Source organism: Kitasatospora sp. NPDC006697 (assembly GCF_042869935.1).
Lineage (GTDB): Bacteria > Actinomycetota > Actinomycetes > Streptomycetales > Streptomycetaceae > Kitasatospora.
Genome location: NZ_JBIAGU010000009.1, coordinates 227,478 through 280,699 on the forward strand (window position 1 = coordinate 227,478; position 53,222 = coordinate 280,699).

General features: G+C 71.6%; 66 protein-coding genes (1 of these 66 only partly in view). 6 read left to right on the forward strand and 60 right to left on the reverse strand.

The window, feature by feature from the left end:
• Nucleotides 1–57 precede the first annotated feature (57 nt).
• From ACFYNO_RS15290 to ACFYNO_RS15345, 12 genes are all read right to left on the reverse strand, one after another.
• Complete coding sequence (locus ACFYNO_RS15290; protein WP_388011322.1) at nucleotides 58–693, reverse strand: hypothetical protein; 636 nt, start codon at nucleotides 691–693, stop codon at nucleotides 58–60.
• A gap of 37 nt (nucleotides 694–730) precedes the next feature.
• The gene (locus ACFYNO_RS15295) at nucleotides 731–1,348 is read right to left on the reverse strand and encodes a hypothetical protein (RefSeq protein ID WP_388011324.1); all 618 of its coding nucleotides are present in this window, start codon (nucleotides 1,346–1,348) and stop codon (nucleotides 731–733) included.
• Between the two features lie 44 nt (nucleotides 1,349–1,392).
• The gene (locus ACFYNO_RS15300) at nucleotides 1,393–1,782 is read right to left on the reverse strand and encodes a hypothetical protein (RefSeq protein ID WP_388011326.1); all 390 of its coding nucleotides are present in this window, start codon (nucleotides 1,780–1,782) and stop codon (nucleotides 1,393–1,395) included.
• The gene (dndC, locus tag ACFYNO_RS15305) at nucleotides 1,779–3,320 is read right to left on the reverse strand and encodes a DNA phosphorothioation system sulfurtransferase DndC (protein ID WP_388011328.1); all 1,542 of its coding nucleotides are present in this window, start codon (nucleotides 3,318–3,320) and stop codon (nucleotides 1,779–1,781) included. Before dndC ends, ACFYNO_RS15300 begins: the two co-directional genes overlap by 4 nt.
• Nucleotides 3,321–3,418: 98 nt before the next feature.
• On the reverse strand, nucleotides 3,419–4,459 hold the full coding sequence (locus ACFYNO_RS15310; RefSeq protein WP_388011330.1) for an AAA family ATPase: 1,041 nt from the start codon (nucleotides 4,457–4,459) through the stop codon (nucleotides 3,419–3,421).
• Between the two features lie 219 nt (nucleotides 4,460–4,678).
• Nucleotides 4,679–5,923, reverse strand: a complete 1,245-nt coding sequence (locus ACFYNO_RS15315) for a hypothetical protein (RefSeq protein WP_388011332.1) — start codon at nucleotides 5,921–5,923, stop codon at nucleotides 4,679–4,681.
• Between the two features lie 101 nt (nucleotides 5,924–6,024).
• A complete protein-coding gene (locus tag ACFYNO_RS15320; protein ID WP_388011334.1) occupies nucleotides 6,025–6,684 on the reverse strand; it encodes a hypothetical protein in 660 nt (219 codons plus the stop codon).
• A gap of 103 nt (nucleotides 6,685–6,787) precedes the next feature.
• On the reverse strand, nucleotides 6,788–7,372 hold the full coding sequence (locus tag ACFYNO_RS15325) for a hypothetical protein (RefSeq protein ID WP_388011336.1): 585 nt from the start codon (nucleotides 7,370–7,372) through the stop codon (nucleotides 6,788–6,790).
• 99 nt (nucleotides 7,373–7,471) lie between these two features.
• Nucleotides 7,472–8,110, reverse strand: a complete 639-nt coding sequence (locus ACFYNO_RS15330; RefSeq protein ID WP_388011338.1) for a hypothetical protein — start codon at nucleotides 8,108–8,110, stop codon at nucleotides 7,472–7,474.
• A gap of 181 nt (nucleotides 8,111–8,291) precedes the next feature.
• Nucleotides 8,292–8,918, reverse strand: coding sequence for a hypothetical protein (locus ACFYNO_RS15335; RefSeq protein WP_388011340.1), 627 nt, complete (start codon nucleotides 8,916–8,918; stop codon nucleotides 8,292–8,294).
• A gap of 32 nt (nucleotides 8,919–8,950) precedes the next feature.
• On the reverse strand, nucleotides 8,951–9,409 hold the full coding sequence (locus ACFYNO_RS15340) for a hypothetical protein (protein ID WP_388011342.1): 459 nt from the start codon (nucleotides 9,407–9,409) through the stop codon (nucleotides 8,951–8,953).
• A gap of 17 nt (nucleotides 9,410–9,426) precedes the next feature.
• Nucleotides 9,427–10,005 carry a hypothetical protein gene (locus ACFYNO_RS15345; protein WP_388011344.1) on the reverse strand — a complete coding sequence of 193 codons (579 nt, stop codon included), beginning with the start codon at nucleotides 10,003–10,005 and terminating at the stop codon, nucleotides 9,427–9,429.
• A 304-nt stretch (nucleotides 10,006–10,309) separates the two neighbouring features.
• Between ACFYNO_RS15345 and ACFYNO_RS15350 the strand changes: the two genes are divergently transcribed.
• Genes ACFYNO_RS15350 through ACFYNO_RS15365 form a run of 4 tightly spaced genes read left to right on the forward strand, consistent with a single transcriptional unit; the run spans nucleotide 10,310 to nucleotide 12,401 of the window.
• Entirely contained in the window at nucleotides 10,310–11,041 is a 732-nt protein-coding gene (locus ACFYNO_RS15350) for a hypothetical protein (RefSeq protein WP_388011346.1), read from the forward strand.
• A gap of 49 nt (nucleotides 11,042–11,090) precedes the next feature.
• Nucleotides 11,091–11,477 (forward strand): hypothetical protein, encoded by a 387-nt coding sequence (locus ACFYNO_RS15355; RefSeq protein WP_388011348.1) that lies wholly within the window; start codon nucleotides 11,091–11,093, stop codon nucleotides 11,475–11,477.
• Nucleotides 11,462–12,031: a hypothetical protein gene (locus ACFYNO_RS15360; protein WP_388011350.1), complete on the forward strand. Its 570-nt coding sequence runs from the start codon at nucleotides 11,462–11,464 to the stop codon at nucleotides 12,029–12,031. Before ACFYNO_RS15355 ends, ACFYNO_RS15360 begins: the two co-directional genes overlap by 16 nt.
• A 37-nt stretch (nucleotides 12,032–12,068) precedes the next feature.
• A complete protein-coding gene (locus tag ACFYNO_RS15365) occupies nucleotides 12,069–12,401 on the forward strand; it encodes a hypothetical protein (RefSeq protein ID WP_388011352.1) in 333 nt (110 codons plus the stop codon).
• A 25-nt stretch (nucleotides 12,402–12,426) separates the two neighbouring features.
• Here the strand turns inward: ACFYNO_RS15365 and ACFYNO_RS15370 are convergent, their stop codons facing one another.
• A complete protein-coding gene (locus ACFYNO_RS15370) occupies nucleotides 12,427–12,990 on the reverse strand; it encodes a hypothetical protein (protein ID WP_388011354.1) in 564 nt (187 codons plus the stop codon).
• 375 nt (nucleotides 12,991–13,365) lie between these two features.
• On the opposite strand from ACFYNO_RS15370, the gene ACFYNO_RS15375 reads away from it, so the two are divergent.
• Entirely contained in the window at nucleotides 13,366–14,019 is a 654-nt protein-coding gene (locus ACFYNO_RS15375) for a hypothetical protein (protein WP_388011356.1), read from the forward strand.
• 82 nt (nucleotides 14,020–14,101) lie between these two features.
• Here ACFYNO_RS15375 and ACFYNO_RS15380 read toward each other — a convergent pair whose 3' ends face one another.
• The 42 genes from ACFYNO_RS15380 to ACFYNO_RS15585 form a co-directional block, all read right to left on the reverse strand.
• Entirely contained in the window at nucleotides 14,102–17,770 is a 3,669-nt protein-coding gene (locus ACFYNO_RS15380) for a LysM peptidoglycan-binding domain-containing protein (protein WP_388011358.1), read from the reverse strand.
• A gap of 8 nt (nucleotides 17,771–17,778) precedes the next feature.
• A complete protein-coding gene (locus ACFYNO_RS15385) occupies nucleotides 17,779–18,231 on the reverse strand; it encodes a pilus assembly protein TadG-related protein (protein ID WP_388011360.1) in 453 nt (150 codons plus the stop codon).
• Nucleotides 18,228–18,677, reverse strand: a complete 450-nt coding sequence (locus tag ACFYNO_RS15390; protein WP_388011362.1) for a TadE/TadG family type IV pilus assembly protein — start codon at nucleotides 18,675–18,677, stop codon at nucleotides 18,228–18,230. Before ACFYNO_RS15390 ends, ACFYNO_RS15385 begins: the two co-directional genes overlap by 4 nt.
• A complete protein-coding gene (locus ACFYNO_RS15395) occupies nucleotides 18,674–19,081 on the reverse strand; it encodes a TadE/TadG family type IV pilus assembly protein (RefSeq protein ID WP_388011364.1) in 408 nt (135 codons plus the stop codon). The genes ACFYNO_RS15390 and ACFYNO_RS15395 overlap by 4 nt, the downstream gene beginning before the upstream one ends.
• Nucleotides 19,082–19,312: a hypothetical protein gene (locus tag ACFYNO_RS15400; protein WP_153469907.1), complete on the reverse strand. Its 231-nt coding sequence runs from the start codon at nucleotides 19,310–19,312 to the stop codon at nucleotides 19,082–19,084.
• A gap of 26 nt (nucleotides 19,313–19,338) precedes the next feature.
• Nucleotides 19,339–20,235 carry a type II secretion system F family protein gene (locus tag ACFYNO_RS15405; RefSeq protein ID WP_388011366.1) on the reverse strand — a complete coding sequence of 299 codons (897 nt, stop codon included), beginning with the start codon at nucleotides 20,233–20,235 and terminating at the stop codon, nucleotides 19,339–19,341.
• A complete protein-coding gene (locus ACFYNO_RS15410; RefSeq protein ID WP_388011368.1) occupies nucleotides 20,232–21,125 on the reverse strand; it encodes a type II secretion system F family protein in 894 nt (297 codons plus the stop codon). Before ACFYNO_RS15410 ends, ACFYNO_RS15405 begins: the two co-directional genes overlap by 4 nt.
• The gene (locus ACFYNO_RS15415) at nucleotides 21,125–22,669 is read right to left on the reverse strand and encodes a CpaF family protein (RefSeq protein ID WP_388011370.1); all 1,545 of its coding nucleotides are present in this window, start codon (nucleotides 22,667–22,669) and stop codon (nucleotides 21,125–21,127) included. The genes ACFYNO_RS15410 and ACFYNO_RS15415 overlap by 1 nt, the downstream gene beginning before the upstream one ends.
• Nucleotides 22,656–23,510, reverse strand: coding sequence for a hypothetical protein (locus ACFYNO_RS15420; RefSeq protein ID WP_388011372.1), 855 nt, complete (start codon nucleotides 23,508–23,510; stop codon nucleotides 22,656–22,658). The genes ACFYNO_RS15415 and ACFYNO_RS15420 overlap by 14 nt, the downstream gene beginning before the upstream one ends.
• A gap of 1 nt (nucleotide 23,511) precedes the next feature.
• Nucleotides 23,512–24,204 (reverse strand): SAF domain-containing protein, encoded by a 693-nt coding sequence (locus tag ACFYNO_RS15425; protein ID WP_388011374.1) that lies wholly within the window; start codon nucleotides 24,202–24,204, stop codon nucleotides 23,512–23,514.
• 29 nt (nucleotides 24,205–24,233) lie between these two features.
• Complete coding sequence (locus ACFYNO_RS15430; protein WP_388011376.1) at nucleotides 24,234–24,944, reverse strand: ATP/GTP-binding protein; 711 nt, start codon at nucleotides 24,942–24,944, stop codon at nucleotides 24,234–24,236.
• 269 nt (nucleotides 24,945–25,213) lie between these two features.
• Complete coding sequence (locus ACFYNO_RS15435; protein WP_388011378.1) at nucleotides 25,214–25,795, reverse strand: hypothetical protein; 582 nt, start codon at nucleotides 25,793–25,795, stop codon at nucleotides 25,214–25,216.
• Nucleotides 25,796–25,939: 144 nt separating this feature from the next.
• A complete protein-coding gene (locus tag ACFYNO_RS15440; RefSeq protein ID WP_388011380.1) occupies nucleotides 25,940–26,401 on the reverse strand; it encodes a helix-turn-helix domain-containing protein in 462 nt (153 codons plus the stop codon).
• A 513-nt stretch (nucleotides 26,402–26,914) separates the two neighbouring features.
• On the reverse strand, nucleotides 26,915–27,262 hold the full coding sequence (locus ACFYNO_RS15445; protein WP_388011382.1) for a hypothetical protein: 348 nt from the start codon (nucleotides 27,260–27,262) through the stop codon (nucleotides 26,915–26,917).
• Entirely contained in the window at nucleotides 27,249–28,238 is a 990-nt protein-coding gene (locus ACFYNO_RS15450) for a hypothetical protein (protein ID WP_388011384.1), read from the reverse strand. The genes ACFYNO_RS15445 and ACFYNO_RS15450 overlap by 14 nt, the downstream gene beginning before the upstream one ends.
• Before the next feature lie 47 nt (nucleotides 28,239–28,285).
• The gene (locus ACFYNO_RS15455; RefSeq protein ID WP_388011386.1) at nucleotides 28,286–29,008 is read right to left on the reverse strand and encodes an HNH endonuclease family protein; all 723 of its coding nucleotides are present in this window, start codon (nucleotides 29,006–29,008) and stop codon (nucleotides 28,286–28,288) included.
• A gap of 132 nt (nucleotides 29,009–29,140) precedes the next feature.
• Nucleotides 29,141–29,917, reverse strand: coding sequence for a hypothetical protein (locus tag ACFYNO_RS15460; RefSeq protein ID WP_388011388.1), 777 nt, complete (start codon nucleotides 29,915–29,917; stop codon nucleotides 29,141–29,143).
• Between the two features lie 369 nt (nucleotides 29,918–30,286).
• Nucleotides 30,287–30,604: a hypothetical protein gene (locus tag ACFYNO_RS15465; protein WP_388011390.1), complete on the reverse strand. Its 318-nt coding sequence runs from the start codon at nucleotides 30,602–30,604 to the stop codon at nucleotides 30,287–30,289.
• The gene (locus ACFYNO_RS15470; RefSeq protein WP_388011392.1) at nucleotides 30,601–30,849 is read right to left on the reverse strand and encodes a hypothetical protein; all 249 of its coding nucleotides are present in this window, start codon (nucleotides 30,847–30,849) and stop codon (nucleotides 30,601–30,603) included. The genes ACFYNO_RS15465 and ACFYNO_RS15470 overlap by 4 nt, the downstream gene beginning before the upstream one ends.
• A 59-nt stretch (nucleotides 30,850–30,908) precedes the next feature.
• Nucleotides 30,909–31,418, reverse strand: a complete 510-nt coding sequence (locus ACFYNO_RS15475) for a hypothetical protein (protein ID WP_388011394.1) — start codon at nucleotides 31,416–31,418, stop codon at nucleotides 30,909–30,911.
• A complete protein-coding gene (locus tag ACFYNO_RS15480; RefSeq protein ID WP_388011396.1) occupies nucleotides 31,415–31,642 on the reverse strand; it encodes a hypothetical protein in 228 nt (75 codons plus the stop codon). Before ACFYNO_RS15480 ends, ACFYNO_RS15475 begins: the two co-directional genes overlap by 4 nt.
• Entirely contained in the window at nucleotides 31,642–32,124 is a 483-nt protein-coding gene (locus tag ACFYNO_RS15485) for a hypothetical protein (RefSeq protein ID WP_388011398.1), read from the reverse strand. The genes ACFYNO_RS15480 and ACFYNO_RS15485 overlap by 1 nt, the downstream gene beginning before the upstream one ends.
• Nucleotides 32,125–32,182: 58 nt before the next feature.
• On the reverse strand, nucleotides 32,183–33,319 hold the full coding sequence (locus ACFYNO_RS15490; RefSeq protein WP_388011400.1) for a hypothetical protein: 1,137 nt from the start codon (nucleotides 33,317–33,319) through the stop codon (nucleotides 32,183–32,185).
• A 175-nt stretch (nucleotides 33,320–33,494) separates the two neighbouring features.
• On the reverse strand, nucleotides 33,495–33,869 hold the full coding sequence (locus ACFYNO_RS15495) for a hypothetical protein (protein WP_388011402.1): 375 nt from the start codon (nucleotides 33,867–33,869) through the stop codon (nucleotides 33,495–33,497).
• 88 nt (nucleotides 33,870–33,957) lie between these two features.
• Nucleotides 33,958–36,027 carry an NAD-dependent DNA ligase LigA gene (gene ligA / locus ACFYNO_RS15500; protein WP_388011404.1) on the reverse strand — a complete coding sequence of 690 codons (2,070 nt, stop codon included), beginning with the start codon at nucleotides 36,025–36,027 and terminating at the stop codon, nucleotides 33,958–33,960.
• Nucleotides 36,028–36,705: 678 nt separating this feature from the next.
• Nucleotides 36,706–36,993: a hypothetical protein gene (locus tag ACFYNO_RS15505; RefSeq protein WP_388011406.1), complete on the reverse strand. Its 288-nt coding sequence runs from the start codon at nucleotides 36,991–36,993 to the stop codon at nucleotides 36,706–36,708.
• Nucleotides 36,994–37,164: 171 nt separating this feature from the next.
• Complete coding sequence (locus ACFYNO_RS15510) at nucleotides 37,165–37,587, reverse strand: hypothetical protein (RefSeq protein WP_388011408.1); 423 nt, start codon at nucleotides 37,585–37,587, stop codon at nucleotides 37,165–37,167.
• Between the two features lie 78 nt (nucleotides 37,588–37,665).
• On the reverse strand, nucleotides 37,666–38,079 hold the full coding sequence (locus ACFYNO_RS15515; RefSeq protein WP_388011410.1) for a hypothetical protein: 414 nt from the start codon (nucleotides 38,077–38,079) through the stop codon (nucleotides 37,666–37,668).
• 155 nt (nucleotides 38,080–38,234) lie between these two features.
• On the reverse strand, nucleotides 38,235–39,152 hold the full coding sequence (locus tag ACFYNO_RS15520; RefSeq protein ID WP_388011412.1) for a hypothetical protein: 918 nt from the start codon (nucleotides 39,150–39,152) through the stop codon (nucleotides 38,235–38,237).
• Nucleotides 39,140–39,943 (reverse strand): hypothetical protein, encoded by an 804-nt coding sequence (locus tag ACFYNO_RS15525; protein WP_388011414.1) that lies wholly within the window; start codon nucleotides 39,941–39,943, stop codon nucleotides 39,140–39,142. The genes ACFYNO_RS15520 and ACFYNO_RS15525 overlap by 13 nt, the downstream gene beginning before the upstream one ends.
• Complete coding sequence (locus ACFYNO_RS15530) at nucleotides 39,940–40,326, reverse strand: hypothetical protein (RefSeq protein ID WP_388011416.1); 387 nt, start codon at nucleotides 40,324–40,326, stop codon at nucleotides 39,940–39,942. The genes ACFYNO_RS15525 and ACFYNO_RS15530 overlap by 4 nt, the downstream gene beginning before the upstream one ends.
• A complete protein-coding gene (locus ACFYNO_RS15535; RefSeq protein ID WP_388011418.1) occupies nucleotides 40,316–41,299 on the reverse strand; it encodes a DUF4007 family protein in 984 nt (327 codons plus the stop codon). Before ACFYNO_RS15535 ends, ACFYNO_RS15530 begins: the two co-directional genes overlap by 11 nt.
• 69 nt (nucleotides 41,300–41,368) lie before the next feature.
• Nucleotides 41,369–42,280: a hypothetical protein gene (locus ACFYNO_RS15540; protein WP_388011420.1), complete on the reverse strand. Its 912-nt coding sequence runs from the start codon at nucleotides 42,278–42,280 to the stop codon at nucleotides 41,369–41,371.
• A 104-nt stretch (nucleotides 42,281–42,384) separates the two neighbouring features.
• Nucleotides 42,385–43,104, reverse strand: a complete 720-nt coding sequence (locus tag ACFYNO_RS15545) for a hypothetical protein (protein ID WP_388011422.1) — start codon at nucleotides 43,102–43,104, stop codon at nucleotides 42,385–42,387.
• A gap of 696 nt (nucleotides 43,105–43,800) precedes the next feature.
• Nucleotides 43,801–44,244: a hypothetical protein gene (locus ACFYNO_RS15550; RefSeq protein WP_388011424.1), complete on the reverse strand. Its 444-nt coding sequence runs from the start codon at nucleotides 44,242–44,244 to the stop codon at nucleotides 43,801–43,803.
• A gap of 61 nt (nucleotides 44,245–44,305) precedes the next feature.
• Complete coding sequence (locus tag ACFYNO_RS15555; RefSeq protein ID WP_388011426.1) at nucleotides 44,306–44,704, reverse strand: hypothetical protein; 399 nt, start codon at nucleotides 44,702–44,704, stop codon at nucleotides 44,306–44,308.
• Between the two features lie 139 nt (nucleotides 44,705–44,843).
• On the reverse strand, nucleotides 44,844–45,218 hold the full coding sequence (locus ACFYNO_RS15560) for a hypothetical protein (RefSeq protein WP_388011428.1): 375 nt from the start codon (nucleotides 45,216–45,218) through the stop codon (nucleotides 44,844–44,846).
• Nucleotides 45,219–45,372: 154 nt separating this feature from the next.
• Nucleotides 45,373–45,642, reverse strand: a complete 270-nt coding sequence (locus ACFYNO_RS15565; protein WP_388011430.1) for a hypothetical protein — start codon at nucleotides 45,640–45,642, stop codon at nucleotides 45,373–45,375.
• Nucleotides 45,643–45,772: 130 nt separating this feature from the next.
• Nucleotides 45,773–46,120, reverse strand: a complete 348-nt coding sequence (locus tag ACFYNO_RS15570; RefSeq protein ID WP_388011432.1) for a DUF3263 domain-containing protein — start codon at nucleotides 46,118–46,120, stop codon at nucleotides 45,773–45,775.
• Nucleotides 46,117–46,269 (reverse strand): hypothetical protein, encoded by a 153-nt coding sequence (locus tag ACFYNO_RS15575; RefSeq protein WP_388011434.1) that lies wholly within the window; start codon nucleotides 46,267–46,269, stop codon nucleotides 46,117–46,119. Before ACFYNO_RS15575 ends, ACFYNO_RS15570 begins: the two co-directional genes overlap by 4 nt.
• Nucleotides 46,270–46,814: 545 nt before the next feature.
• On the reverse strand, nucleotides 46,815–47,762 hold the full coding sequence (locus ACFYNO_RS15580; RefSeq protein WP_388011436.1) for a hypothetical protein: 948 nt from the start codon (nucleotides 47,760–47,762) through the stop codon (nucleotides 46,815–46,817).
• 117 nt (nucleotides 47,763–47,879) lie between these two features.
• Nucleotides 47,880–48,497, reverse strand: coding sequence for a hypothetical protein (locus tag ACFYNO_RS15585; protein WP_388011438.1), 618 nt, complete (start codon nucleotides 48,495–48,497; stop codon nucleotides 47,880–47,882).
• Nucleotides 48,498–48,699: 202 nt separating this feature from the next.
• Between ACFYNO_RS15585 and ACFYNO_RS15590 the strand changes: the two genes are divergently transcribed.
• Entirely contained in the window at nucleotides 48,700–49,278 is a 579-nt protein-coding gene (locus tag ACFYNO_RS15590) for a hypothetical protein (protein ID WP_388011440.1), read from the forward strand.
• 129 nt (nucleotides 49,279–49,407) lie between these two features.
• On the opposite strand, the gene ACFYNO_RS15595 is transcribed toward ACFYNO_RS15590, so the two are convergent.
• The 5 genes from ACFYNO_RS15595 to ACFYNO_RS15615 form a co-directional block, all read right to left on the reverse strand.
• Entirely contained in the window at nucleotides 49,408–50,451 is a 1,044-nt protein-coding gene (locus ACFYNO_RS15595) for a serine hydrolase domain-containing protein (RefSeq protein WP_388011442.1), read from the reverse strand.
• 91 nt (nucleotides 50,452–50,542) lie between these two features.
• Nucleotides 50,543–51,643 (reverse strand): glycosyltransferase family 4 protein, encoded by a 1,101-nt coding sequence (locus ACFYNO_RS15600; RefSeq protein WP_388011444.1) that lies wholly within the window; start codon nucleotides 51,641–51,643, stop codon nucleotides 50,543–50,545.
• A complete protein-coding gene (locus ACFYNO_RS15605) occupies nucleotides 51,640–52,176 on the reverse strand; it encodes a deoxycytidine triphosphate deaminase (RefSeq protein ID WP_388011446.1) in 537 nt (178 codons plus the stop codon). The genes ACFYNO_RS15600 and ACFYNO_RS15605 overlap by 4 nt, the downstream gene beginning before the upstream one ends.
• On the reverse strand, nucleotides 52,176–52,709 hold the full coding sequence (gene dcd / locus ACFYNO_RS15610; RefSeq protein ID WP_388011448.1) for a dCTP deaminase: 534 nt from the start codon (nucleotides 52,707–52,709) through the stop codon (nucleotides 52,176–52,178). Before dcd ends, ACFYNO_RS15605 begins: the two co-directional genes overlap by 1 nt.
• Nucleotides 52,706–53,222: the 3' portion of a metallophosphoesterase gene (locus tag ACFYNO_RS15615; protein ID WP_388011450.1), read on the reverse strand. It continues 713 nt past the right edge of the window; only the last 517 of its 1,230 coding nucleotides appear in the window; its start codon lies off the right edge, out of view; the stop codon is at nucleotides 52,706–52,708. Before ACFYNO_RS15615 ends, dcd begins: the two co-directional genes overlap by 4 nt.

Below are 53,222 nucleotides of genomic sequence, written 5' to 3' on the forward strand. Positions count from 1 at the left end.
CGTTGTCGGCGCCGGGGATTCGGCTCCTGGCGAATGGCGGAGGGCGGGTTCGGGGGATCAGCTGGAGGGCGTGCGGCTCAGCGGCCCCGCGGATTCGGGACGGCGACGGGCCCGGTGCGGGAGCGGCCGGCCTATGTCGGCGACCGCGGCGGCGGGTAGCCCCTCACGCAGGATCGGGAGGAGGGTGGCGTACTGATTGAGGATCCCGTCGCCGTACAGGGGGTGCGGCCACATCTCGGGGTCCGCGAAGGGGATGCCGAGGTAGGCGCAGCCCGAACCGGCTGGCCAGGTCGGGTCGATGGCGCGGGTGCCGTCGGTGGCCCAGGCGTGGGGGGCGTGGTGGACGGCGCTGTCGACGGTGCAGCTGCCGTACCCCTCGACGTACACCAGAGCCGGGTCCTCCTGGTCCGCGATCGTCTGAGCGGCGTTGGTGTAGCAGAAGGTCACCATGAGCGGGCCGGCTCCGGGCGGAAGCGGGGCCGGGGTGAAGAGCCGGCCGGCATCGAGGAGCAGCTGGAAGGGGGAGGGGTACCTCCACCCGTCCAGTACCGGCTCGGAGGTCGGGTCGACTTCTGCGGCGCGCTGCCGGAGGTAGCGGATCAGGGCGGTCTCGGCAGGGGCCAGGAGGCCGCCAGCGGCCGGGGCGGGGCCGGGCCGGGGCCGGTCGGCCGCATCGGGCGACCGTTCGTTCATCGTGCTCTCCTGCGTGGTCGGATTGCCCGGGGCGGGCTCAGGCCGGTGCCGCGGCGGCCGTCGGGGCGGCCGGGCCGGAAGGGGCGTCGTAGGCGGGCCAGGCCGGGGGAGCGGCCAGTGTCCATTGCTGGGGGAAGTACGGGTCGGAGGGCGGGGCGTGGAGCAGCGGCCGGCCGTCGGAGGTCAGCTGGGCGCGGGTGACGAGGTGGGCGCTGCTGCGGGTGGCCGGCCCGGACAGGTGCGGACAGGCCGCTCGCGCCAGATCCCTGCACTCCTGGTGCAGCGCGGCCTGCAGCACCACGCCGGCGGGCGTGGCCAGCACCCACGCCTGCTCGGGGAGGAGGTCTCCGCACACCTGGCAGCGCCACTCGTTGTGGGCGCGGGCCAGGAGCCGGGAGTCCATGGCGCGCCACCACACCCGCGCCGTGCTCCACGGGGTCACCCAGGGAACCGGGAGGCCCTGGCGGATCGGCCGGGGCAGCCCGGTGACCGGAGCGAGCAGCATCCCGGCCTCCTCCAGCGCTCTCCACACCGGCTTGTCCATCCCGAGGAACGCGCACTGCCCGTTGCCGCAGGCGAAGACGGCAGCGTCGGGGTCGTACTCCAGTCGCTCGGCGCAGTCCGGGCAGGCCGGGTCGGGCTCGGCGGTCGTCATGCCGTCGCTCTCCTGCTCGTTGAAGGTCTTCCGCTGCCCGGTCGCTACAGTCGCTGCGCCGTGGGCGCGGCCGGGTGGCACGGGGCGGTCCAACAGGTGTAGGTGACCTGGGTCCAGCCGGTGAGCTTGGCCGGATCGGCCCAGGCGGCGGGGTCGACGGTGTAGCCCACTGCGGGCAGGCGGTTGGTCGCCTCCTTGAGGGGCGGGACGGGCTGGGGCTCCGGACTCGCGGCGATCAGGTGGCGCCCGGGGCTGTCCGGGTCGGCGACGGCGAGGGTGTCGGCCGGGCCGAGGTCGAGTGCGTCGACGACGACCTCGGTGCCCGGGGCGACGACGATCAGCTGCCAGCGTTCCTGGTGCACGGCCAGCTCGGCCATGTACAGCGCGGGCAGGCCCTGGCGGTCGGGGTGCGATGCGGCCGGCTGCTGGGTCACGAACTCTCCTTCGATGCGTACGGGTTGTCGTCCTCGCCCGCGTCCGGGGGCTCGGGGCCGCTCTGATCGTAGAGGCCGGAGCGGATCTGATCGCGGGTGAGCGCGTACTGGAGGGCGTCGTCCTCGTCGTCGAACATGTACCGCGCCACGGTCTTCTCCAGGGCCTCGAAGTACCCGGCGCGGCGCCCGGCGGTGCGGAAGCGGCGCTCCAGCCCGAGCAGTGCGCGAACCCCCTGGTACTGGCTCTCGTCGCCGTCGCAGACCTCCCGCAGTACGGCCATCGCGTCGGCGTCGAAGCCGACGCCGCCGTCCAGGACGGCCGGGCCGGGGAAGGGCTCGCCTGTCTCCTCCTGGTAGATGGCGGGCAGCGTGTCCTCGACCTCGTGCTTGACGACCACCCACTCGTGACGGATCGCGTGCAGCTCCTCCATGCTGATCAGGGCCAGGTCGCGCACGTACTCGGGGCCGCGGGTGCGGATCTCGTGCTGGGCGCGCAGCAGCCGGCGCAGCCAGTCCTCCCGGGCGCTCTGGGTGTAGGGGCCATGCACCAGCCGGCCGTGGAAGAGCATGAGCGTCCCGTTCGTCCTGCGGTAGTCGCGAAGATGCCGGTCGTCGTCGATGTCGAGCGCGTTGCGCAGCTCCAGCAACGGGCGCATCCAGACGTTGTCGTCGTCGTTGGCGATCATCGCCTTCAAGGACTTGTCCTGGCTGACCATCGTGCACGTCCAGCACCCGAACCGGCTGTCGCCGCACGACGGGGTGGTGGTGTCGACCACCAGCGGGCACTCGGAGTCCGGGCTCGCCCCCTGGTACAGGCCCAGCAGGTCCTTGTGACTGTGCCCCCACGGGTTGTCGTACTGCATCAACAAGATCCACACCTCGTCGTTGGTCAGAGCCTCGATCGGGCTGTAGACCAGCGAGTTCGGCAGGTCGCCGTTGGGCGAGAGCCGATCGCGCACGCGGCCCTTCTCGTGGCGGGCCATGGACTTGGCCCGTGCCGCGCTCTCCGCCTTGCGGATGCCCAGCACGAGGATCGCTTCGCCGTGGGCGGCGACGACGGAGCGGATGAACCGGGTCGACGGCTTGATCTTGAGCCGCTCGGTGCACCACCGGAACTTCGGCCGCGGCGCCGCGTAGCCACGGCCGATCAGGCACATCCAGAAGCTGTCCTCGACGGCCGGGGTGAGCCGGTGCACCTCGATCGGCAGCTGCTGGGCGGCGGCCCCGCGCATCGCGTCCAGGGACCGGCCCACCCACGCGGCCACCAGGGGGTTCTCCACCAGGGTGTCGGTGGAGATCACGTGGACGGTCTTGGTCCGCTCCTCCGGGGGCAGCGAGGCCAGGGCCCACCAGACGAGGGCGGCGACCAAGGTGCTGTCCTTGCCCCCGCTGTAGCCGATCACCCAGGGCACCTGGTCGGCCCGGTACAACTCCCGGATCTCCTCCAGGATCTCCTCCAGGAACTGGTGAGGGGTGAGGTCGCCGAACGGGCTGCGGCGCGTCGGGCCGAGGCCGGGCAGCAGGACGGGCGGGGGCATGGCTGACCTTTCGGTACGCGGGGGCGGTGGCGGCCGGCTCTGCGCCGGCGGAGAGAGGGGTACTCCGGGGCGCCGGGCCGGGTGAGGGCCCGGCGGGTCTACTCGGACGTGAGCATCCGGGCGAGCCGGGAGGGCCGGAGGTAGTGACCCGGTTCATCCTCGGGCCGGGGTTCCCGCACGGGCCGGTGGAAGCTCACCGGGGTGATGGTCTGCTGCGCGGGGTCCACCCGGTGGGCGATCTCGATCACGGCCACGGAGGAGAGGTCGCCGCCGGTGAGCGTGTTGACCAGGTCCAGGGCGTTCGTGCTGGCGATCAGCTGGGAGGGGACGGGGGCGGTTGCCCCGAGCCGCCGGGAGATCCGCCGGGCGAGCTCAGCGGCGTCCTTCGGATGGATGCCCTCTCCGAGCCCGTCCACGACCAGCACGCCGGGCCGCACGTGCCAGGCCGCCAGGATCTCCAGGGTCCGCAGCGTACTGACCGGCATCATGCCCACCGGCACCCAACCTCGATGCGCCATCCGGACCTCGATCCACCCGTGGGCGTCGTCGGTGGCCCGGACATCGAGAGAGCCCGGCACCAGCGCCGCGAGGTCGGCGGCAAGCCAGGTCGCCGCCTCCGGGGCGAGCCGCCGCAGCACCCGAGCGATGTCGCTCGCAGACCAGGACACCGCCTGCCAGTCCTTGGCCTGCTCCCGGAGCGCGTCCATCACCTGGCCGCTGCCGTCCAACGGAAGCAAACGCTGCCCCCCGATCGGCGAGAGCATCCGCACGCCGCTTCCGGCGGCGTCGAAGACGGCCGTGCGACCGTCGGAGCCCCGATACGCGGCGAGTTCCACCGAAACCGGTCCGGCCAGTCCGCTGAGAAGGACCTCCACCTTGATCCGCATCGTCTGCGCGGTCCAGGGCCGCCCCTGCTGCTCACTTTGGAGGAGGAGGGTGGCGGGAGACAGCCGGGGGCTGGACGCGGCTGCTGCCTCGAAACCGTCCGTCAGCGTCCGGGAGACCAGAGTGAGAGCGTCCAGCAAGTTGGTCTTGCCGGTACCGCCGGGCCCGGTCAGCACAGCGAGCGGGCCCGGCGGGAATTCGAACTCGAAGTGGTGGAAGGACTTGAAGCCCTCGATCGTGATTTTGGTGATCACTGCAACTCCCTGGTGCGGGGCGGCCGGACTACGACCGGCCCGGTAAACAAAACCATACATGAACTCATAGTCTTAAGCAATCCTGCCCGAGGTCAAAGGCCCGTCGCGCCGACTGAAATCATTGGCACGATCCGGCGCTCCCCTGCCGGCGAGACCAAGGTCGTCGATCATCCGGATCGGCTGCGGTCGAGTCGGCTCGCCTTCGCGCTCGACCGGGCCCTACGCCCTCCCGCCCAGCCCGTACACCGTCTCCCGGTCCATCAGCGGCAGGTCCGGCCTGATCCGGCTCCGCGCCACCCACCGGTGCCGGTACTCGTAGGTCACCCCGAGCACCGCGTTCTTCTTGTAGACCGGCCCGACCTTGCGCCCGGTGCCGTCGCGGATCCCGTAGCGCACGCGTGGGCGGACGTGGGCACGGCGCCAGGTGCCGGCCGCGAGCTCGCCCGACCCTGCGGCGGAGCGCATCCGCGCGGCCGGCTCATCCGGCGGAGGCAGGTAGTCGAGCAGGTGGACGCCGTGGAAGCCGCCGTCGCGGGCCTGCCGGGTCCGCGCGAGCTTCTTGATCTCCCTGTCCCGGCGTCCGGCCCCGTCCCGCCGGGGCAGCTCCGGCGGCGGCCGCCAGTTCTCGAACGCGAGCAGCGCCGCGTAGCCGTACAGAGCGCGCCCGGCCGGATGACTGCCGTAGGGCACCGGCACCAGGGAGTAGAGGGGGACGCCGGTGCGCCGGTCGGTGGCCGCGGTCAGGAGCCAGCCCAGCCCCTCGTCCAGGCGCCCGTCTTCGCGGGCGGTGAGCACGCCGCCCATGACCACTGGCGCATCGCCCAGCGGCAGGCGCCCTTCGTCGGCGGCCTCGACCAGGTTGCTGTCGCTGGCCACCGCGGCGAACGGCACACCGTCGTGGAACAGCAGCACCGAGGGGGCAGGCAGCGTCAGTTCCGCGCGCGTCCGCGCGTCCATCATCGCGGTGGTCGCGGCGTCCTCGGCGAGCGGGCCGGGAACGAAGTGCGGCACCGAGCTGTACGCGGCCAGGCCGGCCGAGACGCGCAGCAGGCGTTCGTCCTGGAAGTGGGGAGGGGTCGCCAGGCCGTGGTGGGCCAGGAGTGCGCCGGGAGGGGCGAGCCTGCTGCGCACCGCGCCGATGTCGGCGGGCACGAGATCGCGCAGGGCGCCGCGGCCGCCGACCCACCGCTCGTCGTAGCGGGCGAAGGTCTCGTCGCGGCGCCGCGCGCCGGCGATGGCGGTGCCAGCCGCGGCGACCACGTCGACGACGGTGTCGGCGCGGGGGCCCGTGCGGGGCACCAGCGCGGTGATCGTCTGCTCCGACTCCGGGGCGTCGACGGCCGGGGCCCACCCGCCGCACGCAGCCCGGACGGCGTCCACCGCGCCGGTGCGGTGCAGCAGGCGCCGCCAGGCGGTGTTCAGCGGCAGCCTGGGACCGTGCGCGAGCAGATCGGCGTACGGCATGCCGTACAGGAACCGGTCCAGCGCGGCGCGGTCGGCCTCCTGCCGCCGCCTGCGGCTACCCGACGTGGTGGCCGGCCGCGCAGGGGAGCGGGCCGGCCCGGTCACCGCCGGAGCCATTCCGTGCCGTCGAACACCCGGTAGAGGAAGCGCCGGTTGATGTCCAGGCCGGCGGCGATCTGCTTGACGAGCCGCTCCTCCTGCATCCATCCCCTGCCCCGGCGGACCGCGTCGCCCAACTCGGCGGTCAGCACCACGTCCCGGACCTGGTTCGCGCAGCGCCTCAGGTGGGCGCTGGCGATCTGCGCGGTGAGCGTGTCCCCGGTCAGGACGAGGCCGTCGGCCATCTCGTCCAGCCGCTCGGCCACGGCGCGGTGGGCTCCGTCCCAGGTGTCGTGCTCGGCGAAGCCCGGCACGCCGTTGCTGACCCAGGCCGCCGCCCACCGGTCCCCGCCGGGCTCCGCGCCGGCCGCCGCCCGGTTGTCCGCGTCCCAGCCCTTGCTGATCGCCGCGTCGGCGAACACGGTGCCGGTCAGGGCGCGGTGAAAGGCGTACTCGGCCTCCTGCGACAGCGGGAAGTTGGTCGCCGTCGGCTCGGCGGTGCGGCACACCACGATGCAGCCGTCGAGGTGGTTGCGGACCTCGTAGGTCGCGCCGCCCCACTGCCTGTGCAGGGGCCGGCCCCGCGTATCGCGCCACAGCGGGGCGTCCTCGAGATCGGGGATGTCCCCGGCGGGCAGGACCTGGTCGAAGGGTACGGGCACAGCCACCTCGCCTGTTCACGGTAAGTGAGCACGAAGGTACACACGGCTGCGCCGAGTGTCCACTCAGGTACACACTTCCGTGTGGCGGGTGGCCGGCGCTCCTCTACATGACGCTGATGAGCACCGGGTGCCCGGACGGCAGGCGTCCGCGGCCGTCGATCCCGAAGGGGACGGCGGGGACGGTCCGCAGCGCGGTGACCCCCGTCGAGGCCGCGACCATCGCCGCCTTGGGGTCGTCGGCGCCGTCGACGAGCAGCTGCACCGCTAACCGGTGCGCGGTGTCGGTGACCTCCAGCCCGCTGACCGAGACCGGCAGGCTGGAGAGGGTCTGCGCCCACGGCAGAAGGGTCCGCAGGAGCGCCGCGGTGGCGGCGGTGGAGGTCGAGCGTTCGGGCCGGGACCGGTTCAAGGTCGGGTGCGTCCCCGCGACCAGCACCATCCCGCCGGGCAGGTCCGCGGTCAGGGTGTAGGTGTAGGCGTTCGCGCCGAGCTCGGACAGCACCGGGTCGGCCCCGGTCGCCGCGGCCAGCCGGTCGATGCTGCTGCGCTGGTCCGCCATCGTGGTGAACTCCGCGAAGGTGACCTGCACATCCCGGCCGGCGAGCGCGAGCCGCAGGGGCTCCAGCGGGCCGGCTGCGTCCAGCACCTCGGCGGTCGCGTGCAGCAGATCGGTCAGGTCGAAACGCATGCCGTCATTGTCGCCGCTCGGACAAGCCCGGCACTAGACGATCACCGGACTTCGCTGTGCGGCCCGGCGCGCTGGAGCGCCCCGGGCCGCACAGTCCCTCTACACGCGCTCCACCGGCGGGGGCATCTCCAGCGGGAAGACGCCCGTGCCTTGCCCCATCAGCCACAGCGCCGGGGACAGGGTGCGGCCCCGGGCGCACCGGGAGATGTGGTTCTGCGAGCGGTGCGTCATCGGCTCGCCCGCCGTGCGGGTGACGGCCAGGACTGTGCCGTCGGCCAGCACCGCGGTCAGGCTGCGTTGATGCCGGGCGCCGGGAGTGTCCACGATGTCCACGCCTTCGATGACTTCGCCCTGGTCGAGCGCCCATCGTTCGGCGAGGGCGAGCAGTCCCACGACCGGGCCCATCGGGTCGGTCCGGGAGTCGGGGCCCAGACCTGCGGAGTCGTCGAGCAGTGCCTGCCCGTACTCCTCCATCGCGCCCGTGAACTTCGGTCCTCCGTCGTGGGCCCAGGCCGGGACGTCCATGTCCTCGACCGCGACCGCTTGAGCGGCGGGCTGTGGACCGATCATCTCCGGATGCGGCAGGCGGATCTGCATCCAGGTGACCGGCAGGCTGCCCCAGGCGACGGACTCGTGGAAGTTGTGTTCCAGCGCGACCAGGGCGGCCCCGATGGCGACGCGAGCGTCCTGGCTGAGCAGTCGGCGGGCATGATCCCCGGTGTTGACCGGACGGTTCATAGCAGTTGGTCCTCTCGCAAGGTGGTGGAACAGGAACACGAAGCGCCACCCATGGAGGGGAAGCGGTGGAAGAAGGAGGCGTGGAGCAGCGCGCGGCCCGGCTCGGGGTCACGATGCTGTGGCTGACGGAGCAGGGCTGGTGGGTGGTGCGCCGACGGCGGAGGCGGGAGGGGCGATCTCGTCATGCGACGGTTCCCAGGTCGATGGCAGGCAGGTGCTCGTACCGGTCATCGACGTCCAGGTCGCGGGCCGTCTCGGGCAGATTGCCGAAGGTGGCTCCGGCGGCCTGGAGCTCGCCGACGATGTGGTCGAGGTCCAGCTCGAAGCGCGGGTCCTTGCCCCAGGCGCGGGCCAGGTCCTCGGGCAGGGCGGGGAGCGGGTCGTCGAAGTCGTGGACGGTCGTCCCGTCGGCGGTGACCGCGCGGTCCATCCTGAAGGTGTCGTCGCCGCGGACCTGCAGCACCACGTACGCGGCGTGGGGAAGCAGGACGCGCAGGAGTGCGGTGAACTCCTCGGCGGCGGCCTCCGCCTCGGCGCGCAGCCGTTCCTGGAGGGCAGACATCCGGGTGTAGGCGGCGGCCGGTGACTCCTCGGTGGTGTCGGAGGTCCCCTCGGCCTCTTCGGCCATCAGGGCGTGGGCGCGGGCGGCCAGCTCGCGCTGGAGGGTGCTGAGATCGTCCGGGTCGCCGTGGACGGCTTCGGCTGCGGTGCGCACCAGGCCCTCCACTTCGAGGGGGGTGAACGAGGCGCTGATGCCGATCAGGTCGGTGGCGAGTGCCGCGATCTCGGGGGTGGGGTGCTGGGTCATGTTCGCTTCTCCGGTGGGGAGTTGGGGGAGGGTCAGGTGTCCTGGACGGTCAGGAACACCGGGGGACGGCCGTAGGACTGGGTGAGGGCGTCCACGACGGCGCGGCCTGCGGCGGTGAGGTCCTGCTCGCCGGCGGTCCAGAAGTCCGCGAAGGCCTCGGTGATCGGCGTAGCCGGGTCGGTGTCCGGTTCGCGCAGTGCCCAGCTGGCGCCCGTGGTGCCCAGCAGGAGGGCGGCCAGGAGGCCGGTCGAGCGCTCGGCGGCCTCGGGGTCGTTGTCGTCGAGGTCGGGGAAGGCGGCGGCCCACGGGCCGGGGTCGCCGACGGGCTCTTCCTGCAGCAGGGCGTGCAGCAGCAGGCCGCGGGAGCAGACCAGCATCGGTTCGTCGGCCGCCTCGGGCCACACGGCGTAGACGCTGGTGCCGCAGCCTCCGTAGCTGTCGAGGCGGGTCGGCCAGTTCACCAGGGAGCCGGTCATGGCGGTGCGGTCCATCCGCCGCCAGTAGGCCGTCACAGCCGCGCTCCGGCCGTCCGGTCGGGCCGGGAGCACCGGCGGGTGTAGGAGGCCAGGACGATGCCGAGGATGCCGTCCTCGTTGGCTTCGAGGTCGGTCACCTCGTTGTCGTGGAAGAAGTCGGCGGCGGCCTGGAACGCCGCTTCGAGGAGGGGGCCTTGCGCCTCGTACCGGTAGCCCTGGCGTTCGGTGTCCAGGGCGTAGTCGAAGGTGAACGTCCAGGGTCCGCGCTCGTGTACGGGGGCGGTGGCCAGGTCGATGCCCTCGCCGATGACGAGGGCCGTCTCCCACACTGTCCAGTTCGAGGTGAAGGCGGGGCGCGTCAGCTTGGCGATCAGCAGCCGGGCCCGCATGAGCGAGTGGAACTGCGCGAGGCGGGCGGCCGGGACAGGCGGGGCGCCGCCGGTCGTCTCGTAGATGTCGTACATGGGGTGGTCGGGGAACGCGTTGGAGCCGTGGACGGCGAAGGTGCGGCCGGTGTCGGCGACCTGCCAGCGGTGCCGGTTGCCTGCGCCGCCCGGCGCTGCGAGCGAGGTAACGGCCTGGGCGTGATCCCAAGGGTGCGCGGAGAGCATGAAGAAGGAGTCCTCAGAGGGTGTGTACCGGGTCGGCGGTGCCTGCGCGGAGGTCCGGCGGCGTGCCGCGAGTGCGGGGCGAAGGCGCCCGGCTTGATTGCCTAACTCTATGAATTAGATCAATGAAGGTCAAGAGTTCTGGCGTGATTGCTTAAGTCTATGAATTCAGGTTACTGTGTGGGCGTCGCCGAACGAGGCGGCAACTGATCAGCCGCCGATGACCTTTCTCGGCCTGGCCTGCCTTCACCGGCGCGCGTCCGCTCGTCCCTTGCCGCGCCCCGTTCCAGCCGAGGAGTACCCGCACATGAAGCGAAGCCTGCGCCGCCACATAGAGGCCGCCATCAACCAGACCTGGAACCCCCGCCGATTCGACCGCCGCGGCCGCGTCACGGTCGTGCTCTCCTTCCCCGAAGCGGCGTTCCCCGATGCCCCGCAGTGGAGCCCCGGGCCCGGGTTCACCGCCACCGCCGGCGAATACGCCTGGCTGCGCGACAACGGCGACGGAACGAGTACGGCGGTCGTCGCCGGGGTGGGCCCCAAGGAACTCCCCGGTGCGGACGGCGGGGAGTGGACCGAGCCGGAGGTCTGGACGGCCACGGCCCCCAACGACAGCCTCTTCATCGACAGCGGCGCCATGTGGGACAAGCCGCACCGCATCACCTGGCTGCTCGACGAGCCGGGCGCGACGATCACCCGCGAGCCCTACGAGGGCCACCCCTCCGCAGCCGTTCAGGACCACTGGGACAACTTCCACGAGCAGTGGGGCTTCGTCCCGCGCCGCAGGCACCGGGGCGAGTTCCCGTACGCGGACCGCCGCCGGTTCGCCGTTCTGCACACCGAACCGGACTTCGGCAGCCTGCCCGACGAGGTGCAACTCCTGGAGACGGCGCACACCTTGATGCGCTTCTTCGGCGCGAAGGCCCGGGTCTACGCCTACGACCCCCAGCGCCGCACCACCCGCGATCCGATGCACACCGTCTCCGACGGCACGCTCACCGACGTTCTGCGCGCCCTGGACCGCCGCGCCTCCCGCTGACCGCGACGACCGTCCTTCTCACTTCCCACTTCCCCAGGAGACCTCTGCCATGGCACCGCTTCCCGGCCCCCGACCCTCCACCGGCAGCGCCGCATTCACGGTGCGCGACGCCCGCCCCGGTGACACCGACACCTTCATGCCGGTGATCGCCCTCGCCGACCCCTTCGACCCCGACCCCTTCGGCATGGCCCGGGACGTCCTGGCCTCACTGCCCATGCCGCCCCTCTCCCACGACCGGAGCCTGGCCCTGGTCGCTGAGGACAACGAGACCGGCACCCTCATCGGCGCGGCGCTCGGCGGCCCGCCGAAATGGCTGTACACCCACCCCGGCATCGACAGCCTTCCCCTGCTGGGCCACATGGTCCGCAGCCTGGGCATCATCCACGGCGTGGCCGTCCACCCGACCACCGCCGCCGGGGAGTGGCCGCCGCCCTGATCGGCGCCGCCGAGCAGCGGTTCACGCGAGCCGGGTACGGCCTGGTGACGGTCGACCACGAGCCCGCCCTGGACGACTTCTACCGCCACCACGGCTACACCATCGGCGACGCCCTCCTGATCCACCTCCCGCAGCAGCGCCTCATCGGCATGACCACCGACGACACCCGCATGTCGGCCAAGCCGCTGCACCGGCGGTCCGGCTCGCCGCCGTCCCCGGCGCTCCCCACCGGGTCATCACCGGCCTGCTGCCCGGCGCCTCCCTCCCGGCCGACGCCGTGTTCGACGGCACCCGCCTCCGGTACTGACGACCGCCCGCCCGCCGGGCCCGGCTTCTTCGACCGCCGGGCCCGGCCCCACCAGCAGGAGCCCCCGTTGCCGCCCCACCTGCACATCGCCGAACGCTGCATCCACGGCGAGACGAAACGCATCCTGTGCGACCACCACGTCGTCTGGAGCCGCTACCGGGTACGGGAAGTACCGTGCTTGCCCTCCTTCTGCAAACCGCCCGCCGAATCCGGGCCACGGGAAGCCAGGACCGCTGACCGCGACTGAGCACCCGCCGCCCCACCCGACCGCCGAGGATAGCCCCATGCCCCGATTCCGCTTCCGCCACCACGGCGCCCCCGAGACCTACGAGTCCGAACTCCTACGCACCTGGCACGACTTCTGCGCCCGGCACCGGATCCCAGCCTGCCCCCGCTGCCCGAGCGGCGACGCCGAACTGGACGCCTGGAACGCCTCCCACGAGTACCGCGAGCGCCCGCTGGCGCAGATGACCCGGCTGCGCCTGCCCGCGCCAGTGGGGCGGCTCCGCCCCGGCCGCTACCGCTGGCTGGCCCGCAAGTACTGGAAAAACCCGACCCGGCTGTGGTGGCTCGGGCACGTCTGGGACGAAGTCCGCTCCGACTGGCGCGCTCGGTGACCGTGCCGGCCGGGATCGCGCAGGGTCAACCACGAGAACCCGAAGGAGGAAGGCCGGCGAACCAGGTCGCGAAGGGAACCCAGGTGCCCGCGGGGACGGCCAGCAGGTTCTCCAGCGCGCCGAACCGCGGCGCCGCGCTGCTCCCGATGGGGAACACCTCCCTGAGCATGTCCGCCTCCGGATCCAAGCCGCCGGGCCGGACCCGCTCCTCGAACAGCTGGTAGGACGGCGCCTCAACGACGCGCAGCGCCCCTGCACGACTCCCGACCACCAGGTAGGGGCAGACGCGAGCGGCGTAGGCGGCGCACGCCGCATGCAGCGGTGGCTCCCGCACGAGCTGGGCGGCGGTCCCCTCCGACTCGCCGGCGATGAAGACGACCTTCGCGTCCCGGTCGATCGAAGTACCGCACAGCTGGCAGCGCCTCCGGGCCATCGCCGTGCGCTGGCGTCGGGGACACACCTGTCCCAGCAGCGGGGTCCCAGTGCCGGTCGCGCAGTAGCACCACAGCACCGGGCCCTCCTCGGGGCTGCGGATCACCGACGATCGGCCCGGAGCGTCGCGCGGTTCCCAGAGCGTCGTCCAACCCACCGGATATCCCCGGACGTCGCGGGGGAGGCCGGCGACGGCCGGCGGCATCGGGACCTGCTTCCACCCGGGACGGGCTCGCATCTCTTCCACGCCGCCGATCCTCGCAGAGCACCGCCGCGCGTCCACGGGCGGGCGGAGCCGACGGCGCCTCCACGGCCCGGCTCTTCGAGACGATGCAGCACCAAACGAGAGTTGCTTAACTCCATGAGTCATGGTTAATGTCTAGTTGTCGCCCCGCCTTGGGCCCCACCCGCCGAACAGAGGCGGGCCGGCGTGGCCTTCTTGGCGAACAGTCCCGTCCCGGGCCGAACCCGGAATCCGGACGAACAGCGACCGGGGCCCGGCACCCGATCCGAAGAGAAGAGGCAATAGCAGATGGCTGGTTCAACGGACCCGACCGAAGACCCGGTGCGCCTTGGCGAGCAACTCGCCACCGCGCGCGTCGAGCTCGAGGCCGCGCGCGGGCGGGTGACAGCCCTGGAGCGCGAGGTCACGGACCTGGAGGAGCGGATCGTGGTGGCCCAGAGTGCTGCGGCTCTGGCCCACGGGGGAACGGAGGGCGTTCTCCACTGGTGGTCGGTGCGAGGTCGTGGCCGGGACGAGGCCCACAAGCGGACCGCGATGTGCGCGTGGATGCGGAGCGTGCACCCCTCGCTGAGTTGGCCAGACTTCAGGCCCGGCAAGGACCCCGTCAACATCGAGTGGCGGGTGGAGCGCTCGTCCACCCCGGAAGAGACAGCGGCAGTGGCCCGGGAGCTTGACTGCATCGGTGCGGCGGTGCGCGCCGTGCGATCGCAGGACGTGCCGCTGGCCGGTCTGCACGTGCTCGTCATCGCGCCCCGCACCGGGCCGATGCGCTTCGGCGACCAGTTTCCCAAGCCCTCTCTCGTGGTTCGTCTCCAGCCCCACGGCTGGGACCTGGTCACCCCGTCCGAGCGGCCTCTCACGCTCGGGACCTGCCAAGAGGACTTCCTGCCCCTCCTCGAACAGGCCCGGGTGGCCGCGCTGAGCCTCGCGGCCGACGCCTGAACGAAGCGGGCAAGGACTCGAAACGTCGGGGGCCTGTCCGTACCGGAAGTCCGGTGCGGGCAGGCCCCCTTCGCGTGCCCGGTCAGGCGGACGCGATGCGGTTCGCGTCCATCAGCGCGTTGATCAGGGCCACCGTCTCGGGCGCGGAATCGGACCCGCTCTCGATCTCGATGCGCGTCAGCTGATGAGCCGTCCGCTCCATCCCCTGGCGGTCACCGGTCTCGCTGTAGACGGTGAACAGGTCCCGGTAGAGCAACTCGCTCATCGTGTCGCACACCAGCCCGCGGGAGGCCGCCGCGAGCGCGGCGCGGTAGTCGTGCACCGCCATGCGCCGGGTGGCGAGCTCGTGCGCGACGTCGACGACGGCCGAGATCATCTCCTGGATGTCGTACTCGGCCCAGGCGTACTTGGACTGGTTGATGTCGCTGAACGGCCGGCCGCGCACGAGCGCCAACGCGTTGGCCAGCGCGGTGTCGGCCTCCGTGCCGGAGTAGTGCATCCCTTCCCGGTAGTACGCCTGGAACTCCTGCCAGTCGCTGGTGACCTGGGAGTTGAAGCTGTAGACGCCGCCCCTGATAGTCGGCAGGTAGGCGCCGGAGGGGTCGTCGGCCGCAAGGAGCGGGTCGCGGCCGAGCCAGGCCCGCAGCTTGGAGATCGCTGTGTTGCGGGTGTCGGCGAGTATCCGCTGGCCGGGCCAGATCGCCTCGTCCAGCTCGTGGCGGGACTTGCCCGGGTGCAGGGCGAGCCAGGCAGCGATCTCGGTGAGCCCGTTGCGGCGGTAGGACTCGACCTTGCCGAGGGTGCTGATCACGTCGACGGGTCCAAGGACGCGGATCTGCGGGGCGGACGGTGGGTCCGGCGGTGTGTTCAGGGCGGCCAGCACGCCGGAGGTGACGGCGGTGACCCGGGTGGCCGGCCGTGCGGGGGCCGCGGCTGGGGGATCGGCCGGGCGGGCCTCGGGACGTCCGAGAGCGGCCGGGGCGAGGGCGGAATCCTCCTGCGGCTGTTCGCCGGCGAGCTCGTCCAGGTCCTCGGGCTCCTGTGGCTCGGCCGTAACTTCCTCCTCGGGGTCCTCCGTGTCGCGTTCGTCGAGGACCTCCTGGAGCGTCTCGTCGAAGAGCTCCTTGGGCAACGCGTTCCCCTCCTGTGCGGTTTCGGCTTCGGGTTCCTTCACGAGGTCGCCGCCGCTCGCGCTCGCGCTCGCGCCGGTGACCGAGGGGGCCAGGGCGCTGAGGCCGAGGTCGGGCACCGCGGTGGCGGAGGCGAAGCTGAGCGAGCTGACCGCCACCTGCACGATCGGAGCGGCGGGCGGCGCGGCAGGCTGCTGCCCGCCGGCGTCCTCCAGCTCGGTGTCCTCGTCGTCGGCGCCATCCTCCGTGGTGTCCTGCGCGAGGGCGGAGTCGCCCGGCTGCGGGACCGGGCTCGGGCCGTTCAGCACGGCGGTGCCGTCGGGCGCGTGAGTCCAGGCGGGGGCCGGGACGTCGTCGGTGCGAGCGGCCGTGGCGAGCAGCTGAACCAGCGGCAGGTACGCCTCCTCCTCCAGCCTCTGCAGGGTGACGGTCAGGTCCAGGCCGGGCAGCTGTACGGGGCTGCCGGGCGCGGCCGGCAGCGTCCACGCGCCGGGGACATCGAGTTCGTCCCCGGCCTCGGTGACGATCGCGGTCGCGGTGCGGGGGCGGGAGGACAGAAGATCGGCCAGGGCCTCTGCATCGTCGCCGCGGGGCGTGGTGGGGGCGATCAGCACCTTGGGGATCCAGGTGTCGCCGCCGTCCTCGGACAGGCGGCCCTGGGCGAGATCGTCGAAGTCGCCGGCCTCCAGCGCGGCGCGCTGCAGGGCGTCGTGGGCGCGCAGCTCCGGCAGGGACTGCGCCAGGTCCTCCTGGTACTCGACCCGGATGGGGAAGACGCCGGCGATCTCCTCGCCGAGGCCGGCCAGGAGCAGCGTGGTGTCGTCGGACAGGCCGGAGGAGGCCAGCTCGACGGCCATACCCAGCATGACGGCGCGGATGTCGGTGCTGGCGCCGGTCAGGCGCAGCGCGCCGACGGACTCGAGGTTGACGAGCACCGGTTCGCCTTCGTCGGTCTCCCCGAGGCTGACGAGCGCCGGGTAGGGGGGCATGGTGTCGCGGGCTTGGTCCTCGTCCAGGAGCTGGGCGCCGCGGGCCGGGCATGACCAGCGGTCCGGGCCGTCCTCCATCTCGGTGAACGGCGCGGTCTGCGGGGTCGGCGCCGACAGGTACAGCTCCAGGCCCCGGGCGGTGACGCGGACGGCCTCCAGCGGCGGGAGCGGCTGGCCGGCCTTGGCGCAGTTGGCCGCCAGGGTGCGCAGGGCGACATCGACCAGGTCGAGACCCTCGGGGTCGGAGGCGGCCCGCAGCTGCTTCTCCAGGTCGGCTGTGGCGGTGGCCTGCTGCGGCATTGGGATCCGCCGCCGCGGGCGCCGGCGGCGCTGCTGGAGCGCGCGTCGGCCGCCAAGGACACCCAGGACGGCGGCGGCGAACAGGCTGGTGGCGGCCAGGGCCACCGAGGCGACGGAGGAGTCCTCTGCGTCGTCGGCCGTTGCCGCGGCGGGGGTCTGGGGCTGCTCGGCCTGCGGGTTGGTGGGCGCGATGCTCGGGGTGGCCGCCGGCTGGCCGTGGTCGGCGCCGGCGTCCGGAGTCGCCGGGGGCTTCGGTGCTTCCTTGGTGGGCTCCGCCGTCGGGGTGCTGCTCTGGCCCGCCCCGTCGCCGGTGTGGGGCGCGGGGGTGTCGGCGGTCGATCCGGCGCCCTTGCTGTCCTGGGTGCCGTGGGCGGACTGGCCGCCCCCTCCCGTGTCCGGGGTCTGCGCCGGTGCGGAGGCGTCGCCGGAGGGCTTGGCGGCGGTGTGCGGCAGCTGGAGTTCCCAGCCCGGGTAGATCTTGTCGGGATCGGTCAGGGTCCGGCCGTCCGGCTGCTGCACTCCCTCGTTGAGCTCGGCGAGCTTGGGGTACGCGTCGGCGCTGCCGAGTTCCTTCGCCGCGATCGAGGAGAGCGTCTCGCCGGGCTGGACCCGGTGCTCGCGGTCGGTGGGGTTCCAGTCCGTGGGCATCGCCAGCTTCCAGCCCGGCTGGAGGGCGCTGCGGGTGGAGAACGTCGTCCCGTCGACCATGGTCTTGCCGTCGTTGGCCGTGGCGATCTCCCGCCACCTGGAGGCGTCCCCGAGCTGCTTGAGGGCGATCTTCGACAGGCTGTCGCGGGCCTCGACGGTGTAGGTCCCCGGGTGCTGGTCGGCAGTGCGTGCCGCGGGGGTGTCGGCGGTCGTGGCCGCCTGCACGGTTGCCGGGGCGGTGACGGCGGTGGGGGAGTGCGTGACGACGGGGGCGGCCGAGGCTGGCGCCGCCATGGCGGTTCCGACGGGCAGGAGCACCAGGACGCTGCTGACCAGGGCGCCGGCCATGCGTTGCTGGAAGCCAAGGGCTGGCAGGCGCAGGGTGGGGCGCCCGCGCAACTGGGCGGGGATCTCCAGCAGCGTGGACAGGGCGAACGTGGCCCAGCCGATCCAGCCGATCGCCATGATGACGGCGAAGAACGGTGCGCCGAGCTGGTGGCTGGTCAGCAGCGAGGTGATCTCGTTGAGTGACACCCCTTCGGGCAGTAGCACGCCGGTCAGAGCCCACAGCAGCACGGGCAGTCCCGTGAGGAGGGCGAGCAGGACCACCAGGCTGACCAGGCCGCGGACGACATCGACCGCCCGGAGGCGGCGCCGGGCGGTGTGGGGGCGAGTCGGTGTCATGGCGCGGATCATCCCTCCGGAGCGCCGATGCCGTGCAGGAGCTCAGCGCTGGCGTGACCCTCGACGGGGAGCGAGGACTGGCCGATGACCTGCAAGAAAATCGTCTTGTGCTGAATGGTGACGTGGACGTTGATGGTCTTGCCGTCGCCGCTGACTGTGACCGAGCCGCGGACGCCGGCGGAGTTGAGGTACTGGTAGGCCGCCTGCTGCGCCGCGCCGGGGTCCAGGACGACCCCGGTGCCGGCGATCGCCTTTGCCGGGTCGATCGCCTGGCCGCCGGCGCGTGCGGCCTCGGCGGCGATCGCGTCTGCCCGCTCGACGTCGCGCAGCTTGCCGCCGAGGTCGAAGCACAGGCCGAGCATGACGAACATCGGGATGACCATCAGGAGCCACCACATCGACAGCGAACCGCGGTCGTCGCGGAGCCAGTCGAGGCGGGAGGCGGAGGTGGTGGTGCTCATCGCTGCCTGTACCTGTCGATCACGGAGGTGAAGCTGGACTGGACGGTCTTGGAGCCGATGGAGAAGCCGAGGTCGTTCAGCTGCACGGTGCAGCTGACCCGGACGGTGACGGCGCCGTAGGTCCCCAGCGGGGCGCTGAAGCCGGAGGTGTCCACGCTGACGCTGGTGCTGGCGCACTTGAGCTTCTGGTCCGAGAGCGCGACCTCGGCGGCGGTGCGCGCGTTGGTCTGCGCCTCACCGGGACTGCGGGCGATCGAGGCCTCGCGAGCGGCGGCCGCGGCCGAGGAGTCGACGGCGTTGCCGGCCATGACGATGCGCCCCGCCACGAACGCGATCGCGAGGAACAGGATCGCGGCGGGGACCCACATCACGAACTCGATGGCAACGCTGCCGCGGTCGTCGTCACCGCGAAGGAGGCGGCGCAGGAACCGTGAACTGCTGGTCACGGGGTGGTCCACCTCTCTACCGGGCCGGTGGCCCGCTCGGTGATCGTGATGTTGAGACCGAGCAGGGACGGTGCCTTGGCGGTGACGGTGAAAATGACGCGGTTCGCGTTGGAGCCGGACGTGCTCACCCGGGGGTTGACCAGGGTGCCGTGGACACGCTGGAAGACGGCGTTGGCCCGCTCGACGCCGTCTCCGGTGCTGTTGCCGTAGGCGCGAGCACTGGAGACGGCCTCGCGGGCCGCGGTGGTGGCGGCCTGCTTGGCGAAGTAGACGTTGCACGTCTCGATCACCATGAAGGTCAGCAGCAGGGCGGCGGGAAAACAGATGAGCATCTGCAGGCTCGCGTCGCCGTCGTCCTCCCGCCACCGCTGCCGGATACGACGGGCGAGTGCCCGAAGAGCCACTTACAGGCCCTTCATGTCGTCGAGCTTGGACTGGCCGAGGACCTTGAACGCGGCGATGGCTATCGCGGCGAACGCCACGATGCCGACGATCCACATGATCGTGGAGATGTTGTTGTCGCCGCGGTCGCCCTCCTCGCGGGCGTCGGTGAACTTCTGCTCGGCGGTCGACAGGAGGTGCGCGAGCGCGGTGTACGCGGTGACCGCCATGCGCAGAGCGGGAGAGGTGTTCATGGTGATGTGCTCCTTGTGAGTGTGGTTCAGACGAGGAAAATGCGGACTACGGAGGGGAAGCCGAAGAAGACCAGCAGGACCATGGACAGCAAGGTCACCGGCACGATCAGGCTTTCGGAGGCGGCGTTCGCCCGTGCCTGCTCGGCGGCGGCCTGCTCGTCGGCCAGGCTCTCGGCCCGGCTGCGCAGGGTGCTGTAGATCGCGGCGCCGTCGGTCCCGGCGCTGGCCACGATGTCGGCGATGTCGCCAGCCGCGGGCACGTCGAGCTCGTCGGCGATGGAGCGCAGCGCGTCCCAGGCGGGTGCCCGGTCCAGGCGGGCGCGGACGAGGGCGGCCTGGATGCGGCGGAAGGCCCAGCCGTTGCCGACCTCGGCCGGCCGCTCCAGGGTGTCCTGGGCGCCGGAGCTGGAGATGCGCTCCATCGCGGCGAGCTCCATGTAGGCCATGACGGCCTGTGCTGCTTCCGCGCGGGCCTGGGCGGCCCGTTTGGCCAGTTGCGCGTCGGGGAGGAACCACAGGCCCACCCCGGCGGCCACACCGGCCAGGCCGGTGAGGAAGAAGGGCAGGTCGATCCCCGCGAGGGTGACGACCAGCGAGAAGAAACTGGGCAGGAGCAGCCCGACGACGAAGTGCAGGGCCTTGCTGCCGAAGAACTCGCCGACGCTGTCGCCGACCAGGTTGAGGTTCTTGACCGGCACGCTGACGCCGGGCCAGTCCCTGACCCGCTCGGCGACCCGGTCACCGACGCGCTCGATCAGCGGGCGGTTGTCGTCGCGCCGGCGGACGGGGGCCTGGGCCTTGCCGTGGAGGCGTTCCAGCGCGGGGCCGAGTGCCGGTCCGGAGGGCAGCAGCTCGCGGACGAGGAAGAACAGCCCCAGTCCGATGCCGGCGCCGGCCAGCAGGGCGACGGTGAGTTCGTTCATCGTGCCACCTCCGCGAGCACCGGGTCGGTGTCCGAGCCGGCGGCACGCTCGTCGTACTCCATGAAGCCGGGCAGGGGCTTGTCCATGCCGAGGCGGCTCATCCACCAGAACAGGGCGACGACCGCGGCCATCAGGATGACCAGCACGAGCATCCCCAGCGGGGTGCCGTAGGGCTCGATGTAGGCCTTGTTGAAGCTGAATCCGACGATCACCACCAGGGTGATCGCGCAGATCCAGCGGGTGGTGGTGCGGTGCTTGGCCCGGTCGGCTTCGACGTCGCGGCGGCGGCGGACCACGTTGGAGGTGCGGGCCGCCAGGTCGGACAGGACGTCCGCCAGGCCGGGCCCGCGGTCCTTCATCCGCAGCAGCAGCGCCGCGGCGACCAGGTCTGCCCTGGGGTCGCCGATCGCCCGCGCGAACGCGGTCAGCGCGTCCTCTGCGGAGACCCGTGACTGCAGGCGCACTGCCAGGTCCGCGACCTCGCGTTCGATGGGCCGCGGGGCGGTGCGGACCGACACCGCGATCGCCTCCTCGATGCCGGTACCGGTGCGGACCAGGTCGGAGAGGCGCTTGGTCCACTGGGCGAGCGCGTCCAGCCGCTCGATCTGCTCGTTGGCGGCCTTGTTCGGGTTGATGAGCCACGGCAGGAAGAAGACGGCGCCGGCGACCAGCAGGGCGGAGGGGAGCCATCCGGAGACCAGCCAGGTCAGCATGCCGGTGACGGCGGCGCCGCTGATCTGCAGCTGCCGCAGCCGCTTGGTCTTGGGCGGGAGGGTGCGCTTGACCTTGACCGGACGGTCGGTCACCTCGGTGCCGCGCACGCCTACGACGAACAGGACGAGGCCGCCGATGAGGAACAGCGCGGCGAAGCCGGCGATCAACAGACCCATCAGGCCACCGCCGTCCGCTTCAGCTCCAGCGGGCTGCCCCAGCTGCCGTTCTCGTTGCGCAGCCATTCCGGGTTGAAGCCGGCGCGCACCAGATCGTCCAGGCAGGCCGGGTTGACGCCGGTCGGCACGGCGCGGGGGTCACGGGACCCGGGGCGCGGCGCGAAGATCTTGTTGGTGGCCGGAAGGCCGGTCTCGCTGGCCTCGCCGGTCACCTCCAGGATCTGCTCGACGAAGCGCACCTTCTTACCGCCGAGGCGGGTCTCGTCGATCATCTTGACGTGGACGACGAAGTCCAGCGCGGCGCCGGCGATCAGGTAGGCCAGCTCCTGGGTCATCCCGTCGCCGTGCTGGATGCACAGCTGGGCGATGCGCGCGAAGACGCCTTCCGCCTTGCGGCTGTGGATCGTGCACAGCGACCCGCCCTCACCCGCGGACATTGCCTGGAGCATCGGGACGATCTCCCGGGAGCGGACCTCTCCGACGATCATGCGGCGCAGCATCATGCGCAGGGAGGGGGCGATCAGGTCCGCGATCTCGATCTCGCCGACCTCGCGGCCGTCGACCCGCTCGCCGTTGCCTTCGCGGGCCTCCATCGGGACGACCTGCTTGAGGTGTCCGACCTCGTGGAGGAAGAGCTCGTACTCCGTCTCGAGCGTGCCCACGCGCTCCTGGGGGTCGATCTCACGGGCCAGCGCGATGATCATCGTGGTCTTGCCGACGCCCTGGGTCCCGCTGATCATGATGTTCTTCTCCGCGGCCATGGCGGCCTTGAGGAAGTGCATCATCCCGGCGTCGATGGTGCCGTACTTGACCAGGTCCTCCAGCGTGACGGAGCGGATCCGCTGCTTTCGGATGGTCACGTACGGCCGCGGGGTGGACTCGGTCATCGCCTGCAGACGCGAGGTGTCCGACAGCCGCAGGGCCAGGGTCGGCGACGCCTTGGACAGGCTCCGCTCGCCGGCACCGTGGCGGCGGGCGAGCATCTGGAGGAACTCGACCAGTTCCTCGTCGCTCTCCGCGACGGGGTCGACCTGCTCGCGGGGGCGGTCGGTGCGGTCGATCCACACGTCGTCGCACCCGTTGATTAGGATGTTCTCCACCGTCGGGTCGTCCAGGTAGGGCTGGAGGCGGCCGTGGGCGAACTGGGCGTCGAACACCGCCTGCGCGAGGCTGGTCTCGTCCGACTCGGCCGGCGAGATCTGCCGGGCCGCGGCGAAGTCCGCAGCCCAGCGGGCGACGAGCTCGTTGATGATCTCCCAGCCGCGCTGCTCGGCGTCGTCGGCGGGCATGTCCCGCTTGTTGCTCTCCCGGTACGCCTGGAACTCGGGCGCCATCTGGCGGCTGAGCTCCTCGCGCAGGCTGTTGACGGTCTGCCAGTCCCACAGCGACTTGCGGGAGACCACGCGGCCGTCCCTGGCCGGCGCCTGCGCCGTCACCGGGGCCGGGGCCACCGGGCCGGGCACGACGGGGAATCCCGCGACGGGGACCTGCTGGGGCAGGTACGAGGCCTGGCCTGGCGCGTACAGGGGCTTACCGCGCTGCATCGACAGCTCCCTTCATTCGGTCGAGGACGGTCCGCGAGCGCACCGTCGGTGCGAGGAGCCTCTGCTGTTCCTGGACGGCCAGGCCGCGCAGCTGTTCGGACATGGCGCGTGCTTCGCGCAGCAGGGCGGAGCGGCCGAAGTACCGGCCGCCGTCGCCGCCGTGGGAGAGGACCTGGGCGGCCCTCGGGTCGTGGGGGAGGGTCGCGAAGATGGGCAGCTGCAGCTGCTCGGCGATGTCCCGTGGACTGAAGTCGCCGTCGTCGATCACCACCAGGCCGAGCCGGCCGCTGTCGCGGCCTCGGACCTCGAGGGCGGCGCGCAGCGCCTCGACCCGGGGCTTGGCGGCGCTGGCCGAGCGCAGGGTGCGGCGCACGACGACGGCGACGATGTCCGCGGATTTGGCCAGGGCGCTGGCCGTGCCGGTGGCGCCGGAGCGGCCGAGGTCCACCAGGACGTCGTAGCCGGGGTCCTGGGTCTGCAGCTGCTCGAAGAGCAGACCGAGGCGCTGCCAGACCTGGCTGAGGCCGGCGGCCTGGGCGGGGTTGGTCAGGCCGGGCAGCAGCAGACGGTCCTGGGCGTCCTTGTCGGACAGGTCGATCAGCTGGTACCAGAAGTCCTGGTCGAGCTGGCGGCGGCGGTGGGCGACCTCCAGGTTGTGCAGGCCGTAGTCGCCCAGGATCCGCGACTCGAGGTAGCCCGCGGCGATCGAGCCGCCGTCCGGGTCGCACTCTGCCAGGATGGCGCGGCGTCCCTGCGGGAGCGGCCAGGTGAGCAGCGCCGCGAGGGCGGTCGCGGTCACTCCGGGGCCGCCGCTGGCGCCGGCGAAGGCGATGACGGCCATGTCAGCTCTCCGAGGGCACGACGACGAGGGAGGCCTCGCCGTTCGCGGACCACTGGGCCAGGGTCGCGGCGTCCAGGGTGTTGGCGGCGAGGTCCACGACGTGGTCGCCGCTGTTGTCGGCCTTGCCGACCTCAATGACGACGGCCTGCACCGTGGTGTTCTTGTTGCTGCCGGTGGCGCCGTCGCCAGCAGCGGCTGCGTTGTTCTTCGGCGTGTGGATGACGTTGACCTTCTGGCCGGGGCTCAGCTGGCCGGCGGGGATCTGCGCGGGGGCAAGCGAGACGCCCACCAGCGACTGGCCCTGCTTGATCAGGGGCTGGTCGGTGACCGACTGGCTGGTCAGCAGGCTGCCCTTGGTCAGGCCCACGGTGGTGCGCTTGCCGATCATCTTCTTCAGCTGGCTGGCCGGCACCGGGGTGAGGACCGGGTCGGTGGCGATCCGGGCTTCCACGAGGTCGTCGGCGGTGAGCTGGGCGCCCATCGGCACGTCGTGCGCGACGGCGACGACCGGCTCGCGGTTGCCCGTGGACATGTACAGCCACGCGTTGGCGCCGACGCCGACCGCAACCAGCGCGACGGCCATGGCGATGAAGCCGGGGCGGCGTCGGCGGACGACGGGCTGGCGGACGATCGACTTGGGAGCCGGCGTCTGCGGGTCGGTGGTTTCGGGGGCGTGCCCCGTGGTGGTGCTCATCTGGGTAATTCCTTACGTGTGCGGGCGAGTCACGGCTTGGCGACGACCTGGGCTTCGCCGATGGCGAGGTTCACGCCTCCGGAGGCGCGGGTCGTGGTGATGTCGCCCTGCTGGCCTCCGCCCTCCCAGTGCACGGTCCAGGTGGTGACGGCACCGACGGAGAAGGCGCTGGAGGTCTTGGTGTACCGGTAGCCGCAGTCGGGGGAGGCGCTGCCGCCGTAGGACGCGTTGTAGGGAGTGCCTGCGCTGGTGCAGGTCACACCGCCGCCGTCGCCCATCGTGTAGACGATCTTCTGCACGTTGGCTGTGGCGTTGACCGTGATGCCTCCGGCCGAGGCGCTCGCGGAGACGGGGCCCCAGGTGCGGTCGGTCTTCACGTTCCAGATCCACACGGGCATGCCGACGATGCCGGTCGTGCCGTTGCCGGGCGCCGTGCCGATCTGGGCGCCGAGCAGCCGCATCTTCTTGATGGCTTCCTGGGCGAGCTCCTCGGGGGAGGGGCCGCCGCCGAAGCCCGGAGGCGGGTTCAGGCTCCAGCTGGTGCCGCCGGCCAGCTCGCGGCCGATGCCTGGGCAGATGACGTTGTACGCCTTCCCCTTGGCCCGGGCTGCGGGGTCCGAGGGCGCTCCGCTGCCCCACTGCCAGTCAGGGGCGTCCGCGGGGGGCTGGGGGTTGAGGAGGTCCCAGTAGCACTGGTCCGTGTAGTTGAACCAGCCGACGCCCTCCTTGTAGCAAGGCACCTCGCCGACTTCCTGGCCGTTGGGGTTCTTCCAGTGGATGACGCAGGTAGCGGCTCCTCCGCCCCCGCCTCCGCCGCCTCCGCCGGTGCTGCCACCTCCGCCGGTGCCGCCGGTGCCACCTCCGCCCCCGCCTCCGACGTGGATGTCGCAGTCAGGAACGAGGTCGGGGCACTTGACACCGCCATCGGCGCTGGCCGTGCCGACGGGCACGGTGAGCGCGACCAGGAGCGCGATGAGAGCGCCGATCAGCGCCCCCGCCCCTCTGCGGCTCAGCACGTGCTGTCCTTGTCGATGGTGGAGTCGACGATCAGCCACTTGCCCGTGCCGTAGTACGCCTTCGAGGTTTGCACGTGGCGCCGGTTGGCACCGTCGAGGTCCGACTTCTTGCCCGTCTTGGCGTTCTCCGGGACAAAGTTCGAGCTGTCGACGCAGTCCACGACTGTCGCGCTCTTCGGATTGGTGTCCAGCGACAGGTCGGTGACCTTCGGGGACAGCACCGGAGCGCCCTTCACCACCAGGCCGTTGTCCTGGTAGTACAGCGCGGCCACCTTGACCTTGGAGAGCGCCTTGTCGGCCGCGTACTCCTCCAGCTTCGAGCCGGAGAAGCTCCCCGCGGCGTAGATCTTGGCCTGCTCGGCCCACATCCCCCGGTACGCCGCCAGGACCTGCTCGGTCGCGGTGGCGCTGGGGTCGGGCGAAGGAGTGGCCGACGTCGCCGAGGCGGACGGTGACGCGCTCGCCTTGGCCTCGCCGCCGCCCGACCCACAGCCGGCCAGCAGTGCCACGGCGGCCGCGGCCACCACCGCGGAGACGCCGACCCGGCGTATCTCAACACTGATTGAAGGTGCCACTGGCATATCCCCCTGATGAGTGGTGGTCAGAAAGCTGAAAGGCATGGGAAATCGGCAGACCGCGGAATTCCGCGTCCAGTGCGTAAACGGCTGATCAAATGGATAAGGAGCCTAAATCGGCCGGTGCGGGGTCGTCACATGCTTTTAGCGACGACCACGCGGCAGCCGGCTGCCGGTGGCGGCGTCCAGCGAGCGCAACAGCTGCTCGACCGTGACCTTCAACAATTCGGCGGCCAGCCGGAACTTGGACTCGTCCAGCGCCGCGACGCCCCGCTCGATCCGCGACCACCGGGCCTGGGCGATGCCCAGCCGGTGCGCCAGAGCCCGTTGGCTCCAGCCGGCCAACAGCCGCAGCCTCTGCACGTCGTCCGGCCGGCTGGTCGACAAGAGCGCGTCCAGCGGCACCCTCAGGCTGTCGGCGAGGGCCTGCGCCGTCGGCAACTGCGGCTTTCGTCGCCCCTGTTCGTACAGGCAGATGTGGGTGCCGGCCACCCGCGCCCCGCGCACGCGGGCCATGGCCGCCAGGTCGTCCTGCGACAAGGAGGCCGTGGTGCGCAGTCGGCGCAGGGCGGCGGCGCTGAAGGCTGTTACTCCGCGGTTCGCCACCTTGCTCCGTCTCGACGGCGATCTCGAGGCGCTCCTCGCCGGACGGGCTGGTCCCGCCTGTGCCTGAAGCAGCAGACGGTGACGTGGCGGCTGCGTGCTGCCCGCCCGCCAAGTACGCCCGCACTTCTTCGGATTGGCTTGCGCCCCGAATCTGATAGGGAGTCAGCATTCCGTTGAAATGCACACGACCCCCCTCCCCGTGACCGCACGCATGTGTGCGGATAGTGCCTGTCCCGTGACTGAATCTGACCGGTAACTTATACGAATCTTGCACGACCTTTTCCGGCCGTCAAGATCTATTCTGACGATGATCTTGCGCTTTGCGGCTTATGTCCGATCTGTTCTGGTGTGGCCCTGACCTGGCCATCTACGCGGCAGCGGTCGGTGGAGCGCCCGTTGCCCTGCGCAGTCGCACCGATCGGCCCCGTACTTTCGGCCATGCCGAAGGTCCCGCCCAGTCCCCAGCGCGGCACTGAGTGCCGCAGAGGCGCCCCGTGCCGCCTGTGGCGGAGATCACGGCCCTTCTTCCGGACTCGCAGTCTCCGCGGCGGTCTTCGACCGCGCGCTCAGCCGGCCCGGAACGGCGCCGCGGCCGAGCGCGAACAACGCCATGAAGGCGATGAACAGGCGGTAGAGCGTGACCAGTCCGGACACCAGGCCGCCCAGGAGGGCGAGCAACAACACCGGCCTGCCCCAGGGGCTCGGAAGGTAGGGCGCCGTCACCACGGTCCCCAGCAGGCTCACCGTCAGAACGGCCCACACCACGCCCCGGGCGAACGACGCCGCGGCCAGACGCGCTCGCTCGGCCGCCAGAGGATCGCGCGCGGTCGCCGCCGCGGCCCACCGCTTACCGGCCGCCATGGCGCTGCTCCCCGGTCTCAGGCGTTACGTCGGCTGTGCGCGTGACGGCCTGTTGGGCATCCCGCAGGCCGGCGGCCAGCTCGTCCAGCCCGGCGGCGAGTTCGTCGAGGAGCTCCGCCGGGGCGGCGTCCTCGACGAGCCGGGACCGCCTACTGCCGAGGTAGGCACCCGGCGCCTGGCTCCCGTGCCCGGCTTCGTCCAGGTCTGCCAGCCGGTGCTCCAGGCGCTCGTGCTCGCCCACGGCTTCCGCAGCCGCCACGCCCAGCCGCCGGTAGGCGGCCTCGTAGCCCTCGACGACGTCGAGGCCCGCGCCGTCTTCGCCGGCGGCCAGCACCAGGCCGGCGGCGTCCCACAGGAGCCGGTGCCCGGCCTCGGCCGCGCGCCGGAGCTCGGGCACTGGCGACGCCGTTGCCGCCGCGGCCACCGCCTGATGCAGGGCCAGGAGCCGGTGGATGTACTCCGCCCGAGGGGCAGTGGCATCGACGACCCGCACATGGCGGCGGGTGACGATCGCGGCGAGTCCCGGCCCGCCCCAGGCCAGCGCGACGCCTGCCGCCGCGGCCACGATCAGGGCCGCACCCGCGGACAGGCGGTCGCCCAGCACCGGGGGCAGCAGCAGGACCGCGGCCACGACCACGGCCAAGCGCCCCACGCTCACCGCGGCCGGCAGCTCGGCGCCGCCGATCCTGCGCAGGAACGGTGCCGGCCGCCGGCCCCACACCGTACGGGCGAGCAGCGGCTTCCACCGCGCCCCCGCGGCCGGGGCGACCACCCCGACCTCTGCGGGGAAGGCGTTCTCGAACCGCACCTCCGAATCCAGCGGGTACCCCCATCGGACCCAGCCCCACTCCACCCGTTCCACCGTCCGCACCGCGCCGACGGCAGATTCGAAGGCCGCGGAGCCGGCGCGGCTCTCTCCCGACGCGGCGAGGTGGTACTGCAGGGCGTGGACCGTTTCGCGGTGCCAGCGGTCCACGTCACCGCCGTAGGGGAGCGGCCGGAGCCCGTCCCGGTACTCGCCCATCACTGGGACGCCCCCTCACCCGGCAGGGCCGGACCGGGGCAGCTGTCCAGGACGCGGCGCAGCGCGTCCTTCTCCGGCGGGGTCAGCCACAGCTTGTACTTCGCCTTCACCTCGATCTGGCGCTGCGCGTAGCCGCAGCGGATCAGCTTGTTCGGCGGCAGCCAGGTGGCGGCGTCTCCATCCCCCTTCGCCTCGTTCGTCGGGCCGTCGACCGCCACCAGGTTGAGCGGGTCGTTGGCGAGGCTGAGCCGCTCGGCGGCGCTCAGTTGCTGCGCTCCGGTCTGCCAGCTGAGGCTCAGGGGGACGATGTGGTCGATCTGGACGGCCAACGACGTCTTGACGCCTCGGGTGAAGGAAATGGTGCGCGCGGTGTACGGGTCGTGGAGCGTCCCTGAGACGACGGTGCACGGACCCTGCCGCACGACGCCGGTCAGATCGCGGGCGAGGATGTCGTCGCGGGTCGAGCAGCCGTTGTGGCTGCCCGGCGCGGTGCTGTTGTCGCTCCAAGCCGGACCGAACTGGTCGCGGCTGTAACCGGTCTGGGGAGCTCTGCCCTTGACGGGGAGCCGGTCGAGCTCCTGGAGAGCGGCCGTGGCCGACATCATGGGACCGGCCGCAGCCTTGGGCGCCGACTTCACGATGTCGACGGGGGTGCAGGCGGCGAGCGTGGCTGCCGCGGCGAGGGCGGCGCCGATGGCCGCGGCGCGAAGCGGGTGGGGCATGGAGTGGTGCTCCTGACTGGTCGGAGGTGCGCGTCATCCCATAGAGGTGCCGCGAGGCGTATCCGTGTGACCACTCCCGCCCACCGGTGTCGAGAGGTTTCGGCGCGTCCCGCTCCGGCGCCGCCCTCGGCGTCAGCCGAGGGTGCCGCTGAAGGTGATCCGGTCGCCGCGGTCGGTGGCCTCGACCGTGACCGGGCCGGGGACGGCGGAGGAGGGGAGGGTGAACCGCACGGTGACGGTGGCCGAGCGCGAGGGCGCGATCGGGGCGTCGGGGTAGTTCAGGCTCGGGGTGACGGTCGCGGCGTCGGTGAGGCCGGCTCCGGTCATCACCCGCAGGGTGATCCCCAGACCCGGCCGCGGCCGCGGGTCGTCGTTGGTGACGGTCAGGTCGGCCGTCGCCGTCCGCTTGCCACCGGTGTCCGGCCCGAGCGTGATCGGGGAGAGCCGCAGGCCCGCCGGCGACCAGGCGCCGAAGGGCAGGAGAGGTCCGGGCGACGCCGGCGCCGTACCGGTGGGCTCGGGAGAGCCGGACGCCGAGGAGGCGTTCCCGGGCAGGGCGCCCTCGAAGAAGAGGTCGTCCGCCTCCGCCATCCCCTCCTGGGTGGCCTCGGCGGTGACGGTGACCCGCTGGCCCAGGCCCTGCGGGGGCACGGCCACCCCTATCTCGGCGGTGTAGGAAGCGCCCGGCGCGACCTTCACCCCAGCGTCGTGCGCGGGGAGCCCCGGGAGGCTCTGGTCCTTGACCGGGACGGCCTGGCGCCCCAGCGGTCCGTAGCGGACGGTCAGCGCGGTGGCCGGCAGCAGGGTGATCTGGCCGCTGGTGTTGGTGAACTTCGCCGCGGTGCGAAGGACGGCCCAGCCGGCCGGCACCTCGCCGGATGTGCTGGCGGCCTCCTTGAAGGGTTGCACCTCCAAGGTCCAGCCCTGCGCCGCGATGGGGACGGCATCCCCCAGTTCGGTGACCCCGGCGGGGAGTCCGGCCGGCGTTGCGGCGGCGGTGGCCGGAGTGGACGCCGGGTCGGAAGCGGGCCCCGATGTGGAACCGGCGCACCCCGCCGACAGCGTCGCGATGGCCGTTACGACAACGGCGGCCCATCCCCGTGTGCTGCGCATGATTCTTCCCCTCGGTCACGGAGCGGGATCGCGCTCCTGATCGGGGATCATGCCAAAACAGCTGGCGGTCCAACCTCAGCACCGGTGCAAAGCGTCCGGGGGACCGTGCGGGCCGGGGCCGTGTTTCCAGTGCTCTGTGTACTTCCTCGGCTGTGCGGGGCTCGCTCACGGCGGGCTGTCCGCGTCCTCGCGGGCCCGGGCGACGCCGGCCAGCACCTTGCGGACGATCCGCTGGTTCCCGGAGTGGAAAGCTTCCGCCTCGATCAGACGGTCGGCCAGGAGGTCGGTGGTGATCTGGCCCAGGCGGTACGACTCGTCGGCGTACTGGGCCGCCGCGTCAGCGGCGGCCCGGGAGAGCTCGGAAGCGCGGTTCGCCCACACCGTGATGGCCTCGCCCTTGTCGTCGTTGGCCGGCAGGCGGCCAACGTATTCGGTGAACGCCTCGATAGCGGCGAGAGCCAGGGGGAACGGCTGGAGGGTCACGCCTGTGCCTCCGTTCCGGGGTACTCGCTGCTCAGTGCGGCGGTGCGGCGGCGGTGCTGCTCGGCGGTGATGAGCCCGGCCTCAAGCTGCGCGTCGAACAGGGCGCGCGCGGCGCGCTGCCCGTCGGCGCGGGTGCTTTCGACGGTGGCCTGGTCGCCGCCGAGAAGGGCCAAGCGGTAGTCGGCCACCCGGGCCGTGAGCTGCCGGGCCCGTTCGCGCACGGTCTCTCGGTCGATGGTGTTCATGAGGGCTGTTCCTTGCGGGGGTTGGAGGTATGGCCGTCCGCCGGTTGCGGCTGGCCGGTTCAGATCAGACGCAGCGCGGGGTACGGGCCGCCGAGCGGCCTGCTGTAGCCGGCGGGTACGAGGTAGGCGACGTAGCAGCAGACGGCCGCGCCGCAGTGGAAGGTGACGTTCAGACCAAAGGGGATCGCACCGCGCGCCGCGCTGAGCGGCTCGACCCGGCGGATGAACGGGTCCTGCCGCGCGGTCAGCACGCCGACCAGGTACCGCTCGACGGCGGTGAGCGGCGTCTTGCCCACCGCTGGCAGCGCGGCGGCGCGCAGCTGCGGCGGCGGTGCCCCCTGCGGCTCGGCCCGCCCGTCCGGAGGGCGGGCGGCCACGATCTGGAGGTAGACCTCGGCACCGGTGGGGAGGGTCAGCCGCAGCCCGAACCGGCTGTGGGTGCAGCCGGTCTCGGCGAAGGTGGCGACCTGCCCCTGGCTCCTCGGGTTCTCGTCGAGGCAGGTGCGCAGAAACGACTCGAACTCGCAAGCCTGCCACGGTTGGAGAAGGGCGGGGGCGGGGCTGCTCATCGCTGGGCCCGCTGTCCGGCGCACACCGTGTGGTGGTCGGTGACCATGCCGATCAGCGTGGGCACCACATCGCCGGGCTCCGCGTCGCACAGGTGCTGTCCACACCCGGTGTGGACCAGTTCGAGGTCGCGCTTGGCGGGGTCGCCAGAGTCGAGCAGTGGGTAGTCGTCCCAGATGATCGCCCGGGTGGTCGCCGCCGGTCCGATGAAGGGTTCGGGGCTCATCAGCAGCTCTTCTCGTACGGCGCCAGTGCGGCGAGCACGGTGATGCCGAGGACCTGGTCTCCGGCGCCGGCCAGCCAGTCCCCGACCGAGATTCCTGCGGGAACGGCGGCCAGCTGCTTGGCGAGGCCCGCGACGCCGGTGTGGGGCACGCCGTCCGCGGTGCAGCCGGTCTTGTAGGTGCCGACTCCGGGCATGTGGGCGACGAAGTGGCCGTCCACGCCCGACCAGTGGGGGTCCTGCCAGAGCTTGAAGACGGCGGTGGGGGCCTGCTCCTGGAGGGCTGCGGCAAGGCGGTCCGAACTGCCGAGCGGGATCTCGTGCGTGCCGTAGCACTCGCCGAGTACCAGCCGGGCGGGTTCCGGCTCCTCGGTGTCTCCCCAGTCGAGGCCCAGTTCCTCCTCGGCGAAGACTCTGAGCACGGCGTCCTGCTCGTCCTCGTGGACGGCGTAGAGATACACCTGCAGTGGTGAGCGGTCGGACATGACGGATCTCCATGTCGAGTGAGTGGGTGATGGGTCGGGGCACCGCACCCGGGGTGGTTCAGGCCGCGAGGGCCGTTTCCGGGCGCTGGCGCTGCTTCAGCCCTCGCGTGCGGAGCGGGTCGTGGCGCTGTTCGTCTACGGGGACCACGGTGGTGATCGGGTCGGTGTCCTTGGGGAGGAGGTCCAGACGGACCCAGTAGGGCATCACCCAGCGGGTGGTCTCGCCCTGGCGCGCCTTGCCGATCCGGAACCGGCGGAAGTGGCCGCACCGCTGGTGGGGTGCCTGCTGGACGCCGGAGGGGATGCCGTCGCCGTCCAGCACGCGGCCCGCCGCCCGGCGGGCCGCGTGCAAGGCGGGGCCGACGCGCCATCCGATCTCGACGAAGAACGGGTCGCGGTTCTTGTGGACCGCCCGGCGCTTCTTCTTCGACGGCTTGACGGCGGGCGGCTCGGCCAAGTCCCGGTTGTCGCAGCACAGGTAGATCAAGACGCTCAGCGCGGGTCTCAGCAGCTCCTCGAACAGGGTGTACACGGCGGCCTTGTCCCGTGCCCGGCTCCAGTGGGCCTCCGCCCTCGCGGCAGCGAAGTCCACGGCCTGGGCCACGGTGAATTTCTCCATCCCGGTGGGGATGTTCATCCGTATGTGGGTCTGGCCGCGAACCTCCCACGTCTCCTCGTCGAGGAGGTCGATGACAAAGAGCAGGCCGAGCCCTTCGATCTCCTCGTCGGTGTAGGTCTGCTGCTCGGGGGTCTGGTTGAAGCCGAAGAGGTAGAAGCCGCGCACCAGGCCGTCCGACTCCTTGTAGCGGACCGGCCAGGGTTCGGGGAGGACGACGAGCGGGTTGATGTGCGGAAGCTGGCTGAAGATGTTGCCGGGCAGCGTGTCGGAGGTCGAGCGGTACAACTCTGCGGCGAGGTGCTGGTTGAGGTCGTAGGTGACCCTGCCCCGCCGGGCCCACAGGCGGAAGATCCCCACGTGGCTGGCGAGGTCGATCAGGTCGGCCTGTTTGGCGAGCGTCAGGCCGGGCGGTGCGGTGTGCCCCAGGGTGACCGGCCGTCCGGTGGAGAGCTGGTCGAGCTTGGGGGCGAGCCACAGGTGGTTGCCGCGTAGAGCGCTCTCCCGCTCGGTCAGCTCGTCGACGAAGACTTCGCTGATGTCGCGGCTCTTGAGCGCGCGGGAGTGTCGGCGGTTCATCTTGGCCATCCCTGTGGCTACGGGCCCTACGGGCCGGGGCGTCCCGGTGGACTGCTGGAAGGCGGTCCACCGGGGGAAGGAACCGGTGCGCGGCGGGCCGGTGGGCTGCGCCGGGTCGGGGACCCGTTCGCACCGAAGATGCCCCAACCATAACCCAACACATAGACTTAAGCAATTATGGAGTGGCGGGGATGGGCACCAGGAAGAACTCCTGCCCGTCCTCCGTGGCCAAGCGGATGGGCCGGTCCGGCAGTGCGCCGAACACCGCCTCCGCTACGGCCGCCGGCGCACTGCCGGGGCCCAGGGCAGGCCCGAGGGCCGAGCGGATCGCCGCCAGGGTGTCCGCCGACAAGGGCGCCTTCAGCGGCGCGGCCTTGGCCTCCGCCGCGCACGCCTCCAGCTCCCCGTCGTCAGCGGTCGCATCCAGGCCCCGGCGGCGGGCAATGGCGGCCACCGTCGTGGCGAGCGCCGCGCGGTTGTGCCAGCGGCACAGCTCGCCGGGGGTCCCCACAGGGTGCAGGTGTCGGGCGGTACCGATCGAGGCCTTCATTCACACGTCCTCCGTTGCGGGAAAGGGGCCAGGCTGACGCCGAGTGGCCAAGTTGGGGGCCGGGCCAAACCGGCCCCCAACTCCACGGTCACAGATAGGCGCTGACCATCTGCGCGAACTCGTCCGGACCGATGACGGGGATGCCCAGCTGCTCCGCCTTCGCCTTCTTCGAGCCGGCCTTGTCCCCGGCGACGACCAGGCTGGTGCTCTTCGAGACGCTGGACCCGGACCGGCCCCCCGCCTTCTCGATCAGCTCGTTCATGTCGTTGCGCGACAACAGTCCGAGGCGGCCACCCATCGAACCCGTCACGACGACCGTCTTCCCGGCCAGCGGCAGCGCCGCTCCCGAGTCCTGGCCGGAGCCGGAGATGTCGGCCGCCGGGGCGCTGTCCTGCGGTCCGCCGAGGTTGACGCCCGCCGCCGCCAGCTTGGCGATCACCGGCTCCAGCTCCGCCAGCTCGGCCAACATCCAGGCCGCCTTCTCCGAGCCGATCCCCTCGACCTGGCGCAGCTCGGCGGCCGACGCGGCCTGGATGGCGGTCATGCTGCCGAAGAAGTCAGCGACCCGTCGGGACATACTGCGCCCGGTCCCCCGGACCCCCAGGGCGCAGAACACCCGGGCGAGGGGCTGCTGCTTCGCCGCGGCGAGACGGTCCAGGATCTTGGCGGCCGTCTTCTCGCTGCCGGTCGCCGCGGTGAGCTGCCCCAGCGTGAGGGTGAACAGGTCGGCGACATCCTGCACCGCCTCCCGCGCGACCAACTGCGCGACGACCTTCGGCCCGATCCCCTGGATGTCCAGGACATCACGCTGCACGGCGTAGGTGATGGACGCCGCGAGGTTGCACGCACGGCCCTTCAGGCACCTCCAACGCTCCTGGCTCTTGTCGATCTCGCCTCCGCAGCCCGGGCACACCGTGGGCAGCTCGATCGGCTTCTCCTGGCCGGTGCGCGCCGACGTGACGGGAGCGAGGATCTGCGGGATCACGTCGCCGGCCCTGCGGACTACGACGCGGTCGCCGATGCGCAGCCCCAACCGCGCGATCATGCCGGGGTTGTGGAGCGTCGCGAACTGCACCGTCACGCCCTCGATCTCCACCGGCAGCACCTCGCCGCGCGGAGCGATGTTGCCTGTGCGTCCGGTGGTCCAGGTGGCCGCAGCAAGCGTCGAAATCACCTCCAACGCGGGCAGCTTGAACGCGATCGCCCATCGGGGCGCACGCGAGCCGGAGCCTGCGACGGCCTGGTCCTGCGGGTGGTCAGCCTTGATGACGATGCCGTCGATCCCGACCGGCAGGGTCGCTCGCTGCGCGGCGACCTTCTCGACGTACGCCTGGATGTCCTTGATGAGCGGCGAGGTCAGCGTGCCGACCGGGGTGTCGTCCACGGTCCGGACTCCGAGGCTGCCCAGGGCCTTCATCAGCTCGGTGTGGGGCATCTCCTCGCGGATCAGCCCGCCCGCCTCGCCGTCGGCTGCGGGCAGCAGGCCGTATCCGTAGAAGCTGAGGGGGATGGTGTAGTTCCGGCCGGTCGCGCGGAGCGAGCCCGAGGCGGCGTTGCGGGGGTTGGAGAAGGGGTCCTCACCGTGGGCGACACGGATGCCGTTCGCCTCCTCGAAGCGGGACTGGAGCAGGACCACTTCACCGCGAACCTCGGCCGAGACCGGCGCGTCCAGCGTGACCGGCAGGCCGTCGATGGTGCCGATGGCGTGCGAGACGTCCTCCCCGGTCGTGCCGGTGCCCCGGGTGACGAGCTGGACGAGCTTGCCCTCGCGGTAGTGTGCCGCGACCGCCAGCCCGTCAATCTTCGGGCCGGCGTGGAACCCACGCGGTTCGCGGCCAAGCCGCTTGCCCAGGGACTGGGCCCAGCGGACCAGCTCGTCGGCGTCGAAGACGTTGTCGAGAGAGAGCATGGGGGTCGTGTGCACGACTGATCCCTCGGGCAGCGCCCCGGCGGCCACCTTGGTGGTGGGCGAGTCGGCCGCGCGCTGGTCCGGATGCTTCTGCTCGTAGGCGGAGATGGCGTTCACGAGGTGGTCGTAGGTCGCGTCGTCCATCTGCGAGTCACCGCCGCTGTAGTACGCGGCCGCGGCGCTGCGGGCCTGCTCCAGCGTGCGGAGGTAGGAGTCCTCGTCAGTGATGGGGGCCAAGGTGTTCGGCACGTTCTTGTCCTTCTTGTCGGCGGTGGCTGACGGCCGCTCCTCCGTCGGAGCGGTGCTGACCGGCTCCGTCGCGGGCGAGCGGTGGTTGCCGGGGGCGGAGCCGGGGCCGCATCGAGCGGCATGTTTAAACCATAAGCCCAATCATAGACTTAAGCAACTCCCTTCGTCTTCAAGTCGCCTACGCGCCCGAAGCGGGTTGCCGGGCCGCGGCGAAGTGCCGCAGGTCTTCCCCGCCCGCGCAGTGGCTTCCCCGGACCGCCGGGCCTGGTGCTGACTGACGGCGACGGAGTTGGCGGCGGGGCAGGCTGGAGCGCGTGGTGCAGCGCCCGCCGACTCATCCGGCATCTTCGGGCGCAGGGCGCCGCCCAACCTGGCCGGCCGAAGCATCCATGGACGATCCGGCGATCGCCACCCAGTACCCGGTGGACACGAACCGGCCGAGCCGGGACGTACACACCTCCATCCGCCAGCTCACCGGCGGGAATCCTGGGTCCGCCTCCCAGCGGAACTTCAGCGCGGGTCCGTCGTCGCGGGCCGCGCAGGTCCTCCTCGCGCCGGCGCTGCGCGGTGGCCAGGTCGTCGACCACCGGCTCCAGCGGCCCGTATGCCTCGGTGTCGCTGGGTCCGCCCATACCGGGCGGTCGCCGGTCGCACCGACGGGGGTGGTCCTGGGCCTCGTCACGCTGCCAGCCGCCGATCCGGCCTCGGGTGCGCTCCAAACGAGCGGAGGATCATGACGTCGTAGTCGGCCAGCACCTGCGCGTACGTGCCGGTGTCGCGCACGTAGCGGTTGATCTCCGGATCGTCGATGGAGTGCGCGGTCCAGCAGAGCATGTGGTTGCGGCCCGAGGTGCGCTCGTCGGAGCAGATCTTGCGCGCGTCGGCTTCGCTCACCCGCCAGAGCACCCGCCGGTGGGTGGTGCTTGTGTTCCTGGAGGCGATGAACACCACTACCTGTGCGGTCATGAGGAGATCCGATCGAGGCTTGGGGGTCCGGCGCAGGCGACGGCCCGCCGGGCCGGGGCTGGAAAGTACCGAGAGGGTTCCGACGGTCTTACAGGGCGAGCCGGGGCCGGGAGTACCTGACAGCTGGTCGGGCCGTCGTTTCGTGCCGGCGGGAAGGGGTGAGCTGCTGAATCATGGCCGGGTGGCGTCCTGGAGGAGCGTGCCGGTTGCGGCGTCCCAAAGTGCTCCGTGGAAGGTAAGCGCGGCGACCCTCGCGTGCCGCTTTTCGTCGAACCTCGCGAACGGGAGCTCCTGCCCGCGCTCCAGGAGTAGCCGCGCAAACCCAGCGTCGACGCTCTCGGGGTAGACCCTTTTGCCCGGCGTGAGCTCAGCCACGTCCCAGCTGGGACGCGCATGGTGACTTACCACGGCCCCTGTGGGTCCACTGTAGGAGAGCACGTGGATGTTGCCGCTGTGGAGGTAGCAGTGCCAGGAGACCCTTTGGGTCGTGTAGCCGTAGGCCAAGGTGCGGTCCGGTCCGGCGATGTCCGCCGTGCTGAGGATGCGTGGCTGATTCTGGAGAGAGAGCAACTCGGTCAGTTCGCCGAGATTCATGGGTGGATGACCTCCTGGTCGAATGTCCGGCCTATGCCGGATGACTCCGGGTGGGTGGGGGTGGGCCGACGGGGTTTTTCAGGCGGCGTCTCTGGCCCACGCGGCGATCGTGTCCGCATCTTCTCCGTAGCAGGACTCTGCGACGTCGCCGAGGTCCGCATCAGGGTCTTCCAGGAGCGCGAGGACCGCGTTCACCAGGAGGTTGTCCCGGTCGTTCGCGCAACCGCCCTCCCGCTCAGCGGCCTCGTCCACGGCTCCGTTGATGGCCTGGCTGATCTGCTCGGCGGTGAAGGCAGTCGGAGTGTCCTCGGGCGCGGGGGCCGCGACGCCTGCCAACTCCCAAGGCCACGCGATGTTGGCGAGATGCGTCTCCGCGATGGCTCGGACCACCGGGAACGGCATCTCGGTGGTCTCCTGCTCGGCCGCCTCCGCAGTCATGTCGATGCCGGCGCCGAGCGCGGCGTTGAACTCGCTCCAGGTATAGGTCTTCACGTGAGCACTCCTTGCGCGTCAGCCACAGCTCGCTCGGCGCGGGAAGCTGGGAGCGATCCGGGAGATGAGGTGTCGGGCAGCGGGGCGGATCGAGCCGCGCCGTCGGCGGACGTTCCCGCCGCGCTGCAAGTAAGACAATAGCCAAACTCATGGAGTTAAGCAATTCCTTTGGGGTAGGGCTGCGCATCGAGAGCGATCAGCGTGCGGGAGCGCTCGGCGCGGCTGCGCCCGACAGGCAGGACGTACCGGAAGTTGCCCGGGTGGCGTACCGAGCGGGCTCCGAGGTGTTCTAGGGCCCTCGGTAGCCACTGCGCCGGGGATTCGCCTGCCATGCGGGGCGGCGCTCCGAGAGCGGCCAGCCGGCTTTCCACCCCTGCGGCTCCGGGCTCAGGTTCGCGGCCGGTCAGCTTGGCCCGGGACCGAGCCGTCAGGACGGTGCCGTCCGGCAGCAGCGTGAGCGTTCGCCGCGTCCCGCGCCCGGTGAACCGGAAGTTGCAGCTCTGGTACACGATGCCGAGGTGCCCGTTGGAGATGATCATGTCTCCGTTCGAGGTGCGCCGTGATCTGGGCACCGGGTCGGAGAAGCTCACCACCCCCCGGATACCGCGCTCGGCGGCCTTCTTCATCGCGGCCGCGATGAAGAAGCTCTCGCCGTTGGCGGCCACGTCGTCGGTGAGCGCCAGGCGCGAGATCTCCGCGCTCTCGTAGTACGGGGTCAAGTGGGGAAAGGCCCTGGTGAGGACACGTTCGTTCATGGGGCAGCCCAGCACGAGAACGCCGACCAGGGCGGTGCCTTCGGGACCGGGGCCTTCCTCGACCTGCGGCGGCTCGTGGTCCCACAGGCCATAGCGATGGAGGGCCGAGGGCCAGCCGGCCAGGTAGTGGTGGTGCTCGATGAACGAACGGGCGAGCGCCTCGGGGATCTCCGTGACGCTGTACCGCTCGCGCCGGAAGCCACCCTCGCTGACGTGCCGCCAGCTGGGCAGGCCGTACCGCCAGCGCTGGGTCCAGCCCTGCGGCCGGCCGGCGAGGATGCCGCGCATCTCCGTCGTGGTGGGCGTCACGCCGCGCACGTCGGCACCCCCGCGTCCTCCAGCCGCTCCATCAGATGGGTCCTCCACCAGAGCGCGTACGACATGCAGTTGCTCTCCGTCGTGTGGGTCGGGCTGCACCCGCGTTCCCTGCGGCCGGCCGAGCTCCAGGCCATCGAGTCGGCCGACGCCAGCGAGCGGGACAACGTCAGGCCCTGGATCTTGAAACCGAAGGCATGCAGCGGAACGAGCGGCGCCCCTTCGCCGCCGAGGCGGGCGAGCTCGTCCAGGAGGAGCGAGGCGCGCCAATGGTTCTGGCGCCGACACATGCTGCCGACGCCCACCAGCGGCTCGTCCAGGAGGTCGATGCCGGCGTCGGCGTACATCTCGGCGCAGCGGAGGTAGTGGGAGCGCAGCCAGCCCTGCAGGACCGGGATGACGCGGGACTTGATGCCCAGGGAGCGCAGTTCGACGACGGAGTCGACGGTGCGCCTCAGGTGCTCCTCGATGGTAAGGCCCGTCTTGGGCAGCATCCACGGCTCGCAGACCCAGTCCATGGGACTGCACCACTCGAGGTTGCCGATCTCGTCGTGGTAGCGGTTGACGGCGGTGGCGTACTGCTGGGCGGTGGTCTTCCACCGGCCGTAGAGGTCGACCTCGCTGAACGCTCCGCTGTCCAGCGCCCAGGGGCCGGCGGCCCGGGGCAGGGACTTGCGGTGCATCAGCCGCCGGTTGGAGACGAACAGGGGAAAGTCGAGGTGCTCCATCCAGGCGGGCTGGTGGACGCCCAGGTGGAACCTGACGGGGGTCGGGGTGATGGCGGGGGCGGTCATGGCAGGAGCCGTTCGTCGGGTGTCGGATGCTCGGGCCAGGGCGCGAGCAGGGTCGAGTCGCCGGCTTCCTCGCGGGCCCGGTCCCGGGCCTCGGCGGCGCGGACGCGGCCGGTGTGGAACCGGTCCGCTGCGTGCCCGCTCGGCCGGATGCACCGCTGATCGGCCTTGACCGAACAGCGCGGACAGGGCAGGGAGCCGGGGCAGGTGAAGGTGTCCACCAGCCAGTCGCAGGTCGGGCAGGGTGCGCCGCTCACCGGCCGCCCGGCCCGGTCGACCAGGGCGCCAGCGGCGAGCAACTGCTGGTACTCGAACCGGTAGACCGGCGCCGGGAACGGCTGGTGCACACCGGCGAGGGCGCTCGGCCGGGAGAGTTCAGTGGCCACCGGGGCCCTCCGGGCGGCGGTAGGCGGCGGCCAGGACCTCGTCGGCCAGTTCCGCAGGGGGCGCTGAGTAGGCGAGCAGGGCCTCTCCCGCTGCGGACTCCACGACCGACAGCGCCGGGTGCCGGCGTGCCGCCCGTTCGAGGGCCTTGTGGAGCGAGCGGGTGTCGATGAGTAGCACCCGGCCGGGGCTGCCGGGTTCGTTGGCCAGCCGCGAGAGAGCGATGCTGCCGGGAGCCGGTGCGCAGCGGCGAGCGGCGTGGTCGAGGCAGGCGTACGCCAGGACGGCGGCGGGAGCGAGCCGGCCCGCCCTGCGGTTCAGGCTGAGCACGTGACTGCGGTCGCCGCGATGATGCTCCCCCGGGGCGGCGGTGGAGAGCAGGTCGAGGTCGCGGAACGGGTTGGTGAGGATGTCCTCAAGGCCGGCCCGCGGCTGGTCGGGGGAAGCGACCTGCGGGGCGTACATCGTTGCGATGCAGGCGATGTCGCGGCCGACAGTGTCGTCCGCCGGAGTCTTCCAGCCGCTGCGCTCCGCGGCTCCGCGGACGAGGGTGCGCAGCTCGGCCCGGGTGACGGTGGAGAGTCCGGCGCGCGCGAACAGGTAGTACCAGGTCGGGACGTGACAGGGCGTGCCGCTGAGTAGCCACCAGTGGAGCAGCCACAGGGTGGCCGGGTCTTCCAGGTACGGGTCGGCGCCGGCTTCGTCGAGCAGCCAGTGGCCGCGGGCGGACGGCGTCACGGCGCCGCTCCCTGCGGCGTCCTCCTCGACGAGGCCGAAGGCGCCGGCCCAGAACCGCATGCTCGCCACCATGCTGGAGCCGACGCCGAGAACGACGGGTGCGTCGGGATGGCGGAAGACCAGCGGGTCGTCCTGGACGGCGTGGTGGACCTTCAGGAGCCACCCCTGCCTCGGGGGGTAGGTCCGGTGGCGGCCGAACGCCGGTACGCAGCTGGCCAGCGGCGGGTGATCCGTCATCGGGACGGGGTTCTCCTTGTCGTGGAGGGTGCCCTGCCGCTCAGCGGCAGGGCACCCGGGTGGTCGGGATCAGGCCGGGACCTCGGAGCGGGCGAACTCCCGGGGGCCGGAGGGCCAGACGGCGCTCACCTGCTGGTGGTGCAGCAGCTCGGTCAGGTCCTCGTCGGGGGGCGAAGGGAGCAGCAGGACCCGGCGCGGCTCCGCATCGAAGTAGCGGGCCAGGTCGTGCAGTTCCCCGATGGCTTCCCGTACGACAGGGCGAGCTGCTGTCGCACGGGCCACCACGAGCTCGTTGCGGGTGAGGTCGTACAGGTCGACGTGGAGTTCGGTGAAGGCCCCGGCCACCGTGACCAGGTAGCTGGACAGCTTCGCCTGGTGCGCCCACCGGGCGTAGCTCTCGTAGGCCCGCAGCAGCCTGCCAGCGGCCTCCTCGGCCGGGCTGGGATCGGCGACTCTCATGACGGTGCCGGTGCCGGTGCCGGTGCCGGTGCCGATCGGCCGGACGGTGTTCCGTTCCGCGATGGGGTCGGCGGTGCTCAGGCCCGTCGGGGCGCCGTTCAGTGGCAGCAGCCGGAAGACGATGGCCCGCCTGACCTGCTGGGGCCGCCGTGCGTCGAAGGGAGCATCGGCGTAGACGACCGGCACATCGGCGTCCAGCCGGAACTGGCCCAGGTACTGGGCCGGTCGTCCGTGGAGCTGGAGGAACACGCGCAGCGCCCGGCCGTCCTGCTCGTGTTCGGCGACGGAGCGGTTTCCCTGCGAGAGCGTCTGGTCGGTGCCGTCGAGGCCGCCCTCCCCGCCGAAGTGCAGATGCGTGCCGGTCCAGCCGTCGAGACAACTGGCTTCGGCATCCGGTGTGATGAACAGGTGGACGTTCGGGCTCTGCCTGGACGGGCTGATGCGGCCGTGGATACGGCCCCCGAAGCGGGCGTGGAGGTCGGTGCGGTCGATGTGCTCGCCGGGGATGAGGTCCCAGGACACGGGGTCTCCTTGTAACAGGCTCTGCTGGAGGGGGAGTTCGGTGGGACGGCGCCGCCGGGCTGTCTGCCCGGCGGCGAGGGGTCGTCTCCGGCGGGGGCCGGGCGTCAGCGGCGGCAGTCGATACCGACGACTAGGAAGTCGGTAGGTAGGGCGTCGATGTAGGCGTTCGCGTGGTCGTGGTACGCGGTGCTGCCCGTCTCGGCGGCGTCGTCCGAGCCCAGGTCGGCCGGGTCGGAGGTCCACGTGCCGTCGAGTTCGAGGAGGATGTGGCCGGGGACCGCCCGGCGGCGGGCCCGCGCGATGAACCCGGCGCGGTCCAGGGTGATCAGCGCCGCCTCCTCGCGCCGCTGCTGTGGGCCCGTCCGGCCCGTCCCGCCCTTGATCTTGGCCAGGGCCTTGAGCTGGGGCTGGGGCTGGTCGCGGAAGGCGAGGAGCGCTTGGGGGGAGTGGTTGCCCCACTGCTCCGCGCACGACTCCCACGGCCGGGCCGGGGGCATCCCTTCGGTGGCGTGGGCCCAGGCGTCGTAGAGGTCGGCCGCCTTCGCCGCGCGCTGGTCCCGCAGAGCTGCGAGGTCCAGGAGGCTGAGGACGCCGCCTGCGCACCGGCCGGGCTCTCCCGCCGTGGACCGTACGAGGCGAGGATCGTCGGCGGGCGCTCCGGTGACCAGGGGGAAGTGGCTGGTGTAGCGGCCTTCGGAGATCCGGTAGCTGGTGGAGTCGTCGTCGTCGGCTTCCTCGACAGCGCACAGCACGCGGGTGGCGAGGGCGTGGGCGGTTTCGGCGGCGCGCGGGGGCAGGCATACCAGGATGTGTCGTGAGGTCATCGGGGTGGTCCGTTCGCGGAGGAGGAGAGAGCGCCGAACCAGGAGCAGGTGCTTGAGGGCGGGTTCCACTGGTCGGGCGATGCTCAAACAGTACCTGATCTCATAGACTTAAGCAACATTGCGAGGATGCTTAACGTCTCCGGCTCCGAGGGATGTCGAAGGGGCGGCCGATGTGCCAATGCGGCTCCCGCCCGCTGTACTGGCACTCATAGGCGACCTTCGGGTGCTTCCACGGAAACCTGCGTGCCAGTCGATCCGCGGCCTCCTGCGCCGAGTCCGGCGACGTGTACGGCCGCTTGTCGAGACAGGCGCGCTTGCGGGTCGCGGACACCTTGGTGCGCCGCAGCGCGGACTTGCCCATCAGGCGTCCCCTTTCGGTGTGCACCCCTGCGGCTGGCCGGCGCCCGGGGATCGGCCCCAGTTGCCCGCCCCCTTGACCCGGGAGCTCCCGAGGTCGGGCGACAGTCGCACCACCTCCCGCTCCAGGTGCCAGGAGGTGTGCGTGCGGGGGCCCTGTGGGGCGCTGTTGCCGATGACGAACCGGCGGGCCTGGGGCCGCGGCGTTCCGTCGGACTTCGTCTCGTCCATGATTCCCTTCAATGTGAGTCGCGGGTGGCACCTGCGGCCTGTGGCTGGCGGGTTCCTCCTGGGGTTCGGGGCCCGAGCGGCGGACCCCGAACCTGGGGCGAGGGTGGGCTATGCGTAGTAGCTCGCCATGATCCACTCCGGCTTCGTGGCGTGCGGATGCAGCTCCAGCACGGACAGCGCCCGCGCCAGGGGTCCGTCGTGCTGCGAGACGGCGCTCATCGCCGCGGCATCCAGGGTGAGCGGCTTCCCGTCAGGCTCGCGGACGATGGCGGCGAGGATGTGGCCCTCGTCGTCCAGGCCGATCGAGTACGTCCGCAGTAGCAGTTCGCCCAGGCCGAAGGCCGCCAGGCGCTCCTCGGCTGCTCCGGCGAAGTGGTCGCCGTGGTTCTCCTCGCGCATGGCCTCCGTCGCCCACGACGCCCGAGGCATCAGCCAGGATTCGCCGTCGGCGCTGTACCAGGTCAGGTCGCTCGCCAGTCCGGCCCAGCCGTCGGCCGGACCTCCCAGGCGGTACCCGTACATCAGGGCTGTGTGGTTCTCGACGGCGCCCATGGTGTCCTCCGTGTTCGTGGTGTGGTCGGTCCGGGTCGAGCGGTGGGGACCGCGGGCGGGTTCAGGCCAGCGCCTTGTAGATGCCCTCCGCCTCTTCGCGGAAGTGCTGGCACGCCTCGACGTGCATCTCCTGTCGGGCGTTGGACACGTGGGTTCCCATGCCGCCCGTCACTCCGTCGTCGGCGGTCGTCTCCGCCTTGGCGATCGCGTCCTGGAAGACCAGCGAAGCGTGCCTGAGTGCGCACTGGCCGACGACCTCGGACCACATCTCGATGAGCTGCTGGCGCAGCTCCAGGCCCTTGAACAGGCTCGACGCGTTGATGATCCTCGGATCCATGCCCTTGAACCGGTCCCAGTGCTCGGCCAGCTTCTTCTTCTGGTCTTCCAGTGCGCGCTGGGCCCGGCCGGAGAGGCGTTCGTGGATCTGGGCGGATCGCTTGCTGGCGGCGGAGGTCATCATGGTCTCCCGTCGGGCGTTGGGTGGGTTGTGCGGTCATGGGCGGCCGGCCCGGCGGGCGGCCGCTGCGATGCCTTCACTCTATCCACATTCATAGAGTTAAGCAATACGGTTCGCGTTGACGCGGCCGTGACCCGCCCCCTCAGCTCGCCGGGGACCGCGGGGGCATCCACTTCTGGGTTGCAGGGCTCCAACGGGCCTGCGAGAAAACCCTATTGAGATCCGGCATGTAGTCGGCCTCGTAGTCCACGGCGTCGGGCCTGGGCTCAACTGGCACCCACCCCTCGCCGGGGCGGAGCGCGGCGAACCAGCCGAAGCTCACTGCGGCATCCTCGCCGGGAACGAGGCCGGTCCACATGCCGCCGCCGCTGTGGCCGTGCCGGCCAGAGCAGATGGCCTGCGGGAGACCGGTCTGCGGGCAGTGGCTCTCCCGGCAGCCGGCCGGGTGCTCCGCACCGACCTGCGCGCCGCAGTCGATGCACGGTTCACCGCGCGAGAGGGTGGGCTCGGTCGCCATCAGCGCCACCGCCCGGGAGGGAGATGCGAAGGGGTAATCGCGCGACTGCGCTCGGTCGGGCTTGGGTCGACGCCGGACATGGAGGCACCTCTTGATGACGTTGAGGGTGGGAGTGGGCGGCGGGGCGCGGCTGCGCCCCGCCGGGCGGCTGCTGTTACGCGGCGGTGCGGAACTCGATGCACGCCGGGAAGTCCGGCTTGAGGTCCGGGCCTCGCCGACGCTGGGCCTTGATGGCGCACTTCATGCGGGCCTTGCCGTCTCCGGCTACCCGCTCCACCAAGAAGACGCACGTCCCGCAGCGGGAAGTCGGCGCGGTGGTGCCCGGCTCCAGCAACGGCTTGAGGGTGGCCGGGTGGATGCCTCGGTCCAGGTTGATGCGTATCGCTCCGCGGCCGACGACCGCCGGCGGAATGGCCAGGCTCATGTGACTTCGCTCCTTCGGAAGGTGCTGGTGGGAAGAGGGGTGGGCGGGCGGATGCCGCTGGGCGGCCCGGGCGGGGGTACCTCCGCCCGGGCCGTGTCGTGCGGGGCCGGCCGCGGCCAACGTGGCCGTGCTACTGCCGCGCGATCCGCAGACTCTCCCGCACGGCCCGGAGGCGATTGACCATCACGGGGTGGCGGGCGAGTGCTGCTTCGCTGTCCAGGAGGCCGTTGAGCAGCTGGTAGTAGCGCGTCGGCGAGATGCCGAGTTCCGCTCGGATCGCCGCTTCCTTCGGCCCTGGGGCGGCGGTGGTCGACTTGGGCCAGTGCCGGTACTCGAAGTCCAGGAGGGCGGCGTCGCGCTCGCCGAGGGCCAGTCTGGCCCTGGAAGCACTCTTCGTCTCAGGCGTGCCGTCGCTCGCGCCTCCCGGCCCCGCCGGGGGCGGGAGGACGGCGCCCGGTGCGGCCGGTGACGTGCTCAATGGGTGCTCTGCCAATCGCCGAGGCCGATGGCCACCACGACGGCCAGGAACATCAGTTCGACCTGGCCGTAGATGAACATCCCCGCGGCGGTCATCCATGCGAGGTAGCGGAAGGCGTCCAGCACGGTGTTCGCGGTGCTCTTACTCAAGAGGGGTCACTCCACTGGAAAGGTGGGCCACTGCGGCGCACAGCTCAAACTATAAGTTAACTCGTAGCATTAAGCAATATCCGAGATGGGTTCAGCTCCCCCGAGGTGCGTCTCGAATCCCCGGCGTAGACGGTCGAGTGCCAGCCGCTGGTGGACCGCCTCCTCGATCGCCCTCCACACCAGGCCCTGGGACGGGTCCTCCGGCACCCCCGGCTCGCCGCGGTTGCCGCGGATGGCGATCACGGTCTCCCCCTGCGGAGGCCTCGCTCGGTGGACCATGATCAGCGTGGGCGTCCCATGACCAGGGATGTACGCCGCCGGTATCGCTGCAAAGGACGTGTCCCCCGCGAGTGTGTCGCTTTACGTGGGGCCGGAGCCCCGGGTCGCCGACACGCTGCGGTGAGCCATCGTGTCCCATTCCCCTCGGTGGCCTGTGACCGAGATCGCACTGCTTGCTGCTCCGCCCATTGGCCCTACGGCCACCGGCCGGAGTCGGCCTACCAAGCTGACTGGGCTGACTATACGGCGGCAGGCGGATGGCGTGGCTACCAACTGTCCTCCACCGGCCCGCGAGCCTGCCCAAGGTCCGGGCCCTCGGAGAAGCGGCTGGTGATGGGGCCGTCGTTGATCACTTCCTTGAGGTCCTCGACCTTGCAGTTCATGGTGGTCGGGAGACCGGCGATCTCGATTTCCTGCGTGCCCGCGAGGCGGAGTCCGCAGAGGCCACAGAGCAGTTCCTCTGCGGTGAGCTCCATCTCGTACAGCAGGGTCGTGTTCGGTGCCTTCAGAAAGAGTGTGGCCGCCTCGACGGTGCAGGCAGGGCACTTGCTGAGCGTACGGAAGAGCACGCCGGTCGGGCTTCGGTCGATGACCACGAGCCCCGTCTCTCCGATGGTCCGGGCAACGCTTTCGACCGTTCCCTCGGGCAGCTTCCCGAAGCGGGTCTCCATCCGGAACCGGGCCTGGTCCATACGGAGGTGGACAGCCTTCTGAACGCGGTCGAACCGATCGTCGAGGGTCACCTGTATGGCCTCGGACCATGACCCCCAGAACTCGGAGCGGTCCTGGCCGGCGTGGTCGAGGAGCTTGCAGATCGTCTCCACGAACGGGGCGAGGTAGTCCTCGGCGCTGCTCGCACCGAGGTGCGCGACGCCGTTCCTCAACTCGATCAGCCCGTCCAGCTCCGCCGACCGGGGCAGGACGCCGATCTTCCTCAGCCGGGCGATGGCTGCTGCGGCTCCGATGGTGTGGAACCTCTGCGGCGGGGTGGTCAGGGCTCCGGCGAAGTGCAACAGCATGTCGTCGTTGCCCTTGACCTCCGAGAGCAGCGTCGGGTGCACCCGCACCAGCGCGGCCTTGGCCAACCGCTCGACGCTGACGCCCGCGTCCAGGAGGAAGACCTCGGTCTGCCCCTCCGCGTGGGCGCCCATGGCCAGGTGGGCGAAGTCCCGGGCCCCGGATAACAGACGCTCGAACGTGATCGGCGATCCCATGCCACGACGGTAGCGACCGGCGGCGCGCGTCCGCAGGTGGTTTCCACCACGGCCGCCACGGAGGTGCGCAACAGCCGCAGCAGCACAAGTCCCGGTTGGGCCGGCCGGGGCCGGGGTTCAGCGCGGGGCGGGCGGCTTGGTCATGTACATCTTGATGATGCTGGCGGGGATGGAGATCGGCTCGTACGGAGCAAGGGCGTCGGCGATGGCCTGGGCGAGCTCGTCGATCGTCCGCACCACGTACCTGGGCGGGGTGATCCAGATCCGCGGCTCGGCGTCGCGGTCGTCGCTGTTGTGGATGATCTGGGCGTAGTAGTGGCCGAGCCCCACCTCGTAGCCCCACGTGCTGTACCGATCCCAGCCCGGCATCGCGAAGTCGTGCAGCTGGCCGACGTTCGCCTCGGTGACGGGCTGCGGCCGCGGCTGCCGGGGCTTGGTGTACGAGGGGCCGTAGACGATCTCCCACACGCCGTCGCTGTGCTCCAGGACATCCATCCGTACGTGCTGCTTCAGCTGCCGAAGCTGTGCGCGGAGTCCCTCGGGGTCGAGGCCGGCCTGGGCCGCGAGGGCGGGGATGTCGGCAGGGGTGAGCTCGATGCCCATGATCTCCGGAGTCTCGCCGTCCCACGCGAGGCGTGAGGTGCTGGTCCGCTCGGCGAGCAGCAGGAAGACCCGACGGGCGGTCTCGTCCGTCATGCCCAGCTGGTTCACGTACGCGACGGCTTCCTTGCTCACGTCGGACTTCCTTCCCGGATGACGGCGGGGGGTGACGGGTGATCACGCTACCGGGCCGGGGACGCCGCCGGTCGGCGATCGCCCGGAGGCGGCTGGGCGACGGTCGGGTGTCGGGCACCGGATACCGTGCGGGAGCGCGAGTCGTAGCTGAAGGAGGAAGCGCGTGGAGAACCGGTTCGCCGGCGGGTGCGTGAGGTGTTCGGTGTTGGTCCTGCCCGGCGGCGGGTTCCTTCGCAAGGGTGACGGCGGCTGGGAGGTGTGGTGTGCCGTCTGCCAGCGGTTGGACGAGCTCGCCGAGACGGACGACTTCGACCCGGACAACCTGCAGCTGCCTGCGACGGTGCCGCCGGGGTCCGCGACCACCGTCGCGTTGCGCGTGCTGGGCATGACGCGGGAGTGCTGGAAGTGCGGCAAGGACACGCTGTGTCTGGTCGGCCTGTACCCCGAGCGGCCCGCCCGCGGGTACGGAGGGCTGCACACCACGGACGGAGAGGCGGCGATGAAGCTGGCCGTCCGGCTGGTGCAGAGCAAGGGGCGACCTGACCTGGCAGCTCCGGTGGCGAGCCGGTACAGCCGGGTCATGCGGGAGCGGCAGTGGGCCAACGGCTGCCAGCACTGCGACGCGCTCCAGGGCAACCATCCTGTCCATGAGGAGGCGTTCGCGCGGGTCGTCGCCGCCGGGGGAGCGGACGGGCTGGACACGCTGCTGGTCGCCGACTGCCCGCTGCTGGAGTGGCAGGCGGTCGTCTACGGCCAGGGCGGTGGCGTGATCGGGGTCTGAGGCGTCCTGGCCGCTGGGCGGATAGCATCGGATGGAAAGCCCCGGTGGACCGCTGGCCTTGATGGCCATGTCGCCGGGGCTAAGCCGTTCCCGGCCCGGTCCGCGCAGGAGGCCGCCGGGCGTGTGCGGTCAGCCGATGGCGAGCTGGCGGAAGCTGTTGCGGATGCTGGTGAGCGGCTCGCGGTCGCGGGTGAAGTACAGCTTGTTGGTCAGCAGCACGGCCCAGGTCCCCAGCTTGGGAGAGACCCACATGCCGGTGCCGGTGAAGCCGTAGTGCACCCAGGTCTGTTCGGCGGGGTCGGTGCCGGGGGCCGGGTGCCAGAACAGGCCGCGGACGGGCTCCAGAGAGCCGGTCTGCACGGTCAGGGACTCCTCGGTCCACTCGGGGCCGAACCCAGGGCGATGGGCGGCGGTGGCCGGGTCGAGGAGGTAGCGCAGGAAGACGGTGAGGTCGTCCAGGACGGAGAAGACGCCGGCGATGCCGCACACCCCGCCCAGGAGGCGGGCGGAGAAGTCGTGGGCGGTGCCCTTCAGGTGGGCGCCGGTGTCCTGGTCGAGCTCGGTGGGGGCGCATCGGGCGGGGAGGCCGGCGGGCAGCGGCCCGAAGCGGGTGCCGGTCATGCCCAGCGGTGCCCAGGTCCGGGCCTGGGCGAGCTGGTCCAGGGGCTGGCCGGAGAGGTGTTCGGCGAGGTAGCCGAGGATGAGGGCAGCGCGGTCGGTGTACTCGACGGCCTCGCCGGGCGGCCGGTGCAGGGCCTCGTGGAGCACGCCGGCGCGGATGGCGGCCGGGTCGGTGCCGTAGAGGTTCTTCAGCTGGGCCCGCAGGGGGACGCCCGCGGTGTGGGTGAGCAGGTTGCGGGCGGTGACCTGGCCCAGGGGGTGACCGTCGACCTCGGGCCAGATGCTGGCGAGGGGCGCGTCCAGGGGCAGGGCGCCGTCGGTCCACAGGGCGCCGATGGACGACCACACGGCGAGGATCTTGGTGAGGGAGGCGACGTCGAAGACGGTGTCCGCCCGCATCATCTGCTCGGGCCGGTCGGGGTCCGGGGAGCCGACGCTGCCGCTGGCCAGGGTGCCGCCGGCGTCGCCGAAGGCCCAGACGGCACCGGGGTATGCCTTGTCGCGGACACCGCCTTCCAGCAGCTGGCGGATGCGGTCGGTGCTGGGTGTCATCGTCTCCCCGAATCTTCGTGGATGGTCCGCCCCGCCAGCGTAGTGAAGCGACGGGGGCGGGGCGGGTTGCGGCACGGGACCGGCCCGGATGTCAGGCGAGCTGCTTGCCCAGGTCGGCCAGCGCGGCCGCGGTGGCGCTGAGCGGGTAGCGGGCCGCGTTGTCCCGGCCAGCTTTGCGCAGGGCAGGCAGCAGGCTGGGCGAGGACTTCAGCCGGGCCAGATCGCGGGCCACGGCCTGGGGGTTGGTGAAGTCGGTGGCCAAAGCGGAGGCGCCGAGCGCGTCGCGCAGGCCGGGGACGGGTTGGTAGAGCACCGCCAGGCCGCGGGCCTGGGCTTCGAGGGCGACCAGGCCCATGGCCTCCAGCGTGGTGGACGGCATGACCAGCGCGTCGTGGTCGGCGAACGCCTTCCACAGCTGAGGCCGGTGCAGCCAGCCGAGGTAGCGGGCATGGAGGCCCGCGCGCTTGAGCAGCGGGGCCAGGGCGTGGAACTCGTGGCGCGGGGCGGCGATGCTCAGTTCGATCCCCGGCACGCGGGCCAGGGCCTTGGCGAGGAGTTCGCCGCCCTTCTCGGCACTCAGCCGTCCGGCGTACAGCAGCCGCAGGGTCTGGCCGGGGCGGTGCGGGGGCCGGGCGAGCGGCTCGGTCAGGAGGCGGTCGGGGATGCCCCAGGGGATGTGGGTGATCTTGCGGCGGTCGGTCTGCGGGGCGAGCCGCAGCAGCCGGTCGGCCATCGCGCCGGTGGGGACCACGATGGCGTCGGCGAAGCGGGCGGTCTCGCGCAGGATCTGCAGCTGGTCGCGGTGCAGTTCGGCGAAGAGCAGGTCGGTGCCGTGCACCAGGGCGATCCGCGGGTGCTGGGGCAGGGCCCGAAGCAGAGCCGGGGTGGCGCCGAAGGCGAGGTGCTGGAGGTGGAGGACGCCGATGGACGCCGGGTCCAGGGCGGCGGCCAGGGCCTGGCGCAGGGCGGTGACGTAGCGGCGGAACGCGGGCCCCTCCAGGCACTTGCCGCCGACGGCCAGCAGGTCCAGCCCGGCCGTGGGCGCGGGCCTGTGCCCGGCGGGCTGGAGCATGAAGGCGCGGGCGGGGATGAGCGGGTCGGGGCCGGTGTACAGGTCGAGGAAGAGTTCGACGCTGCCGCCGGGGCTGCCGGCAGGCAGGTCGAGGAAGGTCGCCACCAGGGGTGCGTTCACGCGGCACCGCCGGGGATCTCCTCGTACAGGCGGGAGATGTCGATGCCGTCGGTGGCGGTGTACTTGGTGCCGAGCTGCTGGTAGCTGGCGGGGGCGCCGAAGGTCTGCAGGAAGACCAGCTTGCCGAAGGTCATGCCCGGGTAGACCCGCACGGGCCGGGCCGCGCGGATCTCCAGCGTCCAGCGAATCGCGTGGCCGGCGTGTCCGAGCGGTGCGGAGACGTGGACCCAGATGCCGAGTGCGCCGGTGGTGCGGTCGCCGTTGAGCATCTGCGCGTACCGCTCGGAGCCGGTCCGCTCCAGGGTCACCCCCAGGTAGAGCACGCCGGGCTCGAGGACCAGGCCGCTGGTGGGGATGGCGGTCTCGGCGAAGGGGGTGGGGGCGGCGGAGTCCAGGTCGCCGTCGCAGATGCGTAACGTCTCGCCGAGGCGCCAGTCGTAGGCGTTCGGGGACAGCCGTGCGGGGTCGAAGGGGTCGATGGCGATCTCGCCCGTGGCGACGGCGGCGGCGATCGCGGGGCCGGTGAGGATCATCAGGCCACCGCCTCGGCCGCGGCGTCGCGCCAGTATCCGGAGGGCTGCGGGCCCAGCGCGGCCTGGTACTTGCCCGCGTAGAGGTCGACCGGGCCGACGGCGACGAAGAACATGATCTGCCCGATCTTCATCCCCGGGTAGACCCGTAGCGGGCGGACGGGGTTGAGCATCAGGGTCCACTGGCCGTGGAAGCCGATGTCGCCGATCGGGGCGGTGATCTCGACGAACAGGCCCAGGCGCCCGACCGAGGAGCGGCCGAACAGCAGCGGCACGAAGGTGTCGGAGCCGACCTCCTCCAGGGTGTGGCCCAGGTAGAGCTCGCCGGGCTGCAGGACGTAGCCCTCGGGGCCGATCTGGACGGCGGTGGTGGGGTTGGGCCGGTGGGCGTCGATGACCGGTTCGGTGTAGGTCAGCAGCGTGGGGCCCAGGCGGACGTTGTAGCTGTTGGGGTTGACCTGGCCGGACTCGAACGGGGTGATCCGCAGGCGGCCGTCGCGGACGGCGGCGGTGATCTCGGGGCCGGTGAGGATCACTTCGGCTCTCCTTCCTCGGTGCTGGACAGGGGGTCGGCCAGAACGTGCCGCACGGCCTGGCCGAGCTGGAGCCCGGCCGTGGGCGCTCGGCCGCCTGAGACCGTTTCGGTCAGGTAGTCGGTGGTCAGGACGGTGCGAAGGCCGGCCGGAAGCGGGTCGGGGGCCAGGACCAGGGGGCCGGCCCGCTCGGTGAGGCGGGCCAGCAGGCCGGCCACGTCGGCGGCGTCGGCGCCTGGCACGGGTGCGTGGACCAGCTGGTTGCCGAACGGCTCGACGGCCAGCAGGTCCTCCAGGGTCAGCACCTCGCCCAGCAGCACCGGCCGCACCGCGGTCTCGTTGAGGATGACGGCGTCGGCGCCGAGACCGGTGTGCAGGCGGGCGGCGACCTCGGTCAGCAGCTCGCGCCGGCCGGGCACCTGGTGCCGCCACCGGGGGTCGATACGGCCCAGCGGCGCGGTCAGCTGCCCGCGCAGGGCCTCGATCCGGGCGCCGATCGGCTCCAGGGCGGCGGGC

Bases quoted from the DNA above. Each gene is read 5' to 3' on its own strand.
- ACFYNO_RS15290 (WP_388011322.1), bottom strand. From the start codon at position 693: ATGAACGAACGGTCGCCCGATGCGGCCGACCGGCCCCGGCCCGGCCCC.
- ACFYNO_RS15295 (WP_388011324.1), bottom strand. From the start codon at position 1,348: ATGACGACCGCCGAGCCCGACCCGGCCTGCCCGGACTGCGCCGAGCGA.
- dndC (WP_388011328.1), bottom strand. From the start codon at position 3,320: ATGCCCCCGCCCGTCCTGCTGCCCGGCCTCGGCCCGACGCGCCGCAGC.
- ACFYNO_RS15315 (WP_388011332.1), bottom strand. From the start codon at position 5,923: ATGCCGTACGCCGATCTGCTCGCGCACGGTCCCAGGCTGCCGCTGAAC.
- ACFYNO_RS15325 (WP_388011336.1), bottom strand. From the start codon at position 7,372: ATGCGTTTCGACCTGACCGATCTGCTGCACGCGACCGCCGAGGTGCTG.
- ACFYNO_RS15330 (WP_388011338.1), bottom strand. From the start codon at position 8,110: ATGAACCGTCCGGTCAACACCGGGGATCATGCCCGCCGACTGCTCAGC.
- ACFYNO_RS15335 (WP_388011340.1), bottom strand. From the start codon at position 8,918: ATGACCCAGCACCCCACCCCCGAGATCGCGGCACTCGCCACCGACCTG.
- ACFYNO_RS15340 (WP_388011342.1), bottom strand. From the start codon at position 9,409: ATGGACCGCACCGCCATGACCGGCTCCCTGGTGAACTGGCCGACCCGC.
- ACFYNO_RS15345 (WP_388011344.1), bottom strand. From the start codon at position 10,005: ATGCTCTCCGCGCACCCTTGGGATCACGCCCAGGCCGTTACCTCGCTC.
- ACFYNO_RS15350 (WP_388011346.1), top strand. From the start codon at position 10,310: ATGAAGCGAAGCCTGCGCCGCCACATAGAGGCCGCCATCAACCAGACC.
- ACFYNO_RS15355 (WP_388011348.1), top strand. From the start codon at position 11,091: ATGGCACCGCTTCCCGGCCCCCGACCCTCCACCGGCAGCGCCGCATTC.
- ACFYNO_RS15365 (WP_388011352.1), top strand. From the start codon at position 12,069: ATGCCCCGATTCCGCTTCCGCCACCACGGCGCCCCCGAGACCTACGAG.
- ACFYNO_RS15375 (WP_388011356.1), top strand. From the start codon at position 13,366: ATGGCTGGTTCAACGGACCCGACCGAAGACCCGGTGCGCCTTGGCGAG.
- ACFYNO_RS15380 (WP_388011358.1), bottom strand. From the start codon at position 17,770: ATGACACCGACTCGCCCCCACACCGCCCGGCGCCGCCTCCGGGCGGTC.
- ACFYNO_RS15385 (WP_388011360.1), bottom strand. From the start codon at position 18,231: ATGAGCACCACCACCTCCGCCTCCCGCCTCGACTGGCTCCGCGACGAC.
- ACFYNO_RS15400 (WP_153469907.1), bottom strand. From the start codon at position 19,312: ATGAACACCTCTCCCGCTCTGCGCATGGCGGTCACCGCGTACACCGCG.
- ACFYNO_RS15405 (WP_388011366.1), bottom strand. From the start codon at position 20,235: ATGAACGAACTCACCGTCGCCCTGCTGGCCGGCGCCGGCATCGGACTG.
- ACFYNO_RS15410 (WP_388011368.1), bottom strand. From the start codon at position 21,125: ATGGGTCTGTTGATCGCCGGCTTCGCCGCGCTGTTCCTCATCGGCGGC.
- ACFYNO_RS15415 (WP_388011370.1), bottom strand. From the start codon at position 22,669: ATGCAGCGCGGTAAGCCCCTGTACGCGCCAGGCCAGGCCTCGTACCTG.
- ACFYNO_RS15420 (WP_388011372.1), bottom strand. From the start codon at position 23,510: ATGGCCGTCATCGCCTTCGCCGGCGCCAGCGGCGGCCCCGGAGTGACC.
- ACFYNO_RS15425 (WP_388011374.1), bottom strand. From the start codon at position 24,204: ATGAGCACCACCACGGGGCACGCCCCCGAAACCACCGACCCGCAGACG.
- ACFYNO_RS15445 (WP_388011382.1), bottom strand. From the start codon at position 27,262: ATGGCGGCCGGTAAGCGGTGGGCCGCGGCGGCGACCGCGCGCGATCCT.
- ACFYNO_RS15455 (WP_388011386.1), bottom strand. From the start codon at position 29,008: ATGCCCCACCCGCTTCGCGCCGCGGCCATCGGCGCCGCCCTCGCCGCG.
- ACFYNO_RS15470 (WP_388011392.1), bottom strand. From the start codon at position 30,849: ATGAACACCATCGACCGAGAGACCGTGCGCGAACGGGCCCGGCAGCTC.
- ACFYNO_RS15475 (WP_388011394.1), bottom strand. From the start codon at position 31,418: ATGAGCAGCCCCGCCCCCGCCCTTCTCCAACCGTGGCAGGCTTGCGAG.
- ACFYNO_RS15480 (WP_388011396.1), bottom strand. From the start codon at position 31,642: ATGAGCCCCGAACCCTTCATCGGACCGGCGGCGACCACCCGGGCGATC.
- ACFYNO_RS15485 (WP_388011398.1), bottom strand. From the start codon at position 32,124: ATGTCCGACCGCTCACCACTGCAGGTGTATCTCTACGCCGTCCACGAG.
- ACFYNO_RS15490 (WP_388011400.1), bottom strand. From the start codon at position 33,319: ATGAACCGCCGACACTCCCGCGCGCTCAAGAGCCGCGACATCAGCGAA.
- ACFYNO_RS15495 (WP_388011402.1), bottom strand. From the start codon at position 33,869: ATGAAGGCCTCGATCGGTACCGCCCGACACCTGCACCCTGTGGGGACC.
- ACFYNO_RS15505 (WP_388011406.1), bottom strand. From the start codon at position 36,993: ATGACCGCACAGGTAGTGGTGTTCATCGCCTCCAGGAACACAAGCACC.
- ACFYNO_RS15510 (WP_388011408.1), bottom strand. From the start codon at position 37,587: ATGAATCTCGGCGAACTGACCGAGTTGCTCTCTCTCCAGAATCAGCCA.
- ACFYNO_RS15525 (WP_388011414.1), bottom strand. From the start codon at position 39,943: ATGACCGCCCCCGCCATCACCCCGACCCCCGTCAGGTTCCACCTGGGC.
- ACFYNO_RS15535 (WP_388011418.1), bottom strand. From the start codon at position 41,299: ATGACGGATCACCCGCCGCTGGCCAGCTGCGTACCGGCGTTCGGCCGC.
- ACFYNO_RS15545 (WP_388011422.1), bottom strand. From the start codon at position 43,104: ATGACCTCACGACACATCCTGGTATGCCTGCCCCCGCGCGCCGCCGAA.
- ACFYNO_RS15550 (WP_388011424.1), bottom strand. From the start codon at position 44,244: ATGGGCGCCGTCGAGAACCACACAGCCCTGATGTACGGGTACCGCCTG.
- ACFYNO_RS15555 (WP_388011426.1), bottom strand. From the start codon at position 44,704: ATGATGACCTCCGCCGCCAGCAAGCGATCCGCCCAGATCCACGAACGC.
- ACFYNO_RS15560 (WP_388011428.1), bottom strand. From the start codon at position 45,218: ATGGCGACCGAGCCCACCCTCTCGCGCGGTGAACCGTGCATCGACTGC.
- ACFYNO_RS15565 (WP_388011430.1), bottom strand. From the start codon at position 45,642: ATGAGCCTGGCCATTCCGCCGGCGGTCGTCGGCCGCGGAGCGATACGC.
- ACFYNO_RS15580 (WP_388011436.1), bottom strand. From the start codon at position 47,762: ATGGGATCGCCGATCACGTTCGAGCGTCTGTTATCCGGGGCCCGGGAC.
- ACFYNO_RS15595 (WP_388011442.1), bottom strand. From the start codon at position 50,451: ATGACACCCAGCACCGACCGCATCCGCCAGCTGCTGGAAGGCGGTGTC.
- ACFYNO_RS15605 (WP_388011446.1), bottom strand. From the start codon at position 52,176: ATGATCCTCACCGGCCCCGCGATCGCCGCCGCCGTCGCCACGGGCGAG.